We start from the raw sequence: 55,946 nt of genomic DNA, 5'->3' as shown, positions 1-55,946 counted from the left end.
CGCGGTTGGACCCGGTGATGGACAGCCTGGGTTTCACCGCGTCGATTTCCACAGGACCGCTCTGCAGGGTGTATGAAAGGCCCGATGCCGCAATGGTATGCCGGGGGACGCCAAGGGCGGGGCTTGGCAACAGGCGAACCTTCAAGCTCGGGGGAAGCAGCGTCGGGAGTCTTCGGAGAATCCTCGGGGAAATCGCGACGGAGCCTTCACTGGAGCTCGCTGTCAAAAGCCCTGTAGCCGGATGACGTGCCTGCTTCAGTCAGGCCTTCACACCGGGCTCGAAGCGCAGTGGCAGGTGCGTGGGGCCGTGGACATGGAGCGCCTGTCGCGGCTGCCAGGGCTCGTCGCTCGCGAGCCGGAAGTCGCGCAGCCGTTCCAAAAGGTCCGTGAGCGCCACCCGCGCCTCCATGCGGGAGAGCGCCGCACCCAGGCAGAAGTGGATGCCGTGCCCGAAGGCGAGGTGCGGATTGGGGTCCCTGCCAATATCGAACCGCTCCGGCTCACGGAACTGCTTCGGGTCCCGATTCGCGGAGCCAATCATCGGCAGCACGAACTTCCCCTCCGGAATCACCCGCCCGTGTAGCTCCACCGCACGCTTCGTCGAGCGGAACATCGACTGCGCCGGAGACCGGAACCGCAGCACCTCCTCGATGGCCAGGGGCAACAACCCCGGCTCCGCCTTCAGTCGCGCCAGCTGGTCCGGGGACTCCATGAAGCACAGCAGCGCGTTGTTGATGAGGTTGGTCGTCGTCTCCGTCCCCGCCGCCAGGAGCAACTGGAAGAACCCCAGAAGCTCCTTCGCGTCCAGCCGCTCCCCATCCACCTCCGCCTCGACCAGCCGGGTCAGCAGGTCATCCCGCGGCGCCCTCCTGCGTTCATCCAGGATGCCCGCCAGATAGGTCCGCATCTCGTCCCGCGCCGCCGCGTTCTCCTCCATCGCCCGCTTCGACTCGTCCCCACCCGCGATGGTGTAGCTGAGCTTCATGATGATGTCCCCCCACCGCAGGAACCGCGCCCGGTCCTCGACGGGAATCCCAATCATCTTCGCGATGACCATCGCCGGCAGCTGACTGGAGTAGTCCGCCACCAAATCCAACTCCCCACGCTCCACCGTCACATCCAGCAGCTCCCGGGACAGCTCCCGCACGTGCGGCTCCAGGTTGGCGATGGAGCGCGGCGTGAAGGCTCGCATGATGATGCCGCGCAGCTTCGTGTGCCGGGGCGGGTCCGAGAACAGCAGCCAGTCCGGCGTCGTCCCCGTCTCCGTCGTGACGACGGAGCTGAACGCGTCATGGTCCTGCAGCGCCCACTTCACGCTGTCGTAGTCGAAGAGAATCCACAGGTCCTCCCGTGGCTCGTGCAACAGCGGCGAGTCCGCGCGCAACTTCGCGTAGAGGGGAAAGGGATTGCGGCGCACGTCATCGGTGAAGAGCTCCAGCATTCCTTGGCGTCTCCAGGACGCCAGGGTAGGAACCCCAGGTTCCAGAGCGAAACCGTGCCGGACTGAACCGTCCAGCCGAGGACGCTAGGCCGCTCGCTCCGCGCGCCGTGCCGCCCACGCGGTGACGAAGTCCGCGAGGCCGCCCAGCTGCCGGTCATTGAGCGTGCACTGCCACCGGGCCTGTCGCAGCGCGCGGTACGCCGCCGGAGCCTCCCAGCCGCGCGCCACCATCACCGCCAACCCCATCAACGGGCCCCGCCCCACACCGTGCTCGCAGTGCGCATAGAGGTGCCCACCCCGCTCCAGCCGGGGCAATGCCCACTCGACACCTTGCAGGAGCTGCTCCACCGACGGCGGATAGCGGTCCGTCACCGGCAGGTTCAACAACTCGATGCCCAGCGCTTCCAGCGCCTTCGCGTCGTCGACACTCTCGGCGCGCAAATCAATCACCGCGGTGATTCCTCGCGCCTTCAGCTCCGCGTAGCGCGACGGCGGCACCGAGCCACCCACGTGCAACCAGTCGCTCACGTGCGACACGTTGAGGCCGCGCCCCGGCAGCTTCGTGGTCCACTCCACGCAGCGCGCCACCGAGCGCAGCACCTGCTTGCGCACCCAGCCTCGCACGCCGGGCACATGGTGCACGTCCCGCAACAACGAAACGCTCACGGGTCTCCCTCGAGCGACACTTCCATCAACCCCGTCACCGGCGCCTTCCCCGCGCGCTCCAGCACCGCCCGGTGCAGGTACGTCACGGGAGCGCCCACCACGGGCTTGATGAGCCCACCCAGCACGCCCAGTTCTTCCACGGGCGCGCTGCGCTGCAACAGCGACGTGGAGCGCAGCACCATCACCTTCGCCCCGTCGCCGCCGAAGACATCCACCGTCCAGACGCTCCGCTCCTTCGTGCCCTCGCGGCTGAGCGTGAAGGACTCCAGCTGGGTCGGCGTGCCACCCTCCGTCCACGAGTACACCGGACCGAACTCACCGTCCTGCCCCTCGCGCCCCAGCAACACCATCCGCTCCCCGCCCTCGCGCAGGGCCCGGAAGCGCACCCAGCGCCTGGCCAGCTTCGCCGGAGCAATGGTGGAGCGCGTGTGGTCCGCGTAGCCGCCACCGACCTGCTCCAGCTCCGCGCTCTTGGGCGGCTGCACCTTCGCCTTCAGCGGGCTGAAGGCGAGCATCATCTCGTGCCGGTAGCGCGCGTTGCCCACTTCCACTTCCGAGCCTTCCGGCGAGCGGGGTGCCATGGGCGCCGCGTACTCCAGCACCACCCGCCCACCGTCCAGCGGCGCCTCCACCCGCGTCACGCCCTCCGCCGAACGCGCCGAGCACGTGCCGACGCGCAGCGTGCCAGTGGCCGCGTCGTAGCCCCACTCGCGCGAGCCCACCTTCTTCTGCGCCGTCCACGCGCGCTGGCCCGGCCGCAGCACCGTCGCGCGGCAGATGCCCGTGCGCGAGCCCGGACCGATGTTCGTCACCTGCAACTGCACCAGCACGAAGGTGCTGTCCTCCAGGTCCCCGATGAAGGTGAAGCTCTCCCCGTACGTGTCGCTCGGGGAGGCCGAGGGCTCCAGCGTCGCTCCCGCCGCCACGGTGGGCAGCGCGAGCGACAAGAGGAGACCCAGGACCTGGAGCCGCGCCTCACGCCGCATGGGGGCGCTGCTCCAGCAGCGCGTCCGGCGACGTCGTGTCGTTGAAGACGTAGTCACGCTGCAGCGGCAGGTTCCACGCGAAGTACACCACGCCGCGCACCAGCCACCAGCCCAGCGTGTAGGCCAGTTGCGGATGCAGCGTCAGCAGCGCCACGCCGCCCGCGTTGAGCAGCGCGCTTGTCCCGCTCACCACCGCGTAGCGCATCATCTGCCGGCCCACGGCCGCCGTGCTGCGGAAGGTGAACACGCGATTGATGGAGTAGTTCACCACCGCGCCCAGGAGCGCGCCCAGCACCGTGGCCCACGCGGGCAACAGCCCCGCCCACTCCACCAGCGCCAGCACCACCGCGAAGTCCGCCACCGTGGCCACCGCGCCCGCCGCCGCGTTGAGGCCGACAATCGCCTTCTCCGAACGCGCCTCCTGCCGCTTGGGCGCCAGCGCCTTCACCAGATTCCGGAAGCGGGAGATGGCCGTCAGGTTGCTCATGATGGCGACGAAGACGAGCCCCACCACCGCCATCCAGTGCATGGGGTGCTTCTCCTGGGGCCAGAACACGGCCTCCAGAATCGGCGACAGCGCCGTGCCCGCGCCCAGGAAGAGCACCCGCTCCAGCCGCTGCATCGCGCCGTCACGCACGTTGACGCCCAGGCCCTCGCCCTTGGCGCGGACATACGGCACCAGCGACGAACCCAGCAGCGCACCCAGCGCCGGCAGCAGCACCCAGGTGTCCCGGTAGTACCAGGCAAGGCCCATCAACATGGCCGAGTCCACGTACCTGTCGAGCACCGAGTCCAGCGCCGCGCCCGCGGGGTTGGCCTCCTTGCGTGTACGGGCGATGCGCCCGTCCATGACGTCCAGGATGCCCGCGCCCAGGAACAGCCAGCCGCCCAGCGCGAAGCGGCCCGCCGCCACCGCCACGCCGGAGGAGATGCCGAGCAGGCCCGACAGCATGGACAGCGCGTTGGCCGGAAGGCCCGAGCGCAGAATCAGCGCCCACAACGGCTGGATGACCCAGAAGAAGTAGTGCCGGAGGAAGTAGCCGACGAACCCGGCGTTGCCCCGCTTGAGCGTCTCCTCGTCGCGAGGCACGCCCTTGAAGGCCACGCGGATACAGAAGATGAGCAGGCCTCCCAGGAAGTACACACAGGCGAGGATGGCCGGACCCAACGCGGTCCAGATGCGAGCCGAGGGGGACAGGTTTCCGGTCAACCAGGCGACCACGTTCTCAAGCACGGGTGTCCCCTCCAGGAGTCAGCGGCAGCGTGACGGTCATGGGTGCGCTCTTGCGCGAAAAGGCCAGCTCCACCGCCAGGAAGGCGGCGAGCGCGAACACGAGGCCCGCGAGCACATCCAGGATGTAGTGGTGCGTCAGATAGACAGCGGAGAAACCAACCAGCAAGGCGAACGCCCCCGTGGCCAGACGCCACTTCGGGCCATCCCGCCAGACGAAGAGCATCACCATGAAGGGATAGGAGGCGTGCAACGAGGGCATGGCCCCGAAGACGTTGGGATTGCGGGCGTAGAAGCCGGCGAAGTAGTTGATGCCCAACAGTGCGTCGAAGCGCGCCGTGCCCGCGGGACTGGGCAGTGCGGCGAGGTTCGCCGGGCCCGGGCCGTACTGAAGGATGTACCAGGGCGGAGCCGCCGGATAGAGCAGGTAGGTGACCATGCCCAGGGCGTTCACAAGCAGGAAGGCCCAGCACAGCTTCTCGAAGCGCGCGTCCTTCTTCACGAAGAAGAAGATGGCCATCAAGAAGACTTCGTAAAGGTAGGCCGCGTAGGCGAAGCCGCACAGCAGGTCCAACACGGCGTGCGAGCGGGTGCTCCACCACAGGGGCCAGTTGACACCCCCGGGGGCGGGGAACCATTGGCGCTCCCAGTCCCACAAGTCACCCGTGTGGATGCCGCCCCGAAGGAACAGCCAGAGTCCCTGGCTGTCCATCAGCATGCCGGTCAGCCATAGCGGGAACCCGCCGAAGAGGAAGCGCCGCGTGCGGGGGCCCGCCCAGGCCACCCCCACCAGCAGCACGTCCGCGACGACGTGGTCCCACCGGAGCCGACCGGTGGCCGTCACGAGCATCAAGTGGCCCACACCCAGCAGGGTGACGAGCCACGTGAAGGCCGGACTCTTAGCGAGCGAGCGGGAGGTCATCCCCGTAGTAGTCGAGTCCGAGGTGGGTGATGGGCTCTTCGCCCGCCACGACGCGCAGGGTGTTCTTCAGCTTGGTGAGCTGGATGAACAGGTCATGCTCGACGGGCAGGCCGGGCTGCGCCATGGGGCTCTTGAAGTAGAAGGACATCCACTCCTGGATGCCGCGCCACTCCAGCCGCTTGGCCAGGTCCAGGAACAGCGCGATGTCCAGCACCAGCGGCGCCGCCAGGATGGAGTCGCGGCAGAGGAAGTTGACCTTGATCTGCATCGGATAGCCGAGCCACCCGGTGATGTCGATGTTGTCCCAACCCTCCTTCGCGTCGCCGCGGGGCGGGTAGTAGTGGATGGACACCTTGTGCGAGTACTTGCTGTACAGCTCGGGGTACAGGTCCGGCTGCAGGATGGTGTCCAGCACGCTCGACTTGGTGACTTCCTTGGCCTTGAAGGCCGCGGGGTCGTCGAGCACCTCGCCATCGCGGTTGCCGAGGATGTTGGTGGAGAACCACCCCTCGAGGCCGAGCATGCGGGCCTTGAGCGCGGGGGCGATGACCGTCTTCATCATCGTCTGGCCGCTCTTGAGGTCACGGCCCGCGACGGGGATGCCCTCCAGCTTCGCCAGCTCCTGCAGCGCGGGCGTGTCCACGCTCGCGTTGGGCGTCGCGTTGGCGAACGGCACGCCTTCCTTGATGGCGGCGTACGTGTAGAGCGCGGTGGGGTTGATGTCCGTGCTGTTCTCGTCCAGCGCCTTCTCGAAGGCGGCCAGCGTCTTGAAGGACTCCGGCAGGGGACGGAAGGTCTCCACGCTGCTGCACACCACCATGACGGCGCGCTTGGCGTTGAGCTCCTTCTTGAAGTCGCGGATGTCCTGGCGCAGCGCTTCAATGCTCTCGCGGTGCGTCTTGGTGGCCTTGGCGTGGTTGGCCTCGATGCGGCGGACGAACTCGGCGTCGTGCACGCCCTTCTTGGGCTTGATGCCCTGGAGGAAGGGCTTCACCTGCTCCAGGTGCTTGTCGTGCAGCACGCCGGAGCGCACCGCGACCTGGTACGCGTCCTCGCTGATGATGTCCCAGGCGCCGAAGACCACGTCGTTCAGTCCCGTCAGGGGCACGAGCTCACCCAGCTTCACGGTGCGCCCGTCCGTCCGCTTGCCCAGGCGCGCGGTCCCCATCTGCGTCAGGGACCCGATGGGTGCGCCCTTGCCCTGCCGCGCCAGCTCCACACCCGCCATCAGCGTCGTGGACACCGCGCCCAGGCCGGGGATGAGCACCGCCAGCTTGCCCTCGGGCTTCGAGACCGACTTCTTGTTCTCCATCGTGGATTCCTTCGAAAGGCGGTTTTGACGCCCTGTGGTGAGGCTTCTTCGGATTCGCCGCTGCGCACCGACCTGATGCCGTGGGGTATGCGGAAAATCTCGAATGCGGATGGTTGATACTCTAAAGCGTTCGTGACTTCAACGTCATGTGGGGCGGCTGGTTAGCACGCCATGGGGCGGACTGATGGATCACCCCAGCCCCAGGTACAAGACGAGCCGAACGCGCCTGTCAGAGAAACACCAGGTCGTGAGAAAAGTGACACCTGCCCGACCGTACATGGGCATGACGGGTAGGTCGGAGTCGTTTCCGACCCGTTGGCTACGGTGTATGGGGGTGTATTGCTGCGTGTGTGCCTTCGAGGGGTGTGGGACGGGCCAGTCATGGCGCCCAGGCGCTTCCGGCGCAACCCCAAGTCGAGGCAGGCAGGGCCCACCCGCCACTTCCCGTAAAGAGAGGGGAGGGTGGGCCCGGGGAGGGACGTCAGTGGGGGCCCGTGCCGCCGCCGCCGTTCAGCTCCAGGGCCTGGTGGTCGCCGGGGGCGTAGGGCTTCCCGGACAGGACGGCCTTGAGCATGCCGGCCAGTTGCACCATGCGGCTGGAGGGAGCGTCCCAGTACTCGGCGCGCTCCACGCGCACGCACAGAAGCGCGAGCTCTGGATCATCCACGCCCTGGGGGAACCACGCCTTGAGAGCGGGGCTCCACAGCTCCCGGACCTTGCGGGCGTCCTTCACCAACTGACAGCGACCGCTGACGGACACGTAGCGTTCGCGGGTGGGGTCGGCGAAGGAGACGTTGACGTGGTGGTCCTGCTCCACCTCGTCGACCTTGTGGGAGTGCTCTCGGGTGAAGAACCAGAGTTCTCCGTCGAAGTCATGGTCCTGGGTCCACATCGGCCTGCTGTGCAGGCTCCCGTCGCTCTCCACCGTGGTCATCATCGCGACCTTGATGCCGTGGATGAGGTCTCCCAGATGTTCGACGGCGTCGCGGGTGCCTTGCTCCTTCTTCTTGGTGCTCATGCGCTCCTCCTGAGTTGGAAAGGTAGGCAGGGTGGAGGGGAGCGAGCATGGGACGGCCGGTCGGATGGCGCCTGGGCAGGCGGGCGGTGTGGTAGGTGGCGAGGGCCTCCCTGGTGGAGGGGAGACCTGGGGCTCCACGTGAGTGGGGAACCTGGGGATGGAAAGCGAGTGCGACGATGCTGAAGACCGCGTGGAACGAGTGGTGCCTGAAGGCGCTGCAGATTGAGACGGCCCTCCTGGCGCTGGAGGAAATCGAGCTGCCCGAGGAGATGCACGGGCTGCAGGACGCGGCGGAGGAGAAGTTGCTGGAGCTGGGGCGCGCCTGGAAGGGGCGGCAGCCGCAGAAGGACGGGCGCCGGTGGGAGCGGCAGACCCTGGAGGGCGGCGCGCCGAGCGACGCGGAGCTCCAGGAGGTCGTCGACGAGTTCCGCGGGGACGGCAAGAAGTGGACGCTGCTCCGGGCCACCAGCGACAAGCAGGAGGTCGTGGAGGTGGTGGTGTCGGAGGGCCGCGCGTGCATGGTGGCCGGCGGCTCGTACTACCTGGGCCAGTGGGACGCGAAGGACGAGGTGCTCGAGGTGGGCCGCGATGACGACGCGGGAGAGCCCGGCACCGGCGTGGTGTTGTCCGCCACCGCCGAGGTCCAGTTCACGCCGGACCCGGAGCTGTAACCCGCGTCACGCGGGCCTTCGAGCGCGCGAAGTTTCAGGAGTCCAGCACGCGCGCCATGCGCTCGCGTGTCTTCGCGTCGGGCAGGCGTCCGAAGCCAGCGCGGACGTTGTCGGCGACGTGCTCGGGGTTGCTCGTGGCGGGCAGCGGGCAGTGCACGGCGGGGTGGCCGAGGATGAACTTCAGGAAGAACTGCGCCCAGCTCGCGCAGTCGAAGTCCGCGGCCCACGACGGCAGCGCGCGGCCCTTCACCTGTCGGAAGAGCTGCCCCGTGGCGAAGGGCTGCATGACGAGCACCGCCACGCCGTGCTCGGCGGCGGCGGGGAGCAGGCGCTTCTCCGCGTCGCGCTCGGCGAGTGAGTAGGGCAGCTGGATGAAGTCCAGGGTCTGCTCGCGCAAGAGGCGCTCCAGGTCATCGAAGGCGCTTCGGGCGTAGTGGGTGATGCCGACGTAGCGCACGCGGCCTTGCGCCTTCCACTCGCGCAGCACGGGCAGATGGGTGCGCCAGTCGACGAGGTTGTGGACCTGGAAGAGGTCCATGTGCCCTCGCCCCATGTCCTTCACGGAGGTCTCCAGTTGGGCGAGGCCCGCCTCGCGGCCCGTCGTCCAGACCTTCGTGGCGAGGAAGGGTTTGGGCGCGTCCGCGAGCGAGGCGAGCACGTCCCCCACGACGCGCTCCGCCCGGCCGTACATGGGCGAGGAGTCGATGAGGCGCGCCCCTGAGTCGAGGAAGCGCTGGAGCACCTGCTTCAAGGGCGCGCGCTCGGCGGCGGAGGTCCCCACGTCGAAGGTCTGCCAGGTGCCGAGGCCGATGACGGGCAGGGCCTCGCCCGACTTGGGGATGGGACGGGTGCGCATGGAGGTCTTCACGGTGGGAGCGGGCTTCTCGGCCCGAGTCTGGCCCGGGAGCAGCGCGGCGCCGAGCCCCGCGGTGAGCACGTCCCGACGCGAGGGCGGGGACAAGGGCCTGGGGCGTCGGGGTGTCTGGGACATGGTGGTGACAGTATTTCGTGGGACCGGTGTTCTGTTGCGCGAAGGGGGACGGTGACGTCTCCCGCGAAACAACCCTGGCTCTGGCACCCGCGCCGCGCGTGGGAGGAGCCCTCTCGGAAATCAGCTCAGGAAGGTCCAGCGATGAAGCGCAAGGTCTCGGTGTGTGCGGGCGTCATGGCGGCGATGGTGGCGATGTCCGCTGGCGCCGAGGAGGCGAAGGGGGGCGACTCGGCCCCCGTGGTCTCGGCGGGCGGTGACGGTGGCCCGGCGGTGGGAGCCGAGGTCGCGCCAGTGGTGGAAGGGCCGGGCGTGGAGCGGGCGATGGTGGCGCCTCCCCTGGTAGAGGCGACGACGGCGGGGGTGGTGAGCGCGGGGACAGCGGGGGATGCGCCCGTGGCGGTGGCGAAGACGGAGGACGCGGAGCAGGACGTCCATGTGCCCTTCAACCTGTCGATTCTGCCGGGGCTGAGCACCTCGGGGTTCGCCCGGCAGAACCTGGTGCATGACGTGTCCATCGGGTTGATCGCCACGCATGCGAAGCGGGTGACGGCGCTGGGGTTGTCGCTGGGCGGCAACTGGGTGACGCATGGCGCGAGCGGCGTGCTCGCCACGGTGGGCGCCAACGTGTCGAGGGGGCCCGTGGATGGGGTGCTGCTCGCGGTGGGCGGCAACGTGGTGACGGCGGACGCGGAGGGCGTGCAGGCGTCGGTGGGAACCAACATCGTGCGCGGCTCCATGGGCGGTGGGCAGCTCACGGTGGGCGCCAACGTGGCGACGGGCGCGGTGGAGGGCACGCAGCTCAGCGTGGGTGCGAACATCGCGGGCGGCGATGTGAATGGCGGGCAACTCACGGTGGGCGGCAACCTGGCGTCGGGCGCGCTGCGGGGACTCCAGATGTCGGTGGGTGGCAATCTGGCGGCGGGGACGCTGAATGGAGTCCAGATGGCGGTGGGCGCCAACGTGGCGCGAGGCACCGCGCGAGGGCTCCAGTTGGCGGCGGGCGTCAACGTCGCCTCGGAGCTGACGGGCATGCAGGTGTCCTCGGGCGTCAGCTACGCGAGCAAGCTGTCCGGTGCGCAGCTCTCCCTCATCAACGTGGGCGGCGACGTCGACGGCGCGCAGGTGGGTCTGGTGAACGTGGCCGGCCGCGTGGACGGCGCGCAGGTGGGCCTGCTGAACGTGGCGGGCCAGACGGAGGGCGAGTCGGTGGGCCTCTTGAGCTTCGTTGGAAACGGTCAGGCCCACGTGCAGGTGTGGGCCAGTGACGTGTCGCTGACGAACATCGGCCTGAAGCTGGGCGGGCGGCACCTCTACACGCTGCTCACCGTGGGCCTCACGCCGCCGATGGATGGAGACCGACGTCGCTACACGGTGGGCGCGGGCCTGGGTGGCCACATCCCCGTGGGCCGCTTCTACGTCGACGTGGACGTGATGGGCTCCAGCCTGCATGCCAACCGCCTCTTCGACTTCGACGAAGACACGAACCATGTACTCGGGCAGTTCCGGGTGATGGCCGGCTGGCAGCTGTCGCGCCGCTTCGCCGTGTTCGGCGGAGTCAGCGCCAACACGCTCGTCACCTGGAACGGGAGTGACACGTGGAAGGAGCTGGGCATCGGCCCGGAGTGGAAGGAGGTCTCCGACAGCGGACGCACCACCGTGCGCACCTGGCCGGGCCTGCTCGCGGGCGTGCAGATTTGACGTGAGCGTGGGTGCTTCCCGGGGGGCCCTCCGCCCCCCATGTTTCCCTCGGACGGATGCGCCCGTCAGTCGGTGGGCGACGGAGGGAGCGACCCCATGGAAGGCACCATGCGTGTGATGGTTCTCCACGCGCCGGGGCAGCCACTGCGAGCGGAGACGTGGCCCATTCCGCGCCCGGCCCCGCAGGAGGTGTTGTTGCGAGTCCACGCCTGCGCGGTGTGCCGCACGGACCTGCACGTGGTGGACGGTGAGCTGCCCAGGCCGAAGCTGCCGCTGGTGCCGGGCCACGAAATCGTGGCCACCGTCGTGGAGGCGGGCGCGGAGGTGATGGGGCTGGAGCCGGGCACGCGCGTCGGGGTGCCCTGGCTCGGCTGGACGTGTGGCCAGTGTCGCTTCTGTGTCTCCGGTCGGGAGAACCTCTGCGACTTCGCGCGCTTCACCGGCTACCAGTTGGATGGCGGCTACGCGGAGTACACCCTGGCGCATCACCGCTTCTGCTTTCCGCTGCCCGCGAACTACCCGGACGTGCATGCCGCGCCGCTGATGTGCGCGGGGCTCATCGGCTTTCGCAGCCTGCGCCTGTCGGGAGAAGGTGAGCGGCTGGGGTTGTATGGCTTTGGCGCCGCCGCGCACGTGCTCATTCAGGTGGCGCGTCATCGCAAGCGGCGCGTGTTCGCCTTCACGCGGCCCGGGGACGAGGAAGGGCAACGCTTCGCGCGCGAGCTGGGCGCGGTCTGGGCGGGAGGCTCGGACGTGCTGCCGCCGGAGCCGCTGGACGCGGCCATCCTGTTCGCGCCCGTGGGGGCGTTGGTGCCCGCCGCGCTGCGCGCCGTGGACAAGGGCGGGGTGGTGGTGTGCGGCGGCATCCATATGAGCGATATCCCGTCGTTCCCCTATTCGTTGCTCTGGGAGGAGCGGGTGGTGCGCTCGGTGGCGAACCTGACGCGCGCGGATGCGATGGACTTCCTCGTGCTCGCGCCCAGCGTGCCGGTGCGCACCGAGGTGCGGGTGTTCCCCCTGTCCTCGGCGAACGAGGCGCTCACCGCGCTGCGCGAGGGCCACGTGCGCGGCGCGGCCGTGCTCGACACGAGCAGGTAGGCGTGGGGCATTGCGCCCCGCAGGGACTGCGTGCGGCCCCATTCCGCCGCAAATCCCGCGCAAGGGGCGCGCGCGGTGCCCCGGCATTCCAAGGGGTTGGCGTTGGCCAGGGTGATGCAATGGGGAGGGGTGCAACCCGAAGCCCCGCGCACACAGCGGGGCCTGACCCGAGGCCGACGATGAAGCGAGCGTTGCAGATTACCTACCGGGGCATGGCGACGAGCGAGGCCCTGAACGAGCACATCCGCGACCACGCAGCGAAGCTGGAGCAGTTCTTCGATGGCATCGTCGGATGCCACGTGGTGGTGGACGAGCCCCACCGGCACAAGCAGCACAGCCATCACTTCCGCGTGCGCGTGGACCTGCACGTGCCTGGAAGAGACATCATCGCGGGCAGGGAGCCGGAGCACGACGCCGCGCACGAGGACCCCTACCAGGCCGTGTCGGACGCCTTCGAGGCCGCGCGCCGGCAGCTCCAGCACTACGCAGAAGGGCTGCACGCGCATCATCGACACTGACGCGCGCCGAAGTCCCTGGGGTCGCGCACCGTAGCCTCGGGTGCGCGTTTCCCCGGGGTGGAGCCAGGGGCCGAGCGTGGGCACGAAGCTCGGCCGTGGTCACCGGGGCTCGAGGTGTCGTGCCGGGTGACATGAGTCGTGGGAGTGCGATAGACGACGCGCCCTCCGGTCCGTGGCCGGCGCCTCCTCGATTCACGACTTCATGACTCCTTCCGCCGATGACTCGAGCCCAGGACGCGCACGGCGATGGCCAGGCATGCTGGCCCTGCCGTTCGTGGTCCTCGTCTGGCTCGTGTTCGTCGTGGCGCCCGTCTGGATTCAGGCCGCGCACGCCTGCTTCTCGCACTTCGACCTGGGCATCTACACCCAGGCCCTGGCGCGCATGTCGCTGGCGGAGCCAAACCCCTGGCTCACCGGGCGACAGGTCTACATCTTCAACGACCACTTCGACCCCATCCTGTGGGTGGTTCGCCCGCTGGTGGAGGTGCTGCCACCGATGTGGGCCTCGTTGGTGGGTGAAGCGCTCTTCGTGCTGCTCGCGCTGGCGCCGCTGCTCTGGCTCCAGGCACGGGGGCTGCTGAGCCGCGCCGCCACGGGGCTGCTGGCGGCGTTCCTGCTGCTCACCCCCAGCGCGGTGGAGGCGCTGAAGTTCCCCATCCATCCGACGACGTGGTCCGCGCTGCCGTGGGTGATGACCGGCGTGGCGTTCCATCTGCGCCGCAACGGCTGGCTGCTGGTGTCGCTGGTGTTGCTGTTCATGTGCAAGGAGGAGTTCGCCTTCGTGGGCATCATGCTCACCGTGGCGCTGTGGCTGCGCGGCGAGCGGCGCTTCGCGGTGGGCGTGGGGGTGCTGTCGCTGCTCTGGCTCGCGGGTGTCTACGGGCTGCGGCCGTGGCTGTTGGGGCCCTCGGAGGACTACGGCGTCCGGCTCAGGCAGGGCATGGAGGGTGGATTCCTTCACTACCTCACGCTTCGTCTGGCGCCGGTCCACCTGTCGCGCATGGGCACGCTGGTGTTGCTGCTGCTGCCGCTGGGGGTCTGGGCGTGGCGCGAGCGCTTGAAGCCGGACTGGGCGTGGCTGCTGGTGTTGTTGCCGATGCTCGGCATCCGTTTCCTCGGCATGGCTTGGCGCTTCCACTACGGCGTGCCGCTGATGGCCGCGGCGCTGATGGGCTTCCTTCCCGTCCTGCGCGCCCGGAAGCCGCCCGCGTGGGTCCTGGTGTCCACGGGGCTGGTCCTCCTCTTCAGCAACGAAGTCAATCTTCGCCAGTTCACTCGCACGTTGGTGTCCTCGCGCACATATCCGCGCCAGTGCCCGGGGGACCCGGAGCGACTGGCCAGCATCTCGCGAGGAGTGGACGTGCTCACCCAGAATCGAGCGGGGCTCGCGCTGCTGGGCAGCAACTTCGTCGCCCTGCTGGCGGACCGGGATGACATCTACGCCGTGGGCGGCCCACAGCCCGCCGACGGCCGCGTCTACGAGTGGGTGCTGGTGGAGAAGCCGCCTCATGGCGACGTCTTCCCCCTCTCCTCCGAGCGCATCCAGGAGCTCATCGACGTCTGGCGCGCGGATGCGGGCACGCAAATCGTCATCGACGACGCGAACGTCTTCCTGGCGCGAGGTCGCTTCACCACTCACCGTTGAGTGCTCGCAAGGGCGTGCCTCCGCGCGGCTCGCGTTCCGAGGCACCCCGCGCCGCGCGGCCCCAGAGCTCCGGGAGTGAGCGGCGAGGATGACGCCGCGCTCCGGCCGAGCACCCGCGTCCGCCGTGCCCGGCTCACGATGGAGCAGGCGAAGGGACGAGCGCCGGGGCACCTTCCCGTGTGGATCCACGCGAGGTCCGCCCGCACATACGTGTAGGTGCCCGCCCTCTAGCGCTGGCGTACCGGATGCCCGCCATTGGCGAACAGTCCACCGCATCCCCTCACGCTCTGGCGGGGATGGCGCTATCCTCGCGCGGTCCCCGCCATGAATGCCCCGCGGCTCCAAGTGCTGCTGGTGGATGACGAGGCAGCTGTCCTCGCCACCACCGCGGCCGTGCTCTCCGAGGACTTCGAGGTCCAGACCGCGCATGACGCGCACACCGCGCGCCGGATGCTCGGGCTGCGTCCGTTCGACGTCCTGTGCACCGACCTCCACATGCCCGGCCCCAGCGGCATCCAGCTGCTGCGCGAGGCCGTCATCCAATATCCCCACCTCGCGGGCGTGCTGGTGACGGGCTTTCGCGAGTACCTCGACTGGAGAGACCGCCTGGACGCGCAGGGCCTCTTCTACCTGGTGCTCAAGCCCTACCAGCCTCCGGACCTCATCGCGATGATCCGCCGCGCCGCCGAGTCCGCGCGCCTCAAGCGCGACATGAGCCGACTGTCCTCCGGCCTGGCCGAGCACAAGTGGGGGCCCCGATGAAGGTTCCCCCCCTGTCGCGGGGAGGGTGGCTGTTGATGGGACTGCTGTGGCTGGTCGCCATGGTGGTGGGCTTCGCGCTGCTCGCCCGACATGCCCTCACCCCGGGCACCGCCCACGAGTCTCCAGCCCGCTGGCCTTCGTCCGTGAGTCCTCCCCGCGCGGAGGGCCGGCCCACCCTGGTGATGCTCGCCCACCCGCGCTGCCCCTGCACGCGCGCCAGCCTGGGCGAGCTGTCCGTCCTGATGGAGCACGCCCGGGGCCAGCTCGACGCGCGCGTCCTGTTCCTCCAGCCCGAGGGCACTTCCGGCGACTGGACACAAGGCCCCCTGTGGCGCGCCGCCGCCGCGATTCCGGGCGTCACGGTGCTCAAGGACGCGGGAGGCGAGCAAGCTCGCCGGTTTGGAGCAGTCACTTCCGGACATTCCTTGCTCTATGATGCCGCCGGTCGGCTCCGCTTCAGCGGTGGAATCACCGGGGCGCGGGGACACCGAGGTGACAACCCGGGGCGGGACGCCGTGGAGGCGCTGCTGCGGGAGGCGGGTGGGGTGGGCGGGTCGTCGGAGCACGCTGTCTACGGTTGCGCACTGGAGGAACCGCCCGAGGCCCGGGCCACGAACACCCCATGAAGCCCACGGAGGATGCCAGCGGCCCGACGGTGGCACTGAAGGAACGCGCCGTTCTGCTGTTCCACGAGCACCTGACCACGGTGCGACGCCGCACGGACCGCCTCTTCGCGGGACTGATGCTGGCCCAATGGGCCTTCGGCATCCTCGTGGCCCTCTTCGTCTCGCCCTACGGCTGGGAGGGCAAGGACCGCGCCCTCCACGCCCACGTGTACGCCGCGCTCTTCCTCGGCGCCGCGCTCACCGTGTTCCCCCTCGCGCTGGCGCGCTGGCGCCCCGGGGCCGTCTCCACCCGGCACGGGGTGGCCCTGGCGCAGATGTTGTGGTCCTCGCTGCTCATCCACCTGACGGGTGGGCGCATCGAGACGCACTTCCACATCTTCGTCTCGCTCGCGTTCCTCTCCCTGTACCGGGACCCGTGGGTGCTCCTGACGGCCACGTGCGCCACCGTCGCGGACCACGTCATCCGAGGCGTCCTCTGGCCGGAGTCCGTGTATGGCCTGCCCAACGCGGAGTGGTGGCGCTTCCTGGAGCATGCGCTCTGGGTGGGCTTCCTGAACCTGGTGCTCCTGCACGCGGGCCGGGTGATGCGGCGGGAGATGCGCGAAGTGGCGGTGCGCCGCGCGGAGCTGGAGCTGGCGCGCGAGCGCGAGGAGGACAAGTCCGCGGAGCTGGACCGCGCCCTGCGCGAGCTGAGCGGCTTCCAGGAGCACCTCATCCGCGTGGAGAAGCTGGCCGCGGTGGGTCAGCTCGCCGCCAGCGTGGGTCATGAATTGCGCAACCCGCTGGCCGCCGTGCGCAACGCGCATGCCTACCTCTCCCGACGACTGAGTCGGGATGCCATCGGGGCCGCGGATGACCCACGCGTCCCCCAGTTCCTCGGGGTGATGGAGCGCGAATTGGGTGCGTGCGCGAAAATCATCTCCGACCTGCTCGACTTCGCGCGCGAGCGGCCTCCGGCGCTGCAGCCGTGTCCGTTGCGACCACTGGTGGACGAGGCCATTGGCGTGGTCCCCTCGCGCGAGGGCGTCCGCATCCTCAACGAAGTGCCCGAGTCGCTCCCGGTGCCGAGCCTGGACAAGGAACAGTTCCGTCAGGTGCTGGTGAATCTGGTGCAGAACGCGGTGGAGGCCATGCCCCAGGGAAGAACCGGTCAGGTTTCAGTGCTGGCGGAAGGCGGCGACACCGGGCCGTGGGCCATTCGCGTGGTAGATGACGGGACGGGCATCCCTCCGGACGTGCTGCCCAAGATTTTCGAACCGCTCTTCACAACCAAGACGCGTGGCACCGGCTTGGGGCTGGCCATTGTGGCCAACATGGTGCAACGTCACGGCGGCACAATCTCTGTGCGAAGCGAAGCCGGCCGGGGTAGTGAATTCCATATTCATCTCCCGGCAACCGCGGCGGCGCAGGCCGCATGATGGAGGACGTGGCTTTGGGCCCCGCTCGCATCCTTTTGGTCGACGACGAGGAGGGGCTGCGCATCACGCTCGCGGCGAACCTGGAGTTGGAGGGCCATACCGTTCTGGAGGCCGCCAACGGCGAGGAAGCGCTGCGCCTGCTGGGCGAGCACCCGGTGGACGTGGTGCTCAGCGACATGCGCATGCCCGGGCTGCACGGGGTTGATCTGCTGCGCCGCATCAAGCAGGCGCGTCCGGACATGCCCGTGGTGCTGATGACCGCCTTCACGGCGGAAGAACTGGTGGAGGACGCGCTCGCGGAGGGCGCCTTCACCGTGCTGCCCAAGCCCTTCGACGTGGCGCACGCGCTGGACACGATTCTGCGCGCGGCGCGGGCTCCCCAGGTGTTGGTGGTGGACGACACGGAGCCGGTGGCGCGTGCCATGGTGCGCGCGCTGAGCACCGTGGGGCTGCGTGCGCGCGCGGTGTACAGCGGCGAGGAAGCGCTGACGTACCTGCGCTCGGGCGACTTCGACGTGTGCGTGCTGGATTTGGTGATGCCGGAGATGAGCGGGCCGGAGCTGGTGGCGAAGGTGAAGGCGGCGGATTTGTCCGTGGCCGTCATCGCGATGTCCGGGCACGTGGTGCCAGAATTGTTACGCAAGGTGGCGGCGCAGGGCGCGGTGGTGTGTATGACCAAGCCGGTGCCGCTGCGGGAATTGGTGCAAGCGATTGCCCGGGTGAGAGGCCAACCCCGGGCGCAGGGGCCCTCCGGGCCCCAGGGTGCGAGGAATTGACGGATGGGCGCGCGCGCAGATCTCCAAGCGCGGGAACGGGCCGCGGTGGCGGACGTCGTCGCCTCCACGCTGCGGCATGACCTCCGCAACAAGCTGGCCAGTGTCCGCAATGCTTCGTTCTACCTGATGCGGAAGATGCAGAAGACGGACGTCTGGAGCACGGATGCCCGGGTGGAAGCCTTCTTCCAGCTCATCGACCGGGAGCTGGCGGCGGCCGAGGAGGTGCTGACGCGACGCGCCCCGGTGGCCAGCAGCGACAAGCCCCTGTGCCACGCGAGCGAGGCGATGGAGCAGGGGTTGCGTGAGGCGAGGGTGCCGGAGCAGGTGCGCGTGGAGCGCGACTTCAAGGCCCGGGGCACGGTGCCGCTGGATTTGGAGGACCTGGCGCTGCTGGTGCGCTGTCTGGTGGACAACGCCGTGGAAGCGATGCCGCGCGGAGGAATGCTCACCGTGCGGACCTGGGACGTTGAAGAAGGTGAGGGCGGCGTGGGCATCCGCGTGGAGGACGCGGGAGAGGGGCTGGCGGCGGAGGCGTATTCACGTGCCTTCGAGCCCTTCTATTCGACACGTCCCGGCCACGCGGGATTGGGATTGAACATCGTGCAGCGATTGGTGCTGCGCAATGGGGGGAAGGTGGCACTGGACGGAGGCCCCTCGGGGGGCACGCACGTCGAGGTCCTCTTCCTGCACCGCCCGGAGGCGGGGGCCAGGATGCGGCTCGCGGGCCATGACGAGATACGGGGGAGCAAGTGATGGAGACGAGCTGGACCTTCGGGCGCTGCCTGCTGCTGGTGGAAGATGACCCGTCCAACCGGATGACGCTCGCGGCGCTGCTGGAGGAAGCGGGGTTCGCGGTGGTGACAGCGGGTTCCTACGCGGAAGCGGAGAAGTGGCTCAACCACCCGCGGCCCATCGACGCGGTGTTGCTGGACCAGAGCCTGGGTGACGGCTTCGGCACGGGGTTGATTCCGTTGGTGCGTCACCACATGCCGGGCGCGAAGGTGGTCTTCGTCACCGGCGCCGACAGCGCCATCGACATGCCGGTGGATGCCGTCTTCCGCAAGGGTGACCATTTCGAGGCGCTCCTGGCCTTCCTCTTCAAGCTGTTGCCCCAGAGACCGCTGGGGATGTCCTCGTCCGCTCCTGGGCCGCGTCGTCCCTGAGCTTCGCGGTGGTGTTCAGCTCCAGCTCTGGCCATCCAGTTCGGGAAAGGTGACCTGGCACTCGCCGGGATTGACGCCCTCCACGCGGGCGTAGCCATTGGAGTTGAGGGTGCCTTCGCGCGTGCTGCCGTCGGGCAGGCTCACGACGTAGCGCGCGTTGGGGACGGGCTTTCCCGCCTCGTCCTTGAGCTCGATGGCCAGCCAGGTCATCTCCTCCACCACGGCCTCGTCGGCCTTGGCCTCGGGTCTGGCCGTCCAGGGCGCTGGCACGCTCTTCGGGCGGGCCACCTCGAGCGCGACGAGCTCTCCGCGCGTGAAGGCGTCCGAGAGGCGCTGCTTGAGGCGTTGCTCGTAGCGGGAGCGCTCCAGGCCCGTCAGGCCGAAGGGGCTGCTGCCGCCGAGCGCTTCGTAGATGCCATACAGCGTGCGCGCCGAAGGGGTGGACAGCCACCGGTCCAGGGATGACGTGACGAACACGTCCGGCACTCGCGGGCGGCGCTCTTTCGCGTCGGTGTCGACGGACGAGACGACGAGCCAGTCTGCGTTCCGCGCCGGCAGTGTCCACCGGCGTTCACCGCGATTGAGCGGCATGCTGAGTACCCCCGTGGGACTCAGTGTATCAGCAAAGGACACTCGGTGTCCGGTGGCGCGCGATTTTTCGTGCGGCCACGGGTCGCCCGACGGGGAGGTGTGGGTGGGGCCCTGGGGTCAGTCGGGCGTGGCCTGGGTGGGCGGTGCGGGGAGGCTGTGCGCGAGGACGACCCACCAGCGGCCCTCGCGACGCTGGCACACGTCGGTGAAGTGCCCCACGTCGGAGACTTCGGTTCCATCGGGCAGTCGCACGCGGGCCCGCTGGGTGCCGGTGAGCACGCCGGTGTCGCCGAAGACGTGCGCGCGCACCGTCTCGGTTTCGACAGAGAGGAGGGTGCCGGGGATGGCGGCGATGTTGGCGAGGAACGCCGTGCGGTCCGTCTCCACGTCGCCCACGCCGCGAAAGACGAGGTCCTCCGCCATCAAGCCCTTCAGGGCCTGGGTGTCGCGGGCCTGGATGGCGCGGACGATGGACTCCTCGAGTGCCAGGAGGGCGCGGACGTCCTCCGTCTGGGAGGGGGTGTGGGGCGTCATGGGCGGTGGGCTCCTGAGGGCGCCAGGGTCGCGAGCACAGGCGGTCATCAGCGCGACGAGGGCGATGAAGGCGTGGCGTGGGGACACGGGCCGCGTTTGAGCATGTTCTTCCGGGGGAAGCCAGACAGAGGCGTTTGCTGTTCGTCAAACGCCTCGCGTCCGAGTGGCGGCGGCTCCCATGGACGCGATAGTCCACGCCCCCCTGCCCGCGTCTGCGCGTCGAGACTCCACCTCCGGCGGTGAGGGATGCCTTCGTCTTCCCTTGGGAGTCCTCCATGTCACTGAATGAGTACGTCACGCTGGGCCGTTCGGGTCTGCGGGTCAGCCCGCTGTGTCTGGGCACGATGACCTTCGGTACCGACCTGGGTTGGGGCAGCAGCGTCGAGGCGTCGAATGCCATCCTGGACCGCTTCCTCGAGCGGGGCGGCAACTTCCTCGACACGGCGAATGCATACACGCGAGGGCACTCGGAGAAAATCATCGGTGACCACCTGGGCCGGTATCCGAGCAGGCGGGACAGGGTGGTGATTGCGACCAAGTTCTTCAGCAGCCTCTTCCCGGGGGACCCGAATGGTGGTGGCGCGGGACGCAAGTCGTTGATGGCGCAGTGCGAGGAGTCGCTGCGCCGACTCCAGACGAGCTACATCGACCTGTACTGGATGCACTGCTGGGATGTGAATACGCCCATCGAGGAGACGATGCGCGGGCTCGACGACCTGGTGCGCTCCGGGAAGGTCCGTTACATCGGTATCTCGGATACACCGGCCTGGAAGGTGGCGCAGGCGCAGGTGACGGCGCACTTCCGGGGCTGGGCTCCGCTGGTGGCGTTGCAAATCGAGTACTCGTTGTTGGAGCGGACGGTGGAGGGGGAGCTGGTGCCCATGGCTCGGGAGCTGGGGTTGGGGGTGACGCCGTGGTCGCCGCTGAAGAGTGGCGTGCTCAGTGGAAAGTACACGCGGGAGAACGCGGGGAAGGTGAAGGCGGACCGGGGGGCGTGGGCGGAGAACTCGCTGACGGAGAAGACGTACAAGCTCATCGACGTGCTTCAGCGCATAGCGAAAGAGCAGGGCACCACGGTGGCGCGTGTGGCGCTGGCGTGGGTGCAGGGGCGGCCCGGTGTGACGTCCACCATCCTGGGTGCGCGCACGCTGGAGCAGCTCGACAACAACCTGGGGGCGCTGGAGGTGACGCTGAAGCCGGAGCAGGTGAAGGCGTTGGATGACGCGTCCAAGCCGACGCTCGATTTTCCGGCGGAGTTCCTTCAGGGCGCGCCCACGTTCATGCACGGCGGAGTCTCCGTGAACGGTGTCCCCGCGCCCGCGTGGCCCATGGCTCCGAAGTCCGACGAGGAGCGCTGGTAGTCGCTGGAGTGGGTGTGTTCGCGCGCGTGCTCGACGTGGGCCGCGCGCGTTGTAGCTGGGTGGCCACGCGTCGTGCGGTGTCGGTGCGCAGGAGTGGCGCGGCGCCGTGTTTCGCGCGTGAGCGGTGAGACAGCGGACAGCGAACACGTGCCACGGCGAAGAAACGTCGTGCGCGAGACAGTCACGCTGGCGTGAGCGGGAGGCGTCCCTACGTTGCGAGCCCTGGCGCGGGAATGGCTGCGCGGTTGAGGGGAGGGTGTGTGGGCGAGCTTCTGTCAGGAGGCGACGAACAGTTCCGTACGCGGGGCATGAATCATCCCGAGGCGAATGGCTGTGAGCACGAGCAGTCGGGTGAGGCACTGAGTGTGACGGAGGCGCTGGACTGCGACCTCGACGCATATCTGGACCGAGAGCTCGCCATGGAGCCGGAAGTCGATGGTGAGACCGCGCTCACGCCCACGCGCGAAGCCGCGGAGGACATGCGCGCGCTGCTGGACCTCGCGGAAGAGGAGACGCGGTGGATCTCCGAGTCGCCTCGGCCCGCGTTCTCCGACGCGGAGCCTGGTGAGTCCGTGTCCGAGTCCGCGCCCGTGGTGATTCCGGAGTGGATGCGCGCGAATCCGGAGGTGCCGGTCGCGGAGGCGGTGCGTCTGCCGTGGGGACACTCCAAGGTGGTTCCGGTCACGACGGCTCGCGGTGGTTCGTCCACGCATGCGACGCCGCGGAAGAACACCGTGAACGAGGTGCAGGGTCCGCTCAATCTTCAGCAGCAACCCTGGGGTATTCCCATGGTCCCGCCCGCGCAGCAGTGGAGCGGACCGATGGCGCCCGGGCAGCAGCACGCCTGGGACGGCTCCATGGCGCCCGGGCAGCAGCACGCCTGGAGTGGCCCCATGGCAGCGCCGACGGCGTCGAGCCGGGGCCGCGACGTGGTGTCCGGCGTACTGCTCGGCGTCGCGGCGGTGGGCGTGGTCGCGGCGGGCATGCTCGTGGTCGCGAGCGTGCGTTTCTGGGAGCAAGGCGCGAGTTCTCCTTCGGTGAATGGCGTCGCGGGCACCTCGGCGCATCAGGGCGCATTGGGTGCTTCGGCGCGGCAAGGGGTGGCGGGATCCGACGGCAGCGTCGGCTCCGTGGGCCAGCTCAACCGCGCGAGCAACTCGGGGGCGCTGGTCGGCGCGAACGCCTCGGGTCAGCTCAACAGTGCGAACAGCACGGGGGCGCTGGTCGGCGCGAACGCCTCGGGCCAGCGCAACGGCGTGGGCAACGCAGGCGCGCTGGTCGGCGTAAACGCCTCTGGCCAGCGCAACGGCGTGGGCAACGCAGGCGCGCTGGTCGGCGCGAACGCCTCGGGTCAACTCAACGACGCGAGCGCTTCGTGGCAGTTCGGCCAGACGGGTCCTTCGGTTGCCATCGGGTACTGGGCCATTCCTGGCCTCATGGCGGGCACGGCCTTCCCGGGTGTGGCCGATACCAACGCGATGAACCCCGTCGCTCCTCGGTACATGGGCCCCTACGTCTGGGCCCCTCCCGGAAGCATCAGCGACATCGCGAACGGGCTGCACGCGCAAGGCGCGTCGACGGACCCGGCTCGCGCCCTCACGTCCTTCTCGGGCCCGAGCAGCGCGGACCTGATGGCCCGCCGTGACACCCTGGCCGTGAAGTCCGGCGAGCGGCGCATCCGAACCGAGAGCGCGCCCACGATGCGCGCTCCCGTGAGCACGACTCCCGCCCAGAGTGTCGCGGAGGCCTCCTCGGGCGCGGTGATGGAGATGACCTTCGAGGAGCCCGACTCCAACGAGCAGACCACCTCCGCTCCGGCGGACACCACGGACGACCCCGATGGCGCGACCAGCACCGAGTCGGAGCTGGACGAGGAGTTCGCGCGAGAGCTCGGCTTCACCGAAGACGGCGAGGAGCGCGTCGCCTCCGAGTCCACCGTCGCGCGGACCGTGTACGTCCCGCCCGCGCTCGACGCGAAGGAGCACCTCACGCCCGAGGACGTGAAGCAGGTGGTGGTCTCCAATCAGCCGGCCATCACCGCGTGTCTGCGCCAGCATGCCTCGGACACGTCGGTGCAGAAGGACGGGCGCTTCGTGGTGCGCTGGTCCGTGCTGCCGAGCGGTGAGGCGACGAGCGTCGCCATGGACACGCAGGCGCTGCGCGCCACGCCGCTCGCCGGCTGCATCGAGGGCGTGGTGCGCGGCTGGAAGTTCCCCGTGCACACGGTCCGTATGCAGGAGCCCATCCGCTTCCCGTTCGTCTTCTAGCTCAAGAGGGCGAGGCCGCTCAGGCCTCGCCCGTCTCGTGTCCGAAGACGTCGCCCGGGTTGGGCGTGGTGGGGCCCTCGGGCGCCTTCTTGACCAGGGGGCGCCGCCACCGGCCGGAGAAGTAGTAGGCCATGCTGACCACCAGCGACACGCCGAAGCTCAAGGCCATCGCAATCCACACACCCGTCACGCTGCCCATGCGGCGCGACAGCCAGTACGCCACCGGCACCCGCACCACCCAGAGGCTCACCAGCGAGAAAATCGTCGTCATCAACGTGCGTCCCGCGCCGTTGATGATGCCGTTGCTCACGAAGATGAGCGCGAACAGGACGTATGTCCCTCCCACGATGTGCAGGTACGTGACGCCCGGCCCGATGACCGCCGGATCCGAGACGAAGATGCGCAGCAGCGCCTCCGGGAACGACACGGCCACCGCCGAGATGACCAGGGTGATGCCTCCGCTGAACAGGCACCCCCACTTGAAGATCTCCTGCACGCGGTCGTAACGGCCCGCTCCCAGGTTCTGTCCGGCCAGCGTGGACACGGCCATGCCGAACGTCATCGCGGGCATGAAGGCAATCTGGTCGATGCGCGAGGCCGCGCCGAACGCCGCCGTGGACACCTCACCGAAGCCGTTGACCAGACCCGTCACGAACACCATGCCGATGGACACGAGCGACTGCTGCACAGCGGCCGGCACGCCGATGCGCAGCGTCTTCCAGGTGGTGGGCCCCAGGTGCGCCAGCCGTGGCCTGCGCGGCGCGACGGGGACATCCTTCATGCGCAGATAGATGAGCAGCGTGATGAGCGCCAACAGCTGCGACACCACCGTGGCCCAGGCCGTGCCGTTCAATCCCAGCTTGGGCAACCCGAGCCAGCCGAACATCAGCACCGGGTCCAGCACCGTGGTGAGCAGGACGGAGCCCGCCTGGAAATACAGCGGCGTCTTCGAGTCACCCACGCCCTGCAGCAGGCTGCGCGTGAGGAACAAGCCGAAGCCCAGGGGCATCGACAACAGGAAGATGCGCAGGTAGCTGACGGACTCCGCATGGATTTCCGGCGGCGTGTCCATCAGCGTGAGGATGGTCGGCGCCAGCCACTCGCCCAGCAGCGTGAGCACCACGCCCAGCGAGTAGATGAGCACCGTGGAGCTGTCGACCACCTTGCGCAGCTCGTCCATCCTCCGGGCGCCGTAGTTCTGCGACACCAGGATGCTCGTCGCCATGGTGAGGCCCATGCCGATGGAGAACAGGACGAAGACGACGGGGAAACTCACCGTCACCACCGCCAGCGCCTCGGTGCCCAGGAACCGGCCCACCCAGATGGCGTTGATGAAGCTGTATGCCGTTTGAAGGAAGCTCCCCATCAACATCGGGATGGAGAAGGCCACCAGGTGTCGGGGGATGCTGCCTGTCGTCAGGTCTCTGCCGAAAGGCGCCTTCATGACCTGCGACTCGTGTTTCTGATTCCCATCGAAAAGTCCCTCAAGGTCGGCCCTCACCCGTGCATGGGCCGTGGAAGGAACTCGCCAGGAACCTGAGGTTCAACGCGGATCCAGGAGGGTGACGTCGTCTTTCCGGGTGTGGGCGCCCCTCGGCACCCGCGCTCCAGCTTACGGCGGCGGAGTCTCATCCGCCTTATGTTTCCAGGCGATGCGCACACCCCCTCCACCCGAGGCCGCACCGGACTCCCAGCCAACCGAGCTGCACGTCTGCCACAACTGCTCGGTGCGCCTGGACCCTCGCCTGGGGGGCGTGGATCTGCCGCGCCGCATCCGGGAAGCCGTGGCCGCGCGGGGCCTGGGACCGAGCACCCGCGTGTTCTCCTCGGGCTGTCTGGGCGAATGCCCGCTCGACAAGGTCAGCGTGCTGGTGATTCCTCCGAGCGGCGTGGGCTCCGAGGTGAAGCTCATCGACGCGGAGAAGGACGGCGAGGACCTGGCCGACCACCTCGCGCGGGAGGCCGAGCGAGCTGCGCGGCCTTGAGCAGCGCCTCCGCCATGGGCACGCAGCTCGCCTGCCCCTTGCCGGCAATCGCGTAGGCCGTGCCGTGGTCCGGCGAGGTGCGCGGCACCGGCAGTCCCAGCGTCACGTTGACGGTGCGCTCGAAGTCGAGCGCCTTCGCGGGGATGAGTCCCTGGTCGTGGTACATCGCCAGCACCGCGTCGTACCGCGCGCCCACTTCATCGGGTCTCGCGAAGAGGCCGTCCGCCGGAATCGGCCCGTGTGCATCGACTTTCGCCGCGCGTGCCTTGCGGATGGCGGGGCCAATCACCTCCACCTCCTCGCGCCCCAACAGGCCCCCTTCGCCCGCGTGAGGATTCAGCCCGAGCACGGCGATGCGAGGCCTGCGTCCCACCACCACGGGCGCGAGGCTGCGTGACAAGAGCTTGAGCTGCGCGGTGAGGCCCTCCACGGTGAGCAGCTTCGACAGCGCGGAGATGGGGACGTGGTTGGTGGCCAGGGCGATGCGCACGCGCGGCCCGTCCATCATCATCATGACGTCCACGCCGAAGGCCTCCGCCAGCACCTCCGTGTGGCCCATGAAGGGAATGCCCGCGCGTGAAATCCCCTCCTTGGACACCGGCGCCGTGCACAGCGCGTCCACGTGTCCCGCGCGCATGGCGTCAATCGCCGCCGTCACGTACGCGTACTGCGCGCGTCCTCCCTCGCGCGAGGGCTTGCCCGGGACGCGGTCCCTGGCCGCCAGCTGAGTCACCACCACGACGGTGGGGGACTCGACGCGGCCCAGGGCGGAGGGCTCCACGCGCGCATGGCGGCGGAAGAAGGGGAAGCGCTCCAGCGTGGGCCCATCCCCGAAGACGACGGGGATGAGCGCGCGACGCACGGCGGGGAGCGCCAGGGCCGCGGCCGTCACCTCCGGCCCGATGCCCGACACATCACCCAGGGAGATACCGACGAGGGGGAGGCTCACGGTGGCGAGCATCCCCCGCGTGGGGACGACAGGCTACATCTTCACGTCGATGCTGGCCTTCTGCTTCAGCTCCGTGACGTACTGGTCCAGGAACTTGTCCGTCTTCTCCTGGAGCAGCTTCCCCTCCAGCTTCGGACGCATCTCCTCGTAGGTCGTCGCGGCGACGGAGCGGCGCTCCTCCACCTTCAGGATGTGCCAGCCGAAGTTGGTGCGCACCGGCTCGCTGACGTCGCCATCCTTGAGGTTGAAGGCGACCTTCTCGAACGCCTGCACCATGACGCCGCGCTTGAACCAGCCCAAATCTCCGCCATCCGCGGCGCTGGGGCCCTCGCTGCGCGCGCGCGCCAGGGCGGAGAAGTCCATGCCCTCGCGACGGGCCTCCTGGGCAATGCCCTCCGCCTTCTTGCGCGCGGCGGCCACCTGCTCCTCGGTGGCCTTCGGGTCCACGGCGACCAGGATGTGGCGCGCGTGGACTTCCATGTCCTCGCTCTCCGCGCGGGCGTACTGGTTGTAGGCGGCCTTGAGGTCCTCCTCGGTGACCTTCACCTTGGGGCCCACCTTCATGCGCAGGAGCCGGTCCCGGAGGATGCGCTTGCGCAGCATGTCCCGGTACGTGGTCATCGTCAGGCCCTCGGCGACGAGCACCTGCTCGAACTGCGCCGGGTCCGTGATGTTGTTCTGCTTGCGCACGTCATTGACGAGCTCGTCCACCTCGCCCTCGGTCGCGGAGATGCCCATCTCCGTGATTTCGGCCTCCATCAGCTTCTCGCCGATGAGGGTGTCGAGCGCCGTCTTCATGAGCTGCGCGCGCTGCTCGGCGCGCTTGCGCGGGTCGGGGTCATTGAGGCGCGACACCTCCGGCGCCGCGCGCTGCTGAACCTCCGACAGTGCGATGACGTCGCGGTTCACCACCGCGGCCACCTTGTCCACCAGCTCCGCGCGCGCCGACGTGGCGCCCCCCAGGAGCGCCGCCGCAGCGACGAATGCCACCAGCTTCTTCATTCCGTGCATCCTTCCGCACCACACCGGGCCCGTCCAACAGTCCGCCGGGCCCACGATTCCGTCACTTCGCTGCCTGCGGGAGTGCCGCGGGCTGTCCGCGGATGGCCTGCAGCGTGGTCTCATTCACCTGGACCTGCGCCTTGTCCCGCAGTTCCTTCTCGAAGGCGTCCTGCGCCTCCGTGCGCTTCTGCTCCATCAACTTCGCTTCCACCCACTGACGCGCCTCGGCGAAGTCCCGCTTCCGCGCGGGCTTGCGCTCCAGCACCTTGAACAGGTGATAGCCGTACTCGGTGGACACCACGTCCGAAACCTGCCCGACCCCGAGCTTGAATACCACTTCGTCGAAGGCGGGCGGCATCTGTCCTCGGGGGAAGAACCCCAGGTCGCCCCCCACCTTGGCGTCCGCGCTCAGCGAGTACCTGCGCGCCAGGTCCGAGAACTTCTTGCCCGACTTGAGCTGCGTCTGGAGCCGCCGGGCCTCGTCCAGGCCCTTCACCACGATTTGAGCGGCGTGCACCTGCTCGCTCTCGTTCAGCTCGGCCTCGTGCGCCGCGTAGTACGCGCGCAGCTCCTCCTCCGTCACCCCCACGCGGGCGTAGACGTGGCTGGCGAAGAGCTTTTCGATGGTCAGCCGGCTGGCCTCGCGCGCGCGCAGCTCCGACATGGACAGCTGGCCCTGGGCGAGCACCTCGTTGAAGTTGCCCGCCGGGTAGTCGCCCGACAGCCGCAGCACGCCCCGGTCCACCTCTTCCGGGGTGACGGTGACGTTGTTCTTCCGCGCCGCCTGGAGCAGCAGCATCCGGTGGATGTACGTGTCCAGCAGCGTGCGCTTGAAGGGCTCGATTTCCTCCGGCGTGCGCTGGGAGGCCTCCGTGGAGGCCAGCTCCCGGCCCAGCTCCTGCTCGAAGTCCACGCGGGAGAGGACCTCGCCATTCACGGTGGCCACCACCGTGTCGTCGGGCGTCAGTTTGACGGGCGTGTTGCACCCCTGACTCAGCGCCAGGGCGAGCACCAGGGACGGCAAAAGAGCGCGGGTGGGAGAAAGACGCATGCGCGGAGTCCTGGGGGAAGGGTGGGGGCGACTCCCAAAGGTGGGGATGGCCCCCCAAGCTGGCAAGCGGGCCCTCATGGCGCGGGCACCGTGCCCGGCAGCGGGCTCGACGGCTTGCGCATGGGGGCTTGGACGTCCACCGGTACCCGGGCCAGAGCGTCCGTGTCGACCGACAGCGACAACTGCGTCTCCACGCGCGCCAGGTACTCGCCCCACGCGCGCGTGCGCTTCTCGCCTTCCAGGCGCACGCGCAGCTCCTCGCGCACGTCGTCCAGCGAGAGGTCCAGCGCGGGCCTGCGCGCGCGCAGCTTGAGCACGTGGAGCCCCTTGTCGGTCCGCACCACGCCGCTCACTTCGCCCTCGGTCTTCAGGGCGCGAGCGGCCTGGGCGACCTCGGCTCCGTATTCGCGCGTGAGCGCCTCGTCGGAGAGAAAGCGCATGTCGCCATCCAGCGGCGCGGTGCGCGGCTCCTGGCTGTGCTCGCGCGCCAGCTTCCCGAAGCCTCCGAAGTCCTCCGCCGGAAGCGCCTTCGCCTGGGCGAGCAGGGCCTGTGCCTCACCCTTCGCGGCGCTCTCCCGGGCGGCATCGGCCCGCGGCGCGGCGAGGAAGACATGGGACAGGCGCAGGGCCTCCGGGCGCACGAAGTCGTCCTTGCGCGCGGCATAGGCTTCCGCCAGCTCCGCGTCGGTGACAGTCACTCGCGCCTCTTCCAGTCGTGAGCGCATCAGCCGGCCCACCAGCGCGCGCCGCGTGGCCTCCACCACCTCCGGGTCGTCCTGGAGTCCCTGGGCGAGCGCGTCGCGCACCAGCAAATCAAACCGGGCCAGCGACTCCACGTACTCACGCCGGGCGCGGGGCTCCACGTAGCGCTCGCGCAGCGCGGGGCTCATCTCCAGGAAGCGCTCGGTCAGCTCCTCCGCCGTCACGGCATCGCCGCTCCAGCGCGCCACCGCCCGTCCGTCCGTCCGTCGCGTGTGGCGCAGGTCCATCACCGCCTGCCCGGCGGGCACCTCGCCCGGGGCCTTCCCGCACGCGGCGGGCGCCAGCAGGGCGAGGGTGAGGAGGCGGGGGGACAGACTCATGGGGAGGGGCTTCCGGGTAGCACGCCAAGGGGGCCCGGACAACCCGGAGTCCCGTCGCCTGTGTGCCGGCTCACGGCCGGGTGGCGTGCGCGGAGAGGAACGCCTCCACCAGGGGGAAGATTTCGTCCGGTGCCCGGCGGCCCAGCACCAGGTCGGCGTGCCCGTAGTCCGCGCCGAAGCCGTGCCCTCGCCCGGCCACGAGGAACTTCACCGGGCCCCCCAGCGCCTCCTTCGCCCGCGCCACCGACATGGGCGGGGCCAGGAGGTCCTTGCTGCCCGCCAGGAGCAGGACGGGAATCTTCACCCCCGCCAGGGACTCGCGGTAGTCGAAGCCCCCGTCGTACGTGGTGAAGCGGTTGGTGGAAATCCAGCGAGCGAACTGGCGGCCCACGCCGCCGGAGATGTTGGCCGGCACGTTGGCCAGCGCGCGCCGCACGACCTCCGGCTCCATGTTCTCCGCCAGCATCATGTACCGGCTCAGCGGGCCCGGCGGCGCGCCCAGCAGCGCGATGCTGGTGACTCGGCCGGTGGGGATGACCTTCAGCCGCAGGAGCGGCTCCACGCGCTGGATGAAGGTGCGAAGCCCCGGTTGCACCGCGAAGGTGAAGGGGCTGCCCAGAATCGCCGCGGCCCGCACCGGGGCCTGCGGGTTCTTGGCCAGGTGGGCGTACAGCGTGAGGCCACCCTTGGAATGCCCCACCCAGAGCACTTCCTTCGCCCCCGTGGACACCACGGTGCGCAGGGCGGTGCGCACGTCGTGCTCCGCCTGGTCGTCGAAGTTGAAGTCCGAGCAGTCGCCCGCCAGCCCCCGCCCGCGCAGCTCCAGCACCCACGTCTCGAAGCCCGCCCGCGCCAGGTAGCGCGCCATGCTGTAGTGCTCGTCGAAGTCCAGGTGGAAGCGGTTGGCGCCCAGCCCGTGGCAGAGGATGACGGGCTCCGCGTACCGGCGCTCTCCCCGAGCGTGGTAGCGCCCCATGGCGATGGCCGCGCCGTCGTCCGTGGGCACCCGGTACAGCTCGTCCGGGCGGAACGTCAGCGTCAGCAACCCCTCTTTTCCCCGGCTCATCGTCCGCGAGAAGAGGTCCGCCATCCGCCCCAGCCGCGCCACCTGTCTCCGTGTCACCCCCCCACTCTAAGCCGGTCCGCCGCCCGTTGCCGTGTCCATTGCTGGGTGGTCATCCCTGCCGGCAGGGCCGTTGCAAGGAGATGTAGGTATAACGGTCCGGAGGAAACTGGATGCGGCAAAACAGGGCAATCAAGGAAGCTTTGTCGTCCTTCATCGCCACCGTTTTTCCCACAGACACCCTCCTGCGTGCCCTGAGAGTGATGGAGCGGCACCAGGTGCAGCTGTTGGGCGTGGTGGGGGAAGGGGGAGGCTTGCTGGGGCTGGTGAGTGAGGCGCACATCCTCGCGGCCTGGGGAGATCCGCTGGCGCCCGTGTCGGAGGTCATGGCGCGGGTAGGGCTGCCGGGCGGAAGGAGGCGACTGTCCCTGCGCCTGCCGCGCTTCTGCCTGCGGCGTGGGGGGCGGATGCGTCCGGCGACCTGATGCGGCGGGCAGGCCGTGGGAGCGGTACAATGCCGCCCCCCGTGCCGGACGACCTTCCCCGCTGGACTGTCTACATGCTGCGTTGCCGAGACGGCTCGCTCTACACTGGCGCCACCAATGACCTGGAACGGCGCGTGGCCACTCACGGACGCGGACGCGGCGCGGCCTACACCCGGGCGCGATTGCCCGTCACCCTCGTCTGGAGCGAGGCCGCCGAGGACCGCGGCGCCGCCCTGCGACGGGAGGCCGCCATCAAACGCCTCACCCGGGGCGACAAGCTGCTGCTCGTGTCCGCCGCTCGGCCCCCGCGACGCCGCGGACGCTGAGCCGGTTCCCTCGTCATACCGGCGTGCGGGGATGACCGTTGGTGGGCGACCCTTCGCGCCGCCATCTGTCATCATCCTGGAATCCGGGTCTTTTGTGTCGGGTCCCTCGATACCCGAACGCGGTGTCGCGCGTTACCGTGGGACCATTCTTCACAGGGGGCAGTTCATGCTTCGGTCGCTTTCAGGAGTCTTCGCCGCACTGGTCATCTTGGCCCTGGGGTGTGGCCGGGTGGTCAACCATCCACCGGATGTCAGTGCGGGGCCGATTCCGAGCCCGAAGACGGTGGAGCCCGGGGGCGTCGTGCAGCTCGTGTTCGAGGTGCAGGACCCCGATGGTGACGAGATGGAGTACGTCTGGACGCAGAACCCCGCGGAGCCCGCGGGTCACTTCAGCGACTCCCACTCGCGCACCCCGACCTGGACGGCTCCGGAGGGCGTGAAGGAGCCGACGCACTTCCTGCTGCAGGTCAACGTGATGGACAGCGGGGGCGGCGGCGTGCTGGGCACGACGCCTTCCGTGCTGGTGCGCGTGCCGTAGTCGGCCGGGAAGGGCCCTTCAGGGCGCGGTCTGGGACGGTGCGGCCGGAGGCGGCGTCTGGGCCTCCTGCTCGCGGGCCTTCCGGTTGCCGCGGAGGGTGAAGAGGATGCCCAGCGCCAGGAAGGCGGCGGCGCCGATGCCGGCGCCAATGGTCTGCCAGGTGAGCAGGTCCGAGCTGACGTTGCGGACCACCTGGGGCAGGTTGCACATCGTCTGGGTCGCCAGGGGCGTCTCGTTGTACCAACCGATGAAGTGGGGACCGGCCCAGGACGCGACGAGGATGCCCAGCAGGGTACCCGCGAGGACGAAGTTGAGCAGTGTCTTGGCGGCGTTCATGCGCAATCACCTCGGCAGGGGGACGACAGGCCGTGCTTAGTATGTGCACGACGCCCTGGCCAGGGGTGGAACGTGTTAAGGGGAGGGCGTGCCGCTGCTCCCGCTCGCCATCCTGTCCAGTCTCGTCGCCCTGGTGTGCGCCGCCTTCCTCATCGTCCATGCCTTCCGCCGCAGCGTGGGCACGGGAGTGATGGTGCTGCTCATCCCCTGCTACGCGTTCTTCTACGCGTTCAGCCAGTTCGAGCACCGGCACAAGGGGCTCATCGTCGCGGGCTTCGTGTCCTGCACGGTGCTGTCGGCCGTGTTCCTGGGCCTGGGCTCGCACGCCCTGACGGCGCTGACGGCGCGCGTTCCTCCGCCGGGCTTCTGAGGCGTCGCTTCGCCGTGCGCTCGCCCGACGCCAGGGTGTCGTGGTGATGGTGGAGAGCACGGCCGCCCTGTGCGCGCGCCACGCGGAGGTCTCCGCGGTGGCCACCTGTACGCGCTGCGGAAGCTTCCTGTGCGGGGAGTGCCTGGAGCTCTTCGGCGAGTCCTCCTTCTGCGAGCCGTGTGTGTCGTTGCGGCGCAAGGACGGGCCCGCGTCGCGCGCGGCCTGGGGCGCGCTGGGGCTCGGGGTGCTGGGACTGTTGGTCTTGCCGTGTACCCTGGCGATGCCGCTGCCGCCGCTGGTGGCGGGCGTGGGCAGCGTGGTGCTGGGGATGCGGGAGGCGGGGCGCATCCGCAGGGGGGAGAGCCCCGCGAAGGGACAGGTTCCCGCGCGGGTCGCGTCCGTGCTCGGCTGGGTGACCCTGGGGTTGCTGTCCGCGTGGCTGCTGTTCTGGGGCTGGCTGTACTTCGCGGCGCCTGGCGTCTGACGCGGGCTTCAGACGCCGCGCGCGTTCGGCTCCCAGAGGTACTTGTGCATCTGGAGCTGGAAGCGGACGGAGAGCCGGTCCTCGATGGTCCACTCCGCCAGCTCGCGCGGGTGGAGCTTTTCGAACACGGTGGAGAACAGCAGCGCGAAGGGCTTCTCGGCCAGCCGGTGCTCGGCGATGAGGGCCTTGGACCAGTCGTAGTCCTCGCGCGAGCCGATGACGAACTTCAGCTCGTCGTTCGCGTTCATCGACGCGAAGTTGCGCAAATCATTGCGCGCGGCCTCGCCCGAGGACGGTGTCTTCATGTCGACGATTTTGTGCACGGCCGGAGGCACCAGCCGCACGTCGATGGCGCCGCTGGTCTCCAGCAGCACCGTGAAACCCTCGTCGAGCAGCGACTGCATCAGCGGGTAGACGCCGGGCTGGAGCAGGGGCTCGCCGCCGGTGATTTCCACGCGCGGGGTGCGCAGCGCCTTGATTTCCTCGATGACGTCCGCGTTCTTCCGACGCGCGCCGCCGTGGAAGGAGAACTCGCTGTCGCAGTAGGTGCAGCGCAGGTGACAGCCGGTGAGGCGGATGAAGGCGCACAGCAGGCCGGCGTGCGAGGACTCGCCCTGGAGAGAGAGGTAGATCTCCTTCACCACCACGGAGTCAGCGGTGGGAACGAGGCGGGGCTCGATGTGGGGACGCGCGGCGGGCATGGCTTCTTCGTGAGGCGAAGGGAGCGGCGCTTCAACCCCAGTCAGCCCGGGAGGTCAAGCCGTCACCCCAATCCGGAGCCAACGCCCCGGGAGCGGCCCGGGATTCCCGGACCCTGGACCTCGCTGCGGGAAGCGGCCCGGGCGAGGCGAAGTCCGTGGAATCTGGAGCACTTGCGGCCTTCCGGGCTCAGGAGCCGCCCGTCCCCTGGGCCCGTGGGGCGTGTCCTTCTTCCTCCGAAGCCGTGGCCGGGCGGTGGTGGTGCACGGGGCAGGTCTTGGGGAAGGTGCCGAGCTGCTCGACGACGTGGCCCTTCGGGTAGGTGCGCACGCTGGAGTTCTCGCGGCCGAACCTGGGCACCTCTCGCGGAGGCAGGGCGTAGCGCACGAACTTCCCGCGCAGCTTGAGCGCGGTGCGGAACACCTTCCGGGTGAGCGCGGAGGGGCGCGCGTAGTGGAACGCGTCCAGCAGCGCGTCCTCCATCAACGTGCGAGCGAACAGCTTCACGAGCTTCTTGGGCGCCAGGTGGGACGGCGGGAAGGTGGTGAGCAGCTCCAGCGTGGAGTCGGCCACCGCCTGGCTGCGCGCATCGAAGGCGAAGTGCTTCGCCTCATAGCCGTCCATGAGTGCGACGAAGTCCGCGTGGGTCTCCGGAATGTCCTGGATGCCCATGTGGCGGCCCACCGCGCGGTAATAGTGGGTCCACGCCTCCGCCTCGTGCGGAGTGAAGGGCCGCCAGCCGAACTCGCCCACCCAGCGCACGGGGGTCACCACGAAGGTGGAGAGCACGTAGCGCATGTCCTCGTTGGAGATGTCATAGGCGCCGTGCATCTGGTTCATCCGGCGGAAGGCGCTGTGGCCCGTGGGGCTGGCGATGCCGTGCTCGAGGATGGCGTCGAGGATGAGCACGGTGTCGTCGTAGCGCTTCTGGGTGCGCTCGGTGAACTCCCCCGTCTCGTGCAGCAGTATCCCGATGCTCGGCACCGCGTAGGTGCGGAACAGCGCGAAGCTGAGCGCCTGGGTGATGTCCCAGGGGAACTCCTGGGTGGCGAGGATGCGAACGATGTCCTCGTGCTGCGTCCGGGCATCGAGGCCGTCTGTGCGGTCCCGCAGTGCGAAGCGATTCATCCAGGTCCCTCCCGCGAAGGAAGAAGGGACGCTAGCCGATGGCGCCAGGGCCTGCTTATTGGCACCCCCGGTCGCTGTCAGCCTCTGGGCGTCGGGCCCTTCACGCGCTCGATGAAGGCGTCGATGAGGTGCCGGGCGATGCTCAGGCGCGGCGGGACGCGGGGCAGCTCGTCGGGGTGGAACCAGTGGGCCTCGGCGATCTCCTTGCCGTCCACCTGGATGTCGCCCCCCGCGTACTCGGCGGTGAAGCCCACCATGAGCGAGCGCCCGAAGGGCCAGGGCTGCGAGCCGAAGTAGCGGATGTTCTTCACCTCGATGTTGACCTCTTCCTTCACCTCGCGCGCGACGCACTCCTCCAGTGACTCACCCGCGTCCACGAAGCCCGCGAGCGTGCTGAACATGGGCTCCGGCAGGGTGGAGTTGCGCGCGAGCAACATGGTGTCGCCCTTGGTGACGAGCACAATCATCGCGGGGGAGATGCGCGGGTAGAAGGGTGTGTTGTCCACCGTGCAGCGGCGGGCGCGCTCACCGGAGACCAGCTGCGTGGGCTGGCCACAGCGTCCGCAGAAGCGGTGCTGGATGTCCCACTCGGCGATGGCGAGCGCGCGGCCGGCGATGGCGAAGCGCACCTCGTCCAGTCGCTTGTAGAGCGAGCGCGCGGGCACGAGGGTGGTGCCCTCTGGCGGCGCGAAGTCCCGAGGCAGGGGCGCGGCGTAGCAGTCCACGCCGTCCAGTACGCCCAGGTAGTGGGCCGCCGCGGCGAACTCGGGGAGCGTGGAGCCGGTGGGCAGGCTGATGGCGCCCTCCCGCTCGATGATGAGCAGCTCCATGCCGCGCGAGAGGAAGAGCAGGGCGCTGTCGCGCGGTCGGCTGGGGGGCTCGTGGCTGGGGAGGAAGGAAGGGTTGGGGCTCACGTGGCCACCTTAATGGCCCGCGACAGGCGACGCAGGCTTCGTTGTCACCCAGGCGCCCGGGGGGAGGGGCGGAGCGCACCCGTGGCGCGTCACGGGTGAACGGCGGCGCGGCCACGGTGCGGGTGACGAACTGGCGACGGGACTAGGTGTCCTTCTGGATGAGCTCCACGCGGTAGCCGTCCGGGTCCTCGACGAAGGCGATGACGGTGGTGCCGTGCTTCATCGGCCCGGGCTCGCGCACCACCTTGCCACCCGCCTGTCGAATCGCATCGCACGTCGCGCGGATGTCCGGCACGCCCAGCGCCACGTGGCCATAGGCCGTGCCCAGCTCGTACTTCTCCACGCCCCAGTTGTGCGTCAGCTCCAGCGCGGGGTGGGTGTCCTCGGGGCCAAAGCCCACGAAGGCCAGGGTGAACTTCCCGTCGGGATAGTCGTGGCGGCGCAGCAGCTTCATTCCGATGACCCGCGTGTAGAAGTCGAGCGACTTCTCCAGGTCCCCAACGCGCAACATGGTGTGCAGGATTCGCATGCGCGCTTCATAACCCCGGGAGCGCCGCGCGTCTCGGCGCGCTGTCGGCTCCCGGACTACGGGTTCACGGAAGACTCATTGGCCCGGACATTCCGTGGAACGGTGAACGTCCCCACGTACACGCGGCCCTCGGACACCTGTGCTCCGTCCGTGCCGAGCACGTCGACGCGGGACTGGTCGCCGCCCGCGTGCCACAGGCCCACCAGCACGTTCCACGTTCCGGGCCGCCAGCCCCGCGTGGAGAGGGAGAAGGCGTCGCGCAGCAGCGTGTCCCGAGGCGCATCCGCGAAGAACCAGGTGCCGCCCAGCACCGGATGGTCCGAGCCCATGCGCTGGCCCTCCGCCGACACCACGTGCACGAAGATGCCCACCGAGCGGGGCACCGGCCCCGTCGTGCGCCAGTGGAGCACCAGGGGGGTGATGCCTTCCGCGTCCGGCTCCGCGGGCACCTCCGCCGCCACCAGCTCCACGGGCACGTCGAAGCGCGCGTTCACCGGCCGCGCCGCGGGGGGCAGGGCGGCCACCGTCAACGGCGAGCCATCCGCGTTGCGCGGGTCCGGCTTCGCCACGGGCTCAGGCCACGCCATCGCGAGCACACCCCACACGGCGAGGGGCACGGCGGACACGCCCAGCGCTCCGGGCCACGGCAGCCGATGACCGCGCCGCTCGCGCCACATGAGGAAGGCGAGCCCGGCCCACGCGAGCGCCGACACGAGCGTGCCTCCGAGTCCCGAGCGGGGCAGGAAGCTCAGCACCACCTGCTGACGGCCTTGAGGCACGCGCACGCCGAGCAGCCCGTCACGCGAGATGACCTCGCCCTGTGATGACTTCCAGCCTGGGTGCCAGTTCTGGTTGACGAGCAGCACGGTGGGCCGCGTCGCATCCACGTCGATGGACACGCGGTTGGGCGTCCACTCCACGCGCTTCGCGGTGCCCGCGCCGGGCTCCTCCAGGTACTCCTCCTGGCTCAAGTCTCCGCGCAGCTTGGAGGACATGGGCACGGGCCACGCCTCGCCACAGGCGATGGAGCCCCGGTTGAGCGCGAGCAGGTGTCCTTGCGACCAGCGATTGCCGCGCGCCTGGGCGAAGGGCTGCTCCCGCTCCGCGGGCATCGCAGTCATCTGCGCCCAGCGCGAGAGGTTGTCGAAGGCGCGAAGCTGCAAGCCCCAGCTGGAAATGGCCACGGCGCACGCGGCCACGGCGGCCCAGGTCCACCGGGAGGGCGCGCGCCACGTGCGCGAGAGCAGCGCGGCGAGCCCCAGCGCGGCCAGCTCCGCGAGGAAGAAGCAGGTGGGGACGAGGAAGCGCTCGGGGTAGCGGAACGTCTCGAAGATGGGGAGCGTGCGCAGGCCCGCGAACAGCGAGGGCGTGGCCGAGTAGCCCGCCGCCATCCACGCGCACAGGCCCGCCATGACGGCGGGGTAGAGCGCGCGGCGTCGGGCGAGGGCGAGGGCGGGCAGCGCGAGCAGGAGGGCCGCGGGCGCGAAGTAGAAGTTGCCCGGGTCGCTGTAGCCTGCGCGCGCGGGGAGCTGGAGCAACATCTTCGTCAGCGGCACGAGCGCGTTGCCCGGCGTGCCCGCCATGACGCGCGGCGAGGAGCGCATCGTCTCGATGAGCGGCCAGAGCCGGAAGGCACATGCGGCCAGGGTGAAGCAGGCGGTGATGCCCAGGGCCCACAGCGCCTCGCGCCGTCGAGGCATGCCGCGCATCCCGTACAGCGTGCGTCCGGTCTCCAGCGCGACGAAGAGGGCGCCCATGGGCACCGGGTAGGTGCCACCGAAGCTGAGCAGCAGCGCGAAGACGCCGCCCACGAGCGCGACGCCAGACAGCTTCCCCTCCGCGACGCGACGCGTGCCCACGAGCAGCCACGGCAGCAGGAGGAAGCCCGCGAAGTTGAGCCAGCCGATGGACCAGGACAGGGCGGTGAAGCCCATCAACCCGAAGAGGGGCGCGGCGCCCAGTGCGCCTGTCGCGGCGCCCACGCGCCGTCGGGCGTAGTGGAAGAAGCCCTCCATGCCGAGCACGAGGAAGACCCACAGCAGAATCGGCTCCGCGCGGCGCGGGCCCACGAGGGAGGACAGCACCACGGTGGGCGCGAAGACGCGCGTCTGCGGACTGCCCAGGGCGTACTGGCCACCGCAGGACCAGGGGTTCCACAGCGGTAGTTGTCCGTAGTGCGTCACGCTGCGCGTGCCCGCGTCCTCGTACGAGTCGAGCAGGTGCGAGTCGCGGAAATCGTTCATCCCTCCGGCGAGCGACAGGGAATGCCAGCACGCGGCGAGCGCGAGGACGCCGAAGAGGGCCAGGCGCACGCTCGTGAGCGAGGCGGCGCGGTGGGCGGCGCGGAGCAGTCCGTGGGAGGAGGTCGTCATTCGGGAGGGAGCGCGCCGATGCGCGAGAAGACGGGGGACGCGCCGGGCATCAAGGGACGCGAGCAGAAGGAGTCAGGCACGGAGCGGCGGCGACCTCGCGGGAAGACGACGGGGCCGGGCCTCGGGCCTCGGCGAAGGGTCGTGGCGAGCGCGGGCCCACGGTGGGCTCGCGAAGCGAGGGGGGAGTTCGTGCCGGGCATCAGTCGTAGAACGGACGGGGCTTGCACGGGCTGGCGGAGGCCTTGCGCGGCGGGAGGATGGGGGCCGCCGAGCGCAGCTCGGTGTCGATGGCGTCGAACACGTCCGTCACCGGCACGTCGCGCCTGCGCGCCTCGCTCATCACCCAGCCTCGCTCCGATGCGCCGAAGTCGTCGTCCTGGGACCAGTGGTCTCCGGGGAACGAGTGCATCGAGCGCCGACGCCAGTGGGGCTCCGCCTCCGCGGCGGCCCGTCCCACGAGGACGCGCTCCTCGGCGGACAGTCGCCGCGACGGCGTCCTCACCTCCGAAGTCACCGCCCGCGCCACCGCCACGCCGCCACACAGCGCGAGGGCCATCCAGCCCGAAACCGCCACGCGCCGCCAGCGCGCCTGTGTCGTCGTCATCGTCATGGGACCCACCTGTCTTCCGTGGGTTCCTACTCCAACTTCCCCGGCCGCTTCACCCGTTTCAGCGGGAATGGCGGCGGGCGGAGCACCAGGGCACCGTCCGCCGGGCACCTCGACTCAGGAGCGGTCGTTCTCGTCGGCGTCCGCTTCCAGCTCGTACGGGTTCGCCAGCAGCCGGTGCGCGCCCTCCATCATCTCCACGACGATTTGACCGGCGGGCAGCACGCTCTCGATGCGCGCCATGCTGGAGCCGCTGGCGGGCAGCACCATCTCCTCCAGGTCACCCTGCGTGTCGGGCGTGGGCACGAAGGCGCTGAAGCGCGGCATCGTGTAGAGCGCATCGCCACCCGACAGCCCCGGGTACAGCCGCGTGGTGCCAATGGAGTCCGTGGGGTTCGTCGGCGCACGTGCCTCGCGGCCCGCCCACTCGCGCACCACGCGGTTGCGCAGCACGCGCTGACGCGGCCCGGACCACTCGGGGCCGAAGAGGGTGGTGAAGTCGGAGTCGCGCGCGTCTCCGTCCACCACGCGCTGCTTGTAGCCCGGGTGCGCGTACGCCTCCACGGAGGCCACCATGCGCGTGCCCACCCAGACGCCGTCCGCGCCATGGAACAGGGCGCGCGCCGCGCTCAGCCCATCCGCGATGCCACCGGCGGCGAGCAACGGCAGCTCACCCACCAGCGCGCGCAGCTCCCGCACCAGCTTCAGTGTGGGCGTGGTGCCCCGGTTGTAACCCGCCGCCTGTCGGCCCTGCGCGATGAGTCCGTCCACGCCCAGCGCGAGCGCCTCCTTCGCGAACTCCACCGAACTGGCCTGCACCCAGACCTTCGTCCCCGCGGCCCTCAGGTCCTTCACCCAGTCCGCGGGCGGCAGGGCCCAGTGGAAGGCGACCACCGGTACGCGCTCGGCGATGCACGTGTCGATGTGCTCGCGCGTGGTGAAGTCCCCCGCTCGCGCGCGGTCGAGGATGAAGTCCACGCCGAAGGGGCGCTGCGTGCCGGCGCGGATGGCCTGGATGCGCGAGCGCAGGAAGGGCGCGGGCTCCGGCGCCGAGCCGAGCATGCCGATGCCTCCCGCCTCCGACACGGCGATGACCAGCGGCGGCAGCGCCACGAAGGCCATGCCCGCGCTGACGAAGGGATAGTGCACGCCCAAGTCACGCGTCAGCCGCGTGTGCAGCGTGTTGTCCTCCAGGACGTGGATGGGCGGACGCCGAGGCGCGCGGCCTTCGTCCGACTCGGCTGGCGAGCCCTCGTCATCCAGCTCGCTGTCCCCAGGACCCCCCGAGGGGCCGGCCCGGTGGGAAGGGGGCGCGGCGCGTCCGTCGTTCGTTCCGTTCATCATGTCTCCTCGGTGTCGCTGGCCCGCTGACCTCTCGCGAAAGGTTACCAGCATCCCCTGCCTGTTGAGGTCAGGGGGCAACGGGGCGGTGGTCCGCCCGCGTGCCCGAAGACATTCGGCGGTGTCGAGTGGTGAGCACCCGCCCCGGCCTACGTCGCGAGTGACTTCTCCATGTGTCGGTGGGGAATCCCCACTTCCGTGAACGCTTCCGCATACACGGAATAGCCCAGGCGTTCGTAGAAGGGGACGACCGTCTGCCGGGCATGGAGGTGGACGTGGGTGACGCCGCGTCGCACCAGCTCCGCTTCCAGCGCATGGACCAGCCGAGCACCCAGGCGCTGACCCTGCAGGTGGGGCGTCACCGCCATCTGGAAGAGGCGTCCACCGTGCGAGTCCTCGGGGTGGAAGAGGACGCACCCCAGCACGCTGTCACCCTGGTGGGCGACCAGGTGGAGGCTCTGTGCCTCGAAGGGAAACTTCACCGCGTCCCGCGTGTGTCCCAAGGGCTCGCGCAGCACGCGGAAGCGCAGCTCCAGCTCCGCCTCGTAGAGCGTGTGCCCGGGCTGGATGAAGGTGAACTCGAAGTCGGCCTCGCCCATGCGTCAGAACGTTCCCGTGAGCTGGAGGGTGAAGGTGCGTCCGTACTGCGGCACGGGGGCGATGGAATTCTCGTCCGACACGGGAATCTGGTACTCGGAGTCGAGCAGGTTGTGGACGCCGGCGAAGTAGCGCAGCGGGCCATAGTCACCGGAGAGCCCGAAGCCGACGAGCAGCGCCTCACCGCTGTCGGCTCCACCCGGGCCGGTGGGGCGCGCGCTCTGGTAGGTGGCCTGGGTGGCCAGCCGCATGTCGCCGTTGCCCACGGGCATCAGCAGGCGTCCGGAGACCAGGTGCGCGGGTGACGCAGAGGCCACCACGTCCGCCGCGTTGCGCAGCTTCACGTACGAGTAGCTCACGTCCACCAGCAGCCAGCGTCCCGGCTGCCAGTGCACGCCCGCCTCCGCGCCCCACGCCAGCGTGGTGCCGCTGTCATTGACGAAGCGCAGACACGGGGTGCCGCCACATTCGGTGGAGGGGGCGTCGTCGGTGCGCAGCTGCACCAGGCTGGAGATGCGGTTGTGGTAGCCGGCCACCGACAGGCGCAGCTCGTCCGTCAGGTCGTGCGAGTGCTCCAGCTCGAAGGTGGTGATGGTCTCCGGCTCCAGCGAGCCCGGGGGCGCCTGGGTGATGCCGTCCGTGTAGTAGAGCTCGTAGACGTTGGGCGCGCGGAAGGCCTTGCCGGCCACCAGCTTGGTGAGCCCCGCGTCGTAGGGACGGGCGATGAGGGCCAGTCGCGGGGTGATGGGGGTGGTGTCCAGGTCCAGGTACTTGTCCAGACGCAGGCCCGCGGAGAGGCTCAGGCGCGGGTGCAGTCGCCACTCGTCGAGCAGATACGCGGACAAGAGGGTGCGCGACTTCTCATCCAGGGGGGCGTTGCTCGCCGTCTGCCGCACGCTCAGCTGTCCCTGGGCCTCCACGCCGAGCGTGAGTCGGTTGCCCTCGAAGATGCCCACGCGTGCGCGCACCTCGCCGCTGACCCAATCCGCCGCGCCGCCCTCCTTGTTGGAGCCGCCGGCGTCCTCCGGATACACGTAGATGCCTTCGTAGCGGCTGATGTCGAACGCGGCGCGCGCGGACAGGCTGAAGCGTTCGGTGAACTCGCGCTCGTAGCGGGCCTCGACGAAGGCGCGCAGGTCCTCCACGGTGTTGCCCTCTGCGCCAGGCACGGTGCCGTAGGGGGCGGTGGGCAGCTCCTTCGAGCGGACGTTGAGCTGTGCCTGGAAGGACACATCGCCCAGACGGGCGCGCATGGAGCCGGTGGCGGCCCGCTCCGCGTCCAGGCCGTTGACGAGCACGTCCGCCAGCGACGGGTCCAGGCGCCGCAACCGCGTGGTGTCCGCGCCGGAGGCCGTCAGCGCCGAGGCGCTCACCAGGATGGAGCGATTGCCGTCCTCCCACGAGGCGGTGACGTGTCCGCGCGTGGTGTTCAGCGCGCCCACCGCGCCGGTGACTTCCAGGTGGTTGTCCGGGCCCAATGACTCGCGCGGCACCACGTTGATGACGGCGAAGAAGGCGCCGGTGCCGTACAGGGCGCTGCCAGGGCCGCGCACGACTTCGATGCGTTCGACCTCCATCAGGTCCACGTTGAGGTCGTGGGCGGCGTAGCCCTGGCCGGCCCACACGTCGTTCATGGCGTGGCCGTCCCAGAGGATGAGGACGCGGGTGTTGAGGTCTCCCGGGGGCGAGAAGCCGCGCACGCCCAGGTACGTATAGGTCCGGTCGTCGGTGATGTAGAAGCCGCGCACGCCGGAGAGCGCCTCCGCGAGGGTGCGCCAGCCGAACGCGCGCAGCTCCTCCTGGGTGAGCACGGTGGTGGAGGCGGGCGCGTCGTCCACGGCGACCAGGCTCTTGGATGCGGCGCGGACGGGTGGGGGGGCGTAGCGCAGCTCCGCGTGGACCTTCACCTCCTGGTCCGCGACCACGGTCACCTTCTGGCGCAGCGGGCGCACCTCGCGGCTTTCGACCTCCAAGGCGTGCTCACCTTCGGGGAGGGTGACGACGGTGGGGGTGAAGCCCGCGGGCTTGCCGTCCACGCGCACGGTGGCGCCGTCGCGGTTGGCGGTGACGACGAGTCGGCCGGAGGGGCGGTCCTGCACGCGCAGCGCGACGGAGAGCGGGACGCTGCCATCGGCGGGCACGTCCACCACGTACTGGCCGGGGGAGTAGCCGGGGGCGCGCACGTAGAGGATGCGCTGACCGGGAGGCAGGCGGGCGCGACCGGGCAGCTTGGTGATGACGGGGCCGTTGGGGGCGTCGCGCACCTCGGCGCCCTCGGGGGTCCCGGTGAGCTCCACGCCGCCGGTGATGAGGAACAGGTCGAAGGTCTGCTCCGTCTCACGACCGCGCGCCACGGTGACGGTGGCCTCGGTGGGACGGTAGCCCTCCTTCTTCACCATGATTTTGTGGCGGCCTGGTGACAGCGCGAGCGTCTGCGGAGAGCGGCCCCGGCTGCCCAGGTCCATGCGGTCCACGTAGACGTCCGCGCCCTTGGGGACGGTGGTGACCTTGACGAGCGCCACCTTGGGGCGAAGCCGGTCCAACGAGCGCGACACCTCCGAGGCGTCCTCCGTGGGCAGGTCCTCGGTGAGCAGGTCGTTGTAGTAGCGGTACGCCTCGTTGAACTTGCCCAGCGCCTCGAAGCAGCGGGCGATGTTGAAGAGCACGTTGCGGTTGGGCACCAGCCGGTAGCTGGTGAAGTAGGAGCGCAGGGCTTCGGTGTACTGGCCCTTGGCGTAGGCGTCGTTTCCCAGCTCGAAGGCGATGTCCGCCTCGTCGGCGTTGTTGTCCGCGTACGCGGGCACGGACAGGAGCAGGAGCGATAGGACGAGAAGGCCAGAGCGAGAAGGAAGCATGGGGCGGTGACATTCTTCCTTCTATGGAATGGCAGGTCCATGGGGGCCTTTGGGTGGGCCGCCGAATGTCAGACCTCCTGAGTAGGAAGGAGTGGACACGCGGTATGGGGTGGGGTTCCACTTTGGGGAGGTGGCGGGGATGTTGGAGGGGTGGGAAGTCAGAGGGGAGAGGAGCGAGGGAATGGGTGAGGGACCGAAGCGGCCGGCGACGTACGAGGACCTGCTCGCACTGCCGGAGCACATGGTCGGGCAGATAATCGACGGGGAGCTCATCGCCATGCCTCGGCCGGCGAGCCCGCATGCGAGAGCGAATTCTCGTCTGTATGGCGAGCTTTACGGGCCCTTCGAGCGGGGCCGAGGAGGACCTGGAGGGTGGTGGTTGCTGGTGGAGCCGGAGCTGCACTTCGGCCAGGACGTCCTGGTGCCAGACTTGGCGGGCTGGCGTCGGGAGCGGATGCCGGAGATGCCGAACGTGCCGTATTTCACCCTGGCACCGGACTGGGTCTGCGAGGTGCTCTCTCCGTCCACGGGGGCGCTGGACCGGGTGAAGAAGAAGCGCATCTACGCCCGAGAAGGCGTGGGCCATGTCTGGCTGGTGGACCCAAAGGCGCGGACGTTGGAGGTGTTCCGCCTGGAGGGCCGTCGCTGGGTGGAGCTGGGCACGTACACAGGGGACGAGCGGGTGCGTGCCGAGCCCTTCGAGGCGTTGGAGTTGGAGCTGGGCATCTTGTGGCTGCCGGAGTCGACGCCGAAGACGCCCTGAGGCTCAGTGCATGACGCGCTTGCTGGAGGTGTCCACGGCCTGTGCCGCTGTGTGCTGGCGCATGAGGAGGTCGCCCACCGTCTGGAGCACGTGGGTGGTGGCGCCCTCGGGGTCCCTGAAGAAGTGGGGCGTCCAGAGTCGGACGAGCTTCCAACCCTGGCCCTCCAGCACGGCGGTACGGAAGAGGTCCCACTCCACGCGGTCGGCGGCCTTGGGGTAGCGCGTGCCGTCGCAGAGCAGGCCCACGGTGACGTCGCCTGGGACGGTGGGGTGATGCAGGGCCACGTCCACGCAGAAGCCGTCGTTGCCCCAGTTCACGTCGGAGGAGATGAGGTGACGTCGCGCGAGGTGTGATGCCAATGCGCGGGCGAAGGTGGAGCCCGCCTCGGTCTCCCGCTCGCGCACGACGAGTTCTCGTGGGGCGGAGGGCTCGGACGTGGGCAGTACGTCTTCGCGAGAGTCCTCCGCGTGGGCGTGGGCGATGGCTTCCGCGAACTGGAGATAGGCGAAGAGCAGCCAGCCTCCGTTGGGCTGACGTCCAGCCTCCACCGGCGGCAGGGCTGTGTAGGCGTCGCGTGGAATCGAGGTGACCAGGTGCACTTGCTGGCGGGCGCGGGTGACGAGCACGTTGAGGCGCCGTCCTCCGCCCGCGCTGCCGAGCGGGCCGAAGCGTCGGTAGAAGCGGCCCTGTCGGTCCGGTCCGTAGGTGGTGCTGATGATGAGGTGGTCTCGCTCGTCGCCCTGGACGTTTTCGAGGTTCTTGACGAAGAGGCCCTCGAAGGAGCCGGCGCCTCGGCGGGTGCGCGCGGTGGCGAGCCGGGCCGCGAAGGTGGCGTCCTCGGCCGCCAGCTCGTCGAGGACGTCGGTGATGGCGTCGCGCTGTGAGAGGTTGAAGCAGGCGATGCCGATGGAGGGAGGTTCAGCGCGTGCGAGCAGTTCCTTCACGAGCTGGCCCACGGCGCGGGCCTCGGTGTGGTTCACCCGCTTCTCGTAGGTGCCACCCACGGGCAGCAGTCGCAGGGGCGCGTGGGGTGCGCGGTGCGAGGGATGCGCGGGGATGGCCTGGAGGCGCTTGTCGTAGAAGTGCTCGTTGCTGAAGGCGATGAGGTCCGCGTTCTGCGAGCGGTAGTGGACGTCGAGGTAGCACTGGTCGATGTCCAGGTTGAGGGCGGCGGAGAGCAGGTCTTCCACCTCGGACTGCTGGTCCTCGAAGAGGCCCTGCTCCGTTTCGGCCTCGGTGTCCTGGCTCTGCACCACGGCGGACTCGAAGAAGCGCGTGGGAGGAAGCTGCTTCGGGTCTCCGGCGATGACGACGCGCTTTGCACGGGTGAGGACGGGCAGGGCTTCCTCGAGTCGGCACTGGGAGGACTCGTCGAAGATGACGACGTCGAAGATGGGTTGGCGCGGGAAGATTTGCGCCACCGTCTGCGGGCTGGCCATCCACACGGGGCGGGCGTCGAAGAGCGGGTCTCCTCCTTCGAGTGTCAGGCCGGTGGCGATGACCTGACGCACGCGCATGGCGCGCTCGCCTCGGAGCATCAGCCGACGGCGCAGCTCCGCGCCCTGGCCGTTGAGTCTTCCTCCCGTGGTCGCGAGCAGACGCTCCCGTTGGCGCTGCGTCCATCGGTGGAGGATGGCGTCGCGAACCAGACCGCGCTTCTTCTCCTCGAGGACGCGGTAGCGGGCCTGGGTGGCCTGGGTGCGCTCGGCGTCGACATGCTGGAGGGCGGGGTCATCGCGCAGGCGTGAGGAGACTTCCGCCGCGAGCGTGGCCTTGAGCACGGCCGTCCAGCCGGAGTCCGCGTCCACGCCCTGGCGCGCCAGGGATTCCACGGCGGGCTCCAGCGTGGGCGGCATGCCGGACAGCAGCGAGCGCATGCGCAGCATTCCCTCCACGGTGGACAGACGGGACTGAAACGCGGAGGCGATGGGGGACAGTTGGGCACCGGCGCGCAGCTCGCGCGAGCGGGTGGAGAGCCACGGGGCGCGGAGGAGTCCGGTCTCGGCGAGTCGCTTCTCCAGCTTCACCACCGCCGCGCCTCGTGCCGGGGACTGACGGAGGCCCGTGAGCAGCGCTTCGCGCGCGGCGGCATCTCCTGCCAGGGCCCGGCGCACGGCGTCGCGGCACGAGGCGAGCAGGGGTGTGCTGTCCAGCGTGCCCAGTACATCGAAGAGGGCGCTGTGCGTGCGCAGGTCCCGAGATAGCAGCTCATCGGGAAGGCTCGCGGAGATGGAGCGGGAGATGCCCACGGCGGCGGAGCCCGGCTCCACGCTGGAGTGGGCGAGGCCCACGGCGGAGGAACTCGGAGCAATGGAAGGAGGAGGGAAGCTCGCGGCAGTGGAGCCCTGCGCCCTGGTGGAGTGAGAGCCGCTCGAGGTAGCAGCACCCTGCGCCATGGTGGAGTGAGAGCCGCTCGAGGTCGCAGCGCCCTGCGCCATGGTGGAGTGAGAGCTGCTCGCGGTCGCGGTCGCAGCGCCCGGCGCGAGGGTGGAGCGGTGGAACTCGCTCAGCAGCGCGCGTGCGCGGGCGCCCGTGAGGAAGCGGCTGACGCGCTCAGCGGGGTCGGCACCCAAGGTGAGGCCAAACTGCTGGAGCACCTTGCGAGCGCCTGCCTTCCGCGCAAAGCAGAAGAAGGCGTACCACTTGCTAGCGATGCCCAGGTACGCGCCCAGCGTGGCGAGCGCCGTGGACAGCACGCCCAGGGACTGAGGCTGCTCGCGATGAATCAGCGCGAGCTCCGTGTCGAGAGGCCCCTCGGCGAGCACCTTGACCTGGGGCGCCAGTCCATCGAGCTGGGTCTTCGCGGTCCGCACCGAGTCCGCGGAAGCCGCGCTCCAGTATGAGAGGACCTCTGGGCTCGTGGCCTCCAGCAGCGGGGCGAGTTGCTCGGCGAAGGTGGCGCGCGCGATGCCCTCGGCTTCGGGCTCCGCTCCAAATGACGGGATGTGCGGGGAGGCGAGGGCGTCGGCGTCGCGGGCCGCGTTGACGGTGGTGCTCAGCCGTTCACGGTAGGTGGCCAGCGGCGTGGCGAGATACGTGGCCAGGTCCACGCCCAGGGCTTCGCGCCAGGGGTTGCCCGGGTAGCCTTCCTTGAGTGCGCGCTCGAGGACTTCGCGGGTCTCTCGCTCGCGCGGAGTCACGTCCGCGAGCCGGGCGGAGGTGAGGGAGGCCGTGGAGGGAGTGAACTCAGCGGGAGTCTCGAGGGAGAGCCACTGGCCCACCAACTCGTGGAAGGAGGGCGCGGTGCCGCCCGCGGGGCGCTCGGAGAGGGCGCGCTCGGCGGTGGTGAGTTCGTCGTGGAGGGTCTGGAGCTCATCGTCCACGCGCGACAGCTCCTTCGTCACGGCGGCATCTGTCCGTGCTTCGGGCAGGGTGTCGAGCTGCTCGCGGATCCCCATGTAGAGGTCTCGCTGGTCCCACTGCGCGTCATGCACGACGGCGCACAGGTTCCCCAGCCCCAGGTGGTCCAGACGGTGCTTCACGACGTCGAGCGCGGTGCGCTTGTCACAGACGAACAGCACCCGCTCACCCCGGGCCAGATGGTCACCGATGGCGTTGGCGATGGTCTGCGACTTCCCGGTGCCAGGAGGTCCGTGGATGACGAGCCCCTGGCGGCTGCGCGCCAGTCGCACCGCGCGGGCCTGACAGGGGTCCGCGATGGTGACGAGTCGCTCCTCGGCGGCGAGCTTGAGGCCCTCCAGGTTCCGCTCTCCGCCGCCCGCGTGAGCTGACTGCCCGAGTGACACATCCACGCGCAGAAAGCTCTCCAGCGGTCCGGAGATGGGCTCACCGTCCACGAGGGCGCGCATGTCGTCCACGAGGCTCTGGTTGGACAGCGGGTACAGGCCGAGCACGGCGCAGGGGAGGATGGAGGCTTGCGGGCCGCCGTCCTCGTCCGTGCGAGGCACGGCGGTCAGGCGCGTGTCGGGCGTGAAGGTCGCGGGGGCTGGCAGCTCCAGGGCCTTGGAGACGAGGGCGACCAGCTCGTTGACCTCGCGCCACGGCTCAATGCCATCGTCATCGGCGAAGAGCTCGCCGAAGCGCTGACCTGTCTGCTGTTCGAGCCAGGCGAGGAGCGCGGTGTTGGGGGCGACGCGGTCCACGCCTTCTTCGGCCCCCGCCAGCTCGACGGAGGGCGCGCGTCCCTTTTTCAGGGTGATGCGCACGGGAACGAAGGCGATGGGCGCCAGGATGCGCCGGGTGCCGAAGCCTCGCTTGTCCTTGGCGCTCGGGGGCAGGTGCAGCAGCGGGAAGCCGACGTGGAGGACATGCGCTCCAGTGTCCTGCTCGAAGATGCGGGCATCCTCGACGATGGCGGCGAGCTTGCGCAGCAGGGCCTGTTGTTCCTCTTCCGCGCGAGTCTTCGTGGGGCTCTCGTCCTCGGAGTCCGAATCGGTCGTGAGGTCCGTGGTGTCGCCGGAGGTCGCGAGGTCATCCAGCGAGGTCCCGGTGCGAGACGTGGAGAGTGCCTCGGCCCGAAGGGGCGGAGCCTCGTTCAGGTCCATGTCGACCTCCGCCGTGGCTCGAGTCGCCGCGAGGTCGTCCGGAGCCTCGGGGCTCGGGCGCGCGCGCTTCTCGCTCACGGAGGACTTGGGTCCAGTGCGTGCCGTGACAGGGGATGTCCGGAGCGTGTCCGGAGGCTTCACCGCGAGCCGGGCCGAGGCCTTGTCCCCGAGCAGGGCGGCCAGCACCGCGTGGGGTGGGGTGCCGTCGAGCCGGCTCAGCACGGACAGGTCCAGGCGCTGCCGACTGTGGTGGGGGCGACAGTTGATGCTCGGTCCGGACGCGAGCGCGGCGTACAGCCGCTCGAGCATCTTCTCGAGGACGCGGTTGCGGGACTCGGACGACACGGCGGTACCTCTCTCCAGAGGAGGGAGGTCGCTGTCTACCATGGGGCCCTGAGAGGGGCCTCAGTCCGTCAGTGAGGCGGCGAGCGAGCGGGCGGCGGCCTCCAGTGTTTCGGCCGGGAGATGATCCGCCGGGGCGGCGTCGAACACCGCGCGGCCCCACAGGCGCTGAGGCGTGTCCCGGAAGCGAGGCACCAGGTGCAGGTGGCAGTGGCGCAGCACGTCGCCGATGGCGAACGCATATGCGTGCTCGGCGCCGAGGACCGCGCGTTGGGCGCGCATCACCCGCGCGGCGAACGCGCCCAGCTCGCGAGCCGTGGCGTCATCCAGCTCGTACCAGGCACGTGCATGGTGCTCGCTGGAGATGACGACCCAGCCAGGAACGGGACTGGGGCCCGCGACGCCATGCAGCACCAACCCCGGGGCTCGGGCCAGGATGCCGCCCACGGGACGGTGCTCGCCGCGAGCAATGGCACAGCCGAGACACGGTTCATTCACATCCACCATGGAGCCACCGTAGCAGTCGGTTTTCGCCGGGGAAGCCGCGTGCGGAGGCGCATCGCACCAGGGCGGGTCGCATGGGACCCGCTGGAAAGTAAGAGAATGGGAGGGGTGTGATGTGATCCCTAGGGGTGCGGTGTATCGGTTGTGGGAGGGGTGTGAGTGCGACTGTCGCCTGCTTGACGTGGAGGGGCCGGGTCGGAGAGTGTCCGCCCCACGCTCTTGGGGGCGTGAGAGCTCAAGCAAATCTTTTCAAGGTGGGGATGATGAAGAAGCATCTGGTCATGGCCGTGGTGCCGTTCTTGGCGCTGGGGTGCGGTGATGATTTCAAGGATGAGAACGGGGATGGCATCGCCGACGGCATTCGTGAGCCGGACAGTGTGACGGTGGTGACGCCCGCGACGCCGAAGGGGACGGTGTCGGGCCAGGTGTTGAGCACGGACCTGAAGCCGCTGTCCGAGGCCTCGGTGGAAATCACCATCGGCAGCTCGGCGGATCCGCTCGCGGGGACGACCGATGCGAAGGGCAACTTCGAGTTCAAGGACGTCCCGGCCGGCTCCCAGGTGCTGCTGACGTTCACCAAGGCGGGCTATGCCACGCTGCGCGCGAGCTCGACGATTCCCTCGTCGGCCGGCAACGTGCCCATCAACAACGCCAACGTGAGCTTTGGTCCCGTGACGCTGACGCGGCTGGACGGCTCGCTGCGCTTCCTGCTGGTGACGCCGCAGGGCCGTCCCGCGGCAAACGTACGCGCGACGCTCGAGGCCTCGCCCGCGGGCACCACCATCCTATCGAACACCGACAACACCACGCGCGTGATGAGCACGGTGGTCGTGGAGGCGACGTCCGACGACCAGGGCGTGCTGAACTTCCAGGGCATCCCGACCGCGCAGGAACTGGCGCGCTATTCCACCCCCGGCCAGCTCGGCACGTACAAGCTGTGGGTGTCCGCGGTGGACTCCAACAGCGACGGCGTGCCGGAGACCAACGGCTACGTGGACTCCTACTCGGCCTCCAGCGTGGTGGCCTCTGGCACCACGCGGCTCATCACCCTGCCGTATTCGCAGGTGAGCAACCTCCCGCTGAACGTCGAGGGCAGCAACGTGGCGATGCTGCGGGGTGCCTCGGATTCGCATCCGCTGCGCAACATGGTGCGGCCGGGCGAGCCCATCTACCTGTACTTCAACCAGCCCGTGCAGCAGAGCTCCCTGTTGGTGCGCCTGACAGACGAGTACGCCAAGGAGTCGCTGCCCGTCACGGTGGCCCTGGGCAATGGTGGTTATACCGCCACCATCACTCCGGGTAACGGGGTGGTGCAGACGGGCAAGGAGTACAACCTGGACCTGCGCGCTGTCTCCGCGGAGAACGGGGACCTCTACTCGACCAGGGGCTTCTTCTTCGGTGGCGAGCCCGGGTCCGTCTCACCGGTGACCATCGCGGAGGCGCGCTACCAGGAGACAGTCGTTCCTCCCAACCTTCAGCAACTCAACGATGGCGAGCGGGTGTACATCACCTTCAGCTCCCCTATTTGGTCCCCGTTCGAAAGCGGGATTGAGCGCGCCGAGGTTTTCTTTGCCAACGACATCGACTTGAATGGCGATTCGAGGGCAGGCACTGCGCTTGGTGAGCTGGGTTACCCCGATGGCTTCCCGCTGATCAGGGATGAGCCCGTCGGACCCTACGCGACGCGCACGGATCGGCCTGAGTTGCCTGTCTTTGGCATTAACTTCTCAGGATACAGCACGCGTTACTCATTCATCTACACGTCGGGTGGTATTCCGTACTCGACGCTAGCACCCAACGGTGTGAGTCTCGTGGTTGCGTTTTCCAGCCTGGGCCGCCGAGGCCTCATCGGCAACTACGAGAGTATCTGGGGGCAGCCCATCACCGCGGACCTGACGGTGACTGGGATCGCGATTCAACCCGCTCCTGTTACTCCTCCGTAGTAACCCGATTCTACGAGGCCTCGCCAAAACTGCTTCGTTGATGGATGACTGCGCCTCCGTGGGACACCCCACGGGGGCGTTTGTGTTTTTGATGGGCTCGCACGACGAGCGAGCGCGGAGATACGTGGTTGATGTCGCGCGGCTGGCTCTGAATCTCATGGAGTAGACGTGGGTCCGCTTGACGAGATACCAGTGACTGCTCGGCTCTTCCCAACAGTGACCCCGGCCCCTATGTCCCAAGGGCGAGCGATGGTGACATCGCACTGGAACAGGGATTGCCTTCTCTGTGAGTCATGCATCCATTCCCGCAACGTGCAGTGATTGTCTGTCTGGGGCTCCTGATGGGGGCCTGTATCGACGTCCCAGAAATCCAGCAGGTGGTCGAGGAACCTGATGGGGGTCCCGACACGTCACCAGATGCTTCGACGCCCGACGCGGGTGAGCCATCCGTGCTGGTGCGGCTTGTTTTATCGCGGCACGTGACGAACGGCCCTGTCGACGTCAGGGCCGAACTGAGTGGACCCACCCCAGAGCGGGTGGAGTTGTTGGTCAATGGCAGGTCCGTTGAGACGCTGCTCCCCCCATACGAGATGTGGTGGGATACCCAGGCGCTTGAGGAGCGACAACACGACCTGCGCGTGAGGGCAACCCTGGGGGCGAGGGTATTCCTGAGTGAGCCGCAGCAGCTCATGGTGGACCGGTCTCCTCCGATAGCACTCTCTACCAGCCCCGGGTCAGGGGCTCGCTTCGTCCCGGTGGGGCAGGAAGCGCAGGCCGTATTCTCGGAGCCTCTTGATCCGGCGACGGTTCATGTGAACTCCATTCGGATGTTCGCGGACGCCGAAGCCGTCGAGTCCGAAATCTCTCTGTCCGGAGATGGGACCATCGTCACTGCACGTTCCACCTCGAAGTGGCCTGTCGATGCGCTGATGAAGGTGTCACTTGGCGCCGGAGTGACAGATCTGGCTGGTAACCCACTTCGGACCATGGAGCAGGAGTGGAGTTGGACCGTGCCGGGCTTCATTCCCTTGGGCGAGCCATTGTTCCCGGACTCGGGAAATCACACGATCCCAAGCGATATCGACATGCGAGTGGATGGCTTGGGACGCCCTGTCGTCGCCTGGCACGATGGTGAACGAAATGCGGTGTTCGTCCGGCGCTGGACGGGGGCGTCGTGGGAGTTGCTGGGGTCCGGTCTGAACTCTGGGACCGCTGATGCAAACCCCTCCCAAAGCTCACTCCAACTGGATGCGAACGGTCAACCTGTCGTTGCCTGGGTCGAGCAAATGGAGTCCACGGTTCATGTTCGCCGTTGGAATGGGACGGGTTGGGTTGCGATGGGAGAAGCCATCCAAAGTCCGCTTCTTCTCTGGAACCTCTTCCTCAGGACGGATGGTGCTGGGCAGTGGTTCTTGGGTGGCCCAGCAAGCAACGTAGGGGGTTCTCAGGTATGGGTCTGGAAGTGGGTGGACGACCACTGGACTCAATTGGGCACGGCGCTCAAGGTCAACGCGAGTATAGCTATCTCCGGTATGCAGATGGACGTTGACGCAGCTGGGAATCCTGTCGTCTTTTGGAGCGAAAGAGATTCTGCGTTCATCGATACGGTGTATGTGCGGCGGTGGTCTGCGGGAGACTGGAGGCCCGTTCCCTTTCCGTTTCAGGATTTCGGAACAACGACCGGTGTGGATGCTGCGGGACGCATCCTGATCGTCGGATCTTTGGGACACGAAGACTCCCAGGTGTGGGGAGTGAGTGGAGAGACCTGGGCCGAAGTGGGAACGCCGATTGAGGGCCGCTTCCCTGCGGCAGGAACTCAAGTCTCCGTGCGCGGATTTACCCTGGATTCCACGGGAGTGCTGGTGGCGCTGCTGCGTGAAGCGGAAGCCCCTGGCCAGCCCGAGACATTTTATGTCCGTCGTCTTCGTGCAGGCGCTTGGGAGTCGATCAGCGGGTTGTTTCGCCCCCTCCCCGATGTACCTGTGGGCAGGCCGCCCGTATTCGGGATGGCCCCTTCAGGTCGGCTTTTCATCGCCAGGACCGAGTACACCGCGCCGAAGATTCAGCCTCTCCGCGTCTACATCTCCAACGAGTGAGCAGCCCGATGTGCTTGTGCGGCGGTGACGCGTCCACCTTCGTCCTCGCGGTCCCCACCGTTCTCCATTGAACGGTGGGCAGGGGGTGCTCAAGTCGTAGTGGGGTGGGCGCGATGGTGGATGCGTGCATAGATTGTCCACCGCTGTTTCCCCACACGTGAGGCGCCTGTTCCATGAAGCACACGGCCACCCCCACTTCTGAAGACAGGGTCTCCACCGCGACGTCGGATGCGTCAGGCGGGGGACGCAAGCGTGTCCTGGTCGTCGACGACTTCGACGACGCCCGGGAGATGTATGCGGAGTACCTGGAGTTCGTCGGCTTCGAGGTGGATACCGCCCGGGATGGCATGGAGGCGGTGGAGAAGGCCCAGTCGAGCGAGCCGGACATCATCCTCATGGACCTGTCCCTGCCCGTCATGGACGGCTGGGAGGCCACCCGGCGCATCAAGCAGGACCTGCGTACGCGCGACATCCCGGTGATGGCCCTGACCGGCCACGTCCTTGCCGGCAACGCGGAACACGCACGCGAAGCGGGTGCCGACGAGTTCGTCGCCAAGCCGTGCCTGCCTCAGGACCTGGAAAACAAGATCCGAAACATGCTCAAGCCGAGCAAGGCTCGTAAGCGGGAAGGGCAGGAGGGCTGAGTCCTTCGCGAAGGGTGAGTGCCCACCACCCGACACTTCCCTGAGCCCCCCACCGTGCCGGCGTCGCAACGAGCCGGGCCAGGGTTGCCGTTCCAACCTGGGATGCATACGCCCTCATGGTGGGAATCCCTGCCGCCTCGCCGCAGCCGGACGCGTGGGCTCCGCCCCAGGAGTTCGACGAGTACCGAATCGTGCGGCCCATCGGTCGTGGGCGGACAGGCCGTGTGTATCTCGCCCAGGACACGCTCCTCGAACGCCCGGTGGCGGTGAAGTTCATCCCCGCGCTCGGCTCCAATGCCCTGGCCCGCTTCCTCGTCGAGGCCCGCGCCGCCGCGCGCATCCAGCACCCCAACGTCGTCACCCTCTACCGGGTGGGACAGCTCGACGAGCAGCCCTACCTCATCTCGGAGTTCATCCGGGGCGTGAGCCTGGATCGGCTCGTGAAACCCCTGCGCTGGGAGCGTGTGCTCACCATCGGCCGTGATTTGGCCCGGGGCCTGAGCGCCGCCCACCGTCGGGGTGTCCTCCACCGCGATATCAAACCCGGCAACGCCGTGCTCACCGAGAGCGGCGCCGTGAAGCTGCTCGACTTCGGGCTCGCCAAGCTCCTGGACAGCGCCGCCGGAGCCGATGACGCCCCGCCTCCGCGAAACCCCGCGCCTCCAGAGCTGCCGGCGGACCTGGACCCGGAGGCCAACCCGCACTTCTCCGCGCGCTCCCTGGACGGCGTCTTCCTGCCC

General features: G+C 69.1%; 53 protein-coding genes (2 of these 53 cut by a window edge). 25 read left to right on the top strand and 28 right to left on the bottom strand.

What is annotated here, in order from left to right; all coding sequences use genetic code 11:
- Positions 1-245 carry the end of an SMI1/KNR4 family protein gene (locus tag HUA76_RS04355; RefSeq protein ID WP_174460069.1) on the top strand. Its footprint begins 478 nt before the window's first position, so only the last 245 of its 723 coding nucleotides appear in the window; the start codon falls outside the window, past its left edge; its stop codon occupies positions 243-245.
- Between the two features lie 14 nt (positions 246-259).
- On the opposite strand, the gene HUA76_RS04350 is transcribed toward HUA76_RS04355, so the two are convergent.
- The 7 genes from HUA76_RS04350 to HUA76_RS04320 form a co-directional block, all read right to left on the bottom strand.
- On the bottom strand, positions 260-1,441 hold the full coding sequence (locus tag HUA76_RS04350) for a cytochrome P450 (RefSeq protein ID WP_254613981.1): 1,182 nt from the start codon (positions 1,439-1,441) through the stop codon (positions 260-262).
- An 84-nt stretch (positions 1,442-1,525) separates the two neighbouring features.
- Entirely contained in the window at positions 1,526-2,107 is a 582-nt protein-coding gene (locus HUA76_RS04345) for a dual specificity protein phosphatase family protein (protein WP_174456971.1), read from the bottom strand.
- Positions 2,104-3,093, bottom strand: a complete 990-nt coding sequence (locus HUA76_RS04340; RefSeq protein ID WP_174460068.1) for a hypothetical protein — start codon at positions 3,091-3,093, stop codon at positions 2,104-2,106. Before HUA76_RS04340 ends, HUA76_RS04345 begins: the two co-directional genes overlap by 4 nt.
- Positions 3,083-4,327 carry a GtrA family protein gene (locus HUA76_RS04335; RefSeq protein ID WP_141645004.1) on the bottom strand — a complete coding sequence of 415 codons (1,245 nt, stop codon included), beginning with the start codon at positions 4,325-4,327 and terminating at the stop codon, positions 3,083-3,085. Before HUA76_RS04335 ends, HUA76_RS04340 begins: the two co-directional genes overlap by 11 nt.
- Entirely contained in the window at positions 4,320-5,246 is a 927-nt protein-coding gene (locus HUA76_RS04330; RefSeq protein ID WP_174456970.1) for a phosphatase PAP2 family protein, read from the bottom strand. Before HUA76_RS04330 ends, HUA76_RS04335 begins: the two co-directional genes overlap by 8 nt.
- The gene (locus HUA76_RS04325; RefSeq protein ID WP_174456969.1) at positions 5,224-6,558 is read right to left on the bottom strand and encodes an inositol-3-phosphate synthase; all 1,335 of its coding nucleotides are present in this window, start codon (positions 6,556-6,558) and stop codon (positions 5,224-5,226) included. The genes HUA76_RS04330 and HUA76_RS04325 overlap by 23 nt, the downstream gene beginning before the upstream one ends.
- A gap of 481 nt (positions 6,559-7,039) precedes the next feature.
- On the bottom strand, positions 7,040-7,576 hold the full coding sequence (locus tag HUA76_RS04320) for a pyridoxamine 5'-phosphate oxidase family protein (protein WP_174456968.1): 537 nt from the start codon (positions 7,574-7,576) through the stop codon (positions 7,040-7,042).
- Between the two features lie 176 nt (positions 7,577-7,752).
- Here HUA76_RS04320 and HUA76_RS04315 point away from each other — a divergent pair, with 176 nt between their 5' ends.
- A complete protein-coding gene (locus HUA76_RS04315; protein WP_141645000.1) occupies positions 7,753-8,247 on the top strand; it encodes a hypothetical protein in 495 nt (164 codons plus the stop codon).
- Positions 8,248-8,281: 34 nt separating this feature from the next.
- On the opposite strand, the gene HUA76_RS04310 is transcribed toward HUA76_RS04315, so the two are convergent.
- A complete protein-coding gene (locus HUA76_RS04310; RefSeq protein WP_174460067.1) occupies positions 8,282-9,238 on the bottom strand; it encodes an aldo/keto reductase in 957 nt (318 codons plus the stop codon).
- A gap of 141 nt (positions 9,239-9,379) precedes the next feature.
- On the opposite strand from HUA76_RS04310, the gene HUA76_RS04305 reads away from it, so the two are divergent.
- From HUA76_RS04305 to HUA76_RS04260, 10 genes are all read left to right on the top strand, one after another.
- The gene (locus HUA76_RS04305; RefSeq protein WP_174460066.1) at positions 9,380-10,936 is read left to right on the top strand and encodes a hypothetical protein; all 1,557 of its coding nucleotides are present in this window, start codon (positions 9,380-9,382) and stop codon (positions 10,934-10,936) included.
- Between the two features lie 96 nt (positions 10,937-11,032).
- Positions 11,033-12,034, top strand: a complete 1,002-nt coding sequence (locus tag HUA76_RS04300; RefSeq protein WP_174456965.1) for a zinc-dependent alcohol dehydrogenase family protein — start codon at positions 11,033-11,035, stop codon at positions 12,032-12,034.
- A 179-nt stretch (positions 12,035-12,213) separates the two neighbouring features.
- Entirely contained in the window at positions 12,214-12,552 is a 339-nt protein-coding gene (locus tag HUA76_RS04295) for an HPF/RaiA family ribosome-associated protein (RefSeq protein WP_174456964.1), read from the top strand.
- Positions 12,553-12,754: 202 nt separating this feature from the next.
- Positions 12,755-14,197 (top strand): DUF2079 domain-containing protein, encoded by a 1,443-nt coding sequence (locus HUA76_RS04290; RefSeq protein WP_174460065.1) that lies wholly within the window; start codon positions 12,755-12,757, stop codon positions 14,195-14,197.
- Positions 14,198-14,521: 324 nt separating this feature from the next.
- Positions 14,522-14,959, top strand: coding sequence for a response regulator (locus HUA76_RS04285; RefSeq protein ID WP_141644997.1), 438 nt, complete (start codon positions 14,522-14,524; stop codon positions 14,957-14,959).
- Complete coding sequence (locus HUA76_RS04280) at positions 14,956-15,585, top strand: RedB protein (RefSeq protein WP_174456962.1); 630 nt, start codon at positions 14,956-14,958, stop codon at positions 15,583-15,585. Before HUA76_RS04285 ends, HUA76_RS04280 begins: the two co-directional genes overlap by 4 nt.
- Positions 15,582-17,003 (top strand): sensor histidine kinase, encoded by a 1,422-nt coding sequence (locus tag HUA76_RS04275; RefSeq protein ID WP_141649370.1) that lies wholly within the window; start codon positions 15,582-15,584, stop codon positions 17,001-17,003. Before HUA76_RS04280 ends, HUA76_RS04275 begins: the two co-directional genes overlap by 4 nt.
- Entirely contained in the window at positions 17,003-17,779 is a 777-nt protein-coding gene (locus tag HUA76_RS04270) for a response regulator (protein ID WP_246137892.1), read from the top strand. Before HUA76_RS04275 ends, HUA76_RS04270 begins: the two co-directional genes overlap by 1 nt.
- 3 nt (positions 17,780-17,782) lie before the next feature.
- Positions 17,783-18,532 (top strand): ATP-binding protein, encoded by a 750-nt coding sequence (locus HUA76_RS04265; RefSeq protein ID WP_141649372.1) that lies wholly within the window; start codon positions 17,783-17,785, stop codon positions 18,530-18,532.
- The gene (locus tag HUA76_RS04260; RefSeq protein WP_174456961.1) at positions 18,532-18,942 is read left to right on the top strand and encodes a response regulator; all 411 of its coding nucleotides are present in this window, start codon (positions 18,532-18,534) and stop codon (positions 18,940-18,942) included. The genes HUA76_RS04265 and HUA76_RS04260 overlap by 1 nt, the downstream gene beginning before the upstream one ends.
- A gap of 15 nt (positions 18,943-18,957) precedes the next feature.
- Here the strand turns inward: HUA76_RS04260 and HUA76_RS04255 are convergent, their stop codons facing one another.
- Entirely contained in the window at positions 18,958-19,533 is a 576-nt protein-coding gene (locus HUA76_RS04255; RefSeq protein WP_141649374.1) for a carboxypeptidase-like regulatory domain-containing protein, read from the bottom strand.
- 117 nt (positions 19,534-19,650) lie between these two features.
- Positions 19,651-20,067 (bottom strand): SgcJ/EcaC family oxidoreductase, encoded by a 417-nt coding sequence (locus tag HUA76_RS04250; protein WP_174456960.1) that lies wholly within the window; start codon positions 20,065-20,067, stop codon positions 19,651-19,653.
- 275 nt (positions 20,068-20,342) lie between these two features.
- Here HUA76_RS04250 and HUA76_RS04245 point away from each other — a divergent pair, with 275 nt between their 5' ends.
- Complete coding sequence (locus HUA76_RS04245) at positions 20,343-21,428, top strand: aldo/keto reductase (RefSeq protein WP_141648242.1); 1,086 nt, start codon at positions 20,343-20,345, stop codon at positions 21,426-21,428.
- Positions 21,429-21,736: 308 nt separating this feature from the next.
- Positions 21,737-23,695, top strand: coding sequence for an AgmX/PglI C-terminal domain-containing protein (locus tag HUA76_RS04240; RefSeq protein ID WP_217439217.1), 1,959 nt, complete (start codon positions 21,737-21,739; stop codon positions 23,693-23,695).
- Between the two features lie 19 nt (positions 23,696-23,714).
- On the opposite strand, the gene HUA76_RS04235 is transcribed toward HUA76_RS04240, so the two are convergent.
- Complete coding sequence (locus tag HUA76_RS04235; protein WP_141648240.1) at positions 23,715-25,139, bottom strand: MATE family efflux transporter; 1,425 nt, start codon at positions 25,137-25,139, stop codon at positions 23,715-23,717.
- A 208-nt stretch (positions 25,140-25,347) separates the two neighbouring features.
- On the opposite strand from HUA76_RS04235, the gene HUA76_RS04230 reads away from it, so the two are divergent.
- The gene (locus HUA76_RS04230; RefSeq protein ID WP_141648239.1) at positions 25,348-25,680 is read left to right on the top strand and encodes a hypothetical protein; all 333 of its coding nucleotides are present in this window, start codon (positions 25,348-25,350) and stop codon (positions 25,678-25,680) included.
- Here HUA76_RS04230 and pdxA read toward each other — a convergent pair.
- The 5 genes from pdxA to HUA76_RS04205 form a co-directional block, all read right to left on the bottom strand.
- On the bottom strand, positions 25,604-26,629 hold the full coding sequence (pdxA, locus tag HUA76_RS04225) for a 4-hydroxythreonine-4-phosphate dehydrogenase PdxA (RefSeq protein ID WP_141648238.1): 1,026 nt from the start codon (positions 26,627-26,629) through the stop codon (positions 25,604-25,606). The two genes, HUA76_RS04230 and pdxA, sit on opposite strands and share 77 nt — an antisense overlap.
- 33 nt (positions 26,630-26,662) lie before the next feature.
- Positions 26,663-27,631 (bottom strand): peptidylprolyl isomerase, encoded by a 969-nt coding sequence (locus HUA76_RS04220; protein WP_174456957.1) that lies wholly within the window; start codon positions 27,629-27,631, stop codon positions 26,663-26,665.
- 61 nt (positions 27,632-27,692) lie between these two features.
- A complete protein-coding gene (locus HUA76_RS04215; RefSeq protein ID WP_174460063.1) occupies positions 27,693-28,682 on the bottom strand; it encodes a peptidyl-prolyl cis-trans isomerase in 990 nt (329 codons plus the stop codon).
- A gap of 74 nt (positions 28,683-28,756) precedes the next feature.
- A complete protein-coding gene (locus HUA76_RS04210; protein ID WP_174460062.1) occupies positions 28,757-29,764 on the bottom strand; it encodes a peptidyl-prolyl cis-trans isomerase in 1,008 nt (335 codons plus the stop codon).
- 70 nt (positions 29,765-29,834) lie between these two features.
- Positions 29,835-30,854, bottom strand: coding sequence for an alpha/beta fold hydrolase (locus tag HUA76_RS04205; protein ID WP_141648244.1), 1,020 nt, complete (start codon positions 30,852-30,854; stop codon positions 29,835-29,837).
- A gap of 236 nt (positions 30,855-31,090) precedes the next feature.
- Between HUA76_RS04205 and HUA76_RS04200 the strand changes: the two genes are divergently transcribed.
- The 3 genes from HUA76_RS04200 to HUA76_RS04190 all read left to right on the top strand — a co-directional run bounded on the left by HUA76_RS04200 (position 31,091) and on the right by HUA76_RS04190 (position 32,176).
- Complete coding sequence (locus HUA76_RS04200; protein WP_371823442.1) at positions 31,091-31,312, top strand: hypothetical protein; 222 nt, start codon at positions 31,091-31,093, stop codon at positions 31,310-31,312.
- Positions 31,313-31,386: 74 nt separating this feature from the next.
- On the top strand, positions 31,387-31,638 hold the full coding sequence (locus HUA76_RS04195) for a GIY-YIG nuclease family protein (RefSeq protein ID WP_174468031.1): 252 nt from the start codon (positions 31,387-31,389) through the stop codon (positions 31,636-31,638).
- Positions 31,639-31,804: 166 nt separating this feature from the next.
- Entirely contained in the window at positions 31,805-32,176 is a 372-nt protein-coding gene (locus HUA76_RS04190; RefSeq protein ID WP_174456955.1) for a hypothetical protein, read from the top strand.
- A gap of 18 nt (positions 32,177-32,194) precedes the next feature.
- Here HUA76_RS04190 and HUA76_RS04185 read toward each other — a convergent pair whose 3' ends face one another.
- Entirely contained in the window at positions 32,195-32,512 is a 318-nt protein-coding gene (locus HUA76_RS04185) for a hypothetical protein (protein WP_141648232.1), read from the bottom strand.
- Between the two features lie 88 nt (positions 32,513-32,600).
- Here HUA76_RS04185 and HUA76_RS04180 point away from each other — a divergent pair, with 88 nt between their 5' ends.
- Together HUA76_RS04180 and HUA76_RS04175 are read left to right on the top strand one after the other, a co-directional pair.
- The gene (locus HUA76_RS04180; protein ID WP_141648231.1) at positions 32,601-32,882 is read left to right on the top strand and encodes a hypothetical protein; all 282 of its coding nucleotides are present in this window, start codon (positions 32,601-32,603) and stop codon (positions 32,880-32,882) included.
- A 46-nt stretch (positions 32,883-32,928) separates the two neighbouring features.
- Positions 32,929-33,366 carry a hypothetical protein gene (locus HUA76_RS04175; protein WP_174460061.1) on the top strand — a complete coding sequence of 146 codons (438 nt, stop codon included), beginning with the start codon at positions 32,929-32,931 and terminating at the stop codon, positions 33,364-33,366.
- Positions 33,367-33,374: 8 nt separating this feature from the next.
- Here HUA76_RS04175 and HUA76_RS04170 read toward each other — a convergent pair whose 3' ends face one another.
- The 9 genes from HUA76_RS04170 to HUA76_RS04130 form a co-directional block, all read right to left on the bottom strand.
- Positions 33,375-34,067 carry a radical SAM protein gene (locus tag HUA76_RS04170; RefSeq protein ID WP_141648668.1) on the bottom strand — a complete coding sequence of 231 codons (693 nt, stop codon included), beginning with the start codon at positions 34,065-34,067 and terminating at the stop codon, positions 33,375-33,377.
- A 187-nt stretch (positions 34,068-34,254) separates the two neighbouring features.
- The gene (locus HUA76_RS04165; RefSeq protein ID WP_174460060.1) at positions 34,255-35,193 is read right to left on the bottom strand and encodes an oxygenase MpaB family protein; all 939 of its coding nucleotides are present in this window, start codon (positions 35,191-35,193) and stop codon (positions 34,255-34,257) included.
- Between the two features lie 77 nt (positions 35,194-35,270).
- Positions 35,271-36,107, bottom strand: coding sequence for an NAD(+) diphosphatase (gene nudC, locus HUA76_RS04160; protein ID WP_174460059.1), 837 nt, complete (start codon positions 36,105-36,107; stop codon positions 35,271-35,273).
- 142 nt (positions 36,108-36,249) lie between these two features.
- Positions 36,250-36,636, bottom strand: a complete 387-nt coding sequence (gene gloA, locus HUA76_RS04155; protein WP_141648671.1) for a lactoylglutathione lyase — start codon at positions 36,634-36,636, stop codon at positions 36,250-36,252.
- A 56-nt stretch (positions 36,637-36,692) separates the two neighbouring features.
- The gene (locus HUA76_RS04150; RefSeq protein ID WP_174460058.1) at positions 36,693-39,008 is read right to left on the bottom strand and encodes a hypothetical protein; all 2,316 of its coding nucleotides are present in this window, start codon (positions 39,006-39,008) and stop codon (positions 36,693-36,695) included.
- Between the two features lie 199 nt (positions 39,009-39,207).
- Positions 39,208-39,618, bottom strand: coding sequence for a hypothetical protein (locus HUA76_RS04145; RefSeq protein ID WP_174456952.1), 411 nt, complete (start codon positions 39,616-39,618; stop codon positions 39,208-39,210).
- A gap of 114 nt (positions 39,619-39,732) precedes the next feature.
- Positions 39,733-40,956, bottom strand: coding sequence for a nitronate monooxygenase family protein (locus HUA76_RS04140; protein WP_141648676.1), 1,224 nt, complete (start codon positions 40,954-40,956; stop codon positions 39,733-39,735).
- Between the two features lie 149 nt (positions 40,957-41,105).
- Entirely contained in the window at positions 41,106-41,555 is a 450-nt protein-coding gene (locus HUA76_RS04135; protein ID WP_174460057.1) for a GNAT family N-acetyltransferase, read from the bottom strand.
- Positions 41,556-41,558: 3 nt separating this feature from the next.
- Positions 41,559-44,408, bottom strand: a complete 2,850-nt coding sequence (locus HUA76_RS04130; protein ID WP_174460056.1) for a TonB-dependent receptor domain-containing protein — start codon at positions 44,406-44,408, stop codon at positions 41,559-41,561.
- 181 nt (positions 44,409-44,589) lie between these two features.
- Between HUA76_RS04130 and HUA76_RS04125 the strand changes: the two genes are divergently transcribed.
- Positions 44,590-45,171 (top strand): Uma2 family endonuclease, encoded by a 582-nt coding sequence (locus HUA76_RS04125; protein WP_174460055.1) that lies wholly within the window; start codon positions 44,590-44,592, stop codon positions 45,169-45,171.
- A gap of 3 nt (positions 45,172-45,174) precedes the next feature.
- Here the strand turns inward: HUA76_RS04125 and HUA76_RS04120 are convergent, their stop codons facing one another.
- Together HUA76_RS04120 and HUA76_RS04115 are read right to left on the bottom strand one after the other, a co-directional pair.
- Positions 45,175-50,022: an AAA domain-containing protein gene (locus tag HUA76_RS04120; RefSeq protein WP_174460054.1), complete on the bottom strand. Its 4,848-nt coding sequence runs from the start codon at positions 50,020-50,022 to the stop codon at positions 45,175-45,177.
- Between the two features lie 60 nt (positions 50,023-50,082).
- Complete coding sequence (locus HUA76_RS04115; protein WP_174456948.1) at positions 50,083-50,526, bottom strand: HIT family protein; 444 nt, start codon at positions 50,524-50,526, stop codon at positions 50,083-50,085.
- Between the two features lie 260 nt (positions 50,527-50,786).
- On the opposite strand from HUA76_RS04115, the gene HUA76_RS04110 reads away from it, so the two are divergent.
- From HUA76_RS04110 to HUA76_RS04095, 4 genes are all read left to right on the top strand, one after another.
- Complete coding sequence (locus tag HUA76_RS04110) at positions 50,787-52,466, top strand: carboxypeptidase-like regulatory domain-containing protein (protein ID WP_254613980.1); 1,680 nt, start codon at positions 50,787-50,789, stop codon at positions 52,464-52,466.
- A gap of 293 nt (positions 52,467-52,759) precedes the next feature.
- Positions 52,760-54,562 (top strand): Ig-like domain-containing protein, encoded by a 1,803-nt coding sequence (locus tag HUA76_RS04105; RefSeq protein ID WP_174460052.1) that lies wholly within the window; start codon positions 52,760-52,762, stop codon positions 54,560-54,562.
- A 173-nt stretch (positions 54,563-54,735) separates the two neighbouring features.
- Entirely contained in the window at positions 54,736-55,206 is a 471-nt protein-coding gene (locus tag HUA76_RS04100; RefSeq protein ID WP_141646727.1) for a response regulator, read from the top strand.
- Between the two features lie 119 nt (positions 55,207-55,325).
- Positions 55,326-55,946, top strand: partial view of an SUMF1/EgtB/PvdO family nonheme iron enzyme gene (locus HUA76_RS04095; RefSeq protein ID WP_371823441.1) — the 5' portion only. The gene runs 3,189 nt beyond the window's last position; the window shows 621 of its 3,810 coding nt (coding positions 1-621); the start codon lies at positions 55,326-55,328; the stop codon falls past the right edge of the window.

It is taken from the genome of Myxococcus sp. CA056 (assembly GCF_013336715.1).
In the GTDB taxonomy this organism is placed as follows: Bacteria; Myxococcota; Myxococcia; order Myxococcales; family Myxococcaceae; genus Myxococcus; species Myxococcus llanfairpwllgwyngyllgogerychwyrndrobwllllantysiliogogogochensis.
The sequence above is the reverse complement of the archived record's forward strand: the minus strand, read 5'-3'. Positions and strand labels throughout refer to the sequence as shown.

Coding starts and splice junctions, on each gene's coding strand:
- HUA76_RS04195 (WP_174468031.1), top strand. CDS start 31,387: ATGCTGCGTTGCCGAGACGGCTCGCTCTACACTGGCGCCACCAATGAC.
- HUA76_RS04280 (WP_174456962.1), top strand. CDS start 14,956: ATGAAGGTTCCCCCCCTGTCGCGGGGAGGGTGGCTGTTGATGGGACTG.
- HUA76_RS04105 (WP_174460052.1), top strand. CDS start 52,760: ATGCATCCATTCCCGCAACGTGCAGTGATTGTCTGTCTGGGGCTCCTG.
- HUA76_RS04100 (WP_141646727.1), top strand. CDS start 54,736: ATGAAGCACACGGCCACCCCCACTTCTGAAGACAGGGTCTCCACCGCG.
- HUA76_RS04265 (WP_141649372.1), top strand. CDS start 17,783: ATGGGCGCGCGCGCAGATCTCCAAGCGCGGGAACGGGCCGCGGTGGCG.
- HUA76_RS04235 (WP_141648240.1), bottom strand. CDS start 25,139: ATGAAGGCGCCTTTCGGCAGAGACCTGACGACAGGCAGCATCCCCCGA.
- HUA76_RS04315 (WP_141645000.1), top strand. CDS start 7,753: ATGCTGAAGACCGCGTGGAACGAGTGGTGCCTGAAGGCGCTGCAGATT.
- HUA76_RS04175 (WP_174460061.1), top strand. CDS start 32,929: ATGGTGGAGAGCACGGCCGCCCTGTGCGCGCGCCACGCGGAGGTCTCC.
- HUA76_RS04170 (WP_141648668.1), bottom strand. CDS start 34,067: ATGCCCGCCGCGCGTCCCCACATCGAGCCCCGCCTCGTTCCCACCGCT.
- gloA (WP_141648671.1), bottom strand. CDS start 36,636: ATGCGAATCCTGCACACCATGTTGCGCGTTGGGGACCTGGAGAAGTCG.
- HUA76_RS04215 (WP_174460063.1), bottom strand. CDS start 28,682: ATGCGTCTTTCTCCCACCCGCGCTCTTTTGCCGTCCCTGGTGCTCGCC.
- HUA76_RS04240 (WP_217439217.1), top strand. CDS start 21,737: ATGAATCATCCCGAGGCGAATGGCTGTGAGCACGAGCAGTCGGGTGAG.
- HUA76_RS04230 (WP_141648239.1), top strand. CDS start 25,348: ATGCGCACACCCCCTCCACCCGAGGCCGCACCGGACTCCCAGCCAACC.
- HUA76_RS04150 (WP_174460058.1), bottom strand. CDS start 39,008: ATGACGACCTCCTCCCACGGACTGCTCCGCGCCGCCCACCGCGCCGCC.
- HUA76_RS04350 (WP_254613981.1), bottom strand. CDS start 1,441: ATGCTGGAGCTCTTCACCGATGACGTGCGCCGCAATCCCTTTCCCCTC.
- HUA76_RS04290 (WP_174460065.1), top strand. CDS start 12,755: ATGACTCCTTCCGCCGATGACTCGAGCCCAGGACGCGCACGGCGATGG.
- HUA76_RS04275 (WP_141649370.1), top strand. CDS start 15,582: ATGAAGCCCACGGAGGATGCCAGCGGCCCGACGGTGGCACTGAAGGAA.
- HUA76_RS04320 (WP_174456968.1), bottom strand. CDS start 7,576: ATGAGCACCAAGAAGAAGGAGCAAGGCACCCGCGACGCCGTCGAACAT.
- HUA76_RS04260 (WP_174456961.1), top strand. CDS start 18,532: ATGGAGACGAGCTGGACCTTCGGGCGCTGCCTGCTGCTGGTGGAAGAT.
- HUA76_RS04270 (WP_246137892.1), top strand. CDS start 17,003: ATGGAGGACGTGGCTTTGGGCCCCGCTCGCATCCTTTTGGTCGACGAC.
- HUA76_RS04125 (WP_174460055.1), top strand. CDS start 44,590: ATGGGTGAGGGACCGAAGCGGCCGGCGACGTACGAGGACCTGCTCGCA.
- HUA76_RS04115 (WP_174456948.1), bottom strand. CDS start 50,526: ATGGTGGATGTGAATGAACCGTGTCTCGGCTGTGCCATTGCTCGCGGC.
- HUA76_RS04305 (WP_174460066.1), top strand. CDS start 9,380: ATGAAGCGCAAGGTCTCGGTGTGTGCGGGCGTCATGGCGGCGATGGTG.
- HUA76_RS04110 (WP_254613980.1), top strand. CDS start 50,787: ATGAAGAAGCATCTGGTCATGGCCGTGGTGCCGTTCTTGGCGCTGGGG.
- HUA76_RS04325 (WP_174456969.1), bottom strand. CDS start 6,558: ATGGAGAACAAGAAGTCGGTCTCGAAGCCCGAGGGCAAGCTGGCGGTG.
- HUA76_RS04130 (WP_174460056.1), bottom strand. CDS start 44,408: ATGCTTCCTTCTCGCTCTGGCCTTCTCGTCCTATCGCTCCTGCTCCTG.
- HUA76_RS04330 (WP_174456970.1), bottom strand. CDS start 5,246: ATGACCTCCCGCTCGCTCGCTAAGAGTCCGGCCTTCACGTGGCTCGTC.
- HUA76_RS04245 (WP_141648242.1), top strand. CDS start 20,343: ATGTCACTGAATGAGTACGTCACGCTGGGCCGTTCGGGTCTGCGGGTC.
- HUA76_RS04165 (WP_174460060.1), bottom strand. CDS start 35,193: ATGAATCGCTTCGCACTGCGGGACCGCACAGACGGCCTCGATGCCCGG.
- HUA76_RS04250 (WP_174456960.1), bottom strand. CDS start 20,067: ATGACGCCCCACACCCCCTCCCAGACGGAGGACGTCCGCGCCCTCCTG.
- HUA76_RS04285 (WP_141644997.1), top strand. CDS start 14,522: ATGAATGCCCCGCGGCTCCAAGTGCTGCTGGTGGATGACGAGGCAGCT.
- HUA76_RS04190 (WP_174456955.1), top strand. CDS start 31,805: ATGCTTCGGTCGCTTTCAGGAGTCTTCGCCGCACTGGTCATCTTGGCC.
- HUA76_RS04135 (WP_174460057.1), bottom strand. CDS start 41,555: ATGGGCGAGGCCGACTTCGAGTTCACCTTCATCCAGCCCGGGCACACG.
- HUA76_RS04210 (WP_174460062.1), bottom strand. CDS start 29,764: ATGAGTCTGTCCCCCCGCCTCCTCACCCTCGCCCTGCTGGCGCCCGCC.
- HUA76_RS04295 (WP_174456964.1), top strand. CDS start 12,214: ATGAAGCGAGCGTTGCAGATTACCTACCGGGGCATGGCGACGAGCGAG.
- HUA76_RS04300 (WP_174456965.1), top strand. CDS start 11,033: ATGGAAGGCACCATGCGTGTGATGGTTCTCCACGCGCCGGGGCAGCCA.
- HUA76_RS04310 (WP_174460067.1), bottom strand. CDS start 9,238: ATGTCCCAGACACCCCGACGCCCCAGGCCCTTGTCCCCGCCCTCGCGT.
- HUA76_RS04145 (WP_174456952.1), bottom strand. CDS start 39,618: ATGACGATGACGACGACACAGGCGCGCTGGCGGCGCGTGGCGGTTTCG.
- HUA76_RS04220 (WP_174456957.1), bottom strand. CDS start 27,631: ATGAAGAAGCTGGTGGCATTCGTCGCTGCGGCGGCGCTCCTGGGGGGC.
- HUA76_RS04140 (WP_141648676.1), bottom strand. CDS start 40,956: ATGAACGGAACGAACGACGGACGCGCCGCGCCCCCTTCCCACCGGGCC.
- HUA76_RS04205 (WP_141648244.1), bottom strand. CDS start 30,854: ATGGCGGACCTCTTCTCGCGGACGATGAGCCGGGGAAAAGAGGGGTTG.
- HUA76_RS04340 (WP_174460068.1), bottom strand. CDS start 3,093: ATGCGGCGTGAGGCGCGGCTCCAGGTCCTGGGTCTCCTCTTGTCGCTC.
- HUA76_RS04255 (WP_141649374.1), bottom strand. CDS start 19,533: ATGCCGCTCAATCGCGGTGAACGCCGGTGGACACTGCCGGCGCGGAAC.
- HUA76_RS04200 (WP_371823442.1), top strand. CDS start 31,091: ATGGAGCGGCACCAGGTGCAGCTGTTGGGCGTGGTGGGGGAAGGGGGA.
- HUA76_RS04185 (WP_141648232.1), bottom strand. CDS start 32,512: ATGAACGCCGCCAAGACACTGCTCAACTTCGTCCTCGCGGGTACCCTG.